58 protein-coding genes, 2 tRNA genes and 1 pseudogene are annotated in these 55364 nt (G+C 41.7%); 1 reads left to right on the top strand and 60 read right to left on the bottom strand.

The window, feature by feature from the left end:
* Positions 1-223: 223 nt before the first annotated feature.
* The 47 genes and pseudogenes from lysS to metG form a co-directional block, all read right to left on the bottom strand.
* On the bottom strand, positions 224-1723 hold the full coding sequence (lysS, locus tag BA1_RS07515; RefSeq protein WP_008357370.1) for a lysine--tRNA ligase: 1500 nt from the start codon (positions 1721-1723) through the stop codon (positions 224-226).
* 88 nt (positions 1724-1811) lie between these two features.
* Positions 1812-2813 (bottom strand): tRNA dihydrouridine synthase DusB, encoded by a 1002-nt coding sequence (gene dusB, locus BA1_RS07520; protein ID WP_008357372.1) that lies wholly within the window; start codon positions 2811-2813, stop codon positions 1812-1814.
* On the bottom strand, positions 2806-3039 hold the full coding sequence (locus BA1_RS07525; protein ID WP_008357374.1) for a helix-turn-helix domain-containing protein: 234 nt from the start codon (positions 3037-3039) through the stop codon (positions 2806-2808). Before BA1_RS07525 ends, dusB begins: the two co-directional genes overlap by 8 nt.
* Positions 2991-3494, bottom strand: coding sequence for a 2-amino-4-hydroxy-6-hydroxymethyldihydropteridine diphosphokinase (folK, locus tag BA1_RS07530; protein WP_008357376.1), 504 nt, complete (start codon positions 3492-3494; stop codon positions 2991-2993). Before folK ends, BA1_RS07525 begins: the two co-directional genes overlap by 49 nt.
* Positions 3491-3853, bottom strand: a complete 363-nt coding sequence (gene folB / locus BA1_RS07535) for a dihydroneopterin aldolase (RefSeq protein ID WP_034738726.1) — start codon at positions 3851-3853, stop codon at positions 3491-3493. Before folB ends, folK begins: the two co-directional genes overlap by 4 nt.
* Positions 3846-4703 (bottom strand): dihydropteroate synthase, encoded by an 858-nt coding sequence (gene folP, locus BA1_RS07540; RefSeq protein ID WP_008357381.1) that lies wholly within the window; start codon positions 4701-4703, stop codon positions 3846-3848. Before folP ends, folB begins: the two co-directional genes overlap by 8 nt.
* Before the next feature lie 9 nt (positions 4704-4712).
* Positions 4713-5561: an aminodeoxychorismate lyase gene (gene pabC, locus BA1_RS07545; protein ID WP_008357383.1), complete on the bottom strand. Its 849-nt coding sequence runs from the start codon at positions 5559-5561 to the stop codon at positions 4713-4715.
* Positions 5558-6151, bottom strand: coding sequence for an aminodeoxychorismate/anthranilate synthase component II (pabA, locus tag BA1_RS07550; protein ID WP_008357385.1), 594 nt, complete (start codon positions 6149-6151; stop codon positions 5558-5560). Before pabA ends, pabC begins: the two co-directional genes overlap by 4 nt.
* A gap of 13 nt (positions 6152-6164) precedes the next feature.
* Positions 6165-7586, bottom strand: a complete 1422-nt coding sequence (locus tag BA1_RS07555) for an anthranilate synthase component I family protein (RefSeq protein WP_008357387.1) — start codon at positions 7584-7586, stop codon at positions 6165-6167.
* Between the two features lie 124 nt (positions 7587-7710).
* Positions 7711-8634, bottom strand: coding sequence for a cysteine synthase A (gene cysK / locus BA1_RS07560; RefSeq protein WP_008357389.1), 924 nt, complete (start codon positions 8632-8634; stop codon positions 7711-7713).
* A 77-nt stretch (positions 8635-8711) separates the two neighbouring features.
* Positions 8712-9620 carry a peptidyl-prolyl cis-trans isomerase gene (locus BA1_RS07565; RefSeq protein WP_008357391.1) on the bottom strand — a complete coding sequence of 303 codons (909 nt, stop codon included), beginning with the start codon at positions 9618-9620 and terminating at the stop codon, positions 8712-8714.
* A 46-nt stretch (positions 9621-9666) separates the two neighbouring features.
* On the bottom strand, positions 9667-10542 hold the full coding sequence (hslO, locus tag BA1_RS07570; protein ID WP_008357393.1) for an Hsp33 family molecular chaperone HslO: 876 nt from the start codon (positions 10540-10542) through the stop codon (positions 9667-9669).
* Between the two features lie 14 nt (positions 10543-10556).
* On the bottom strand, positions 10557-11333 hold the full coding sequence (locus BA1_RS07575) for a type III pantothenate kinase (RefSeq protein WP_008357395.1): 777 nt from the start codon (positions 11331-11333) through the stop codon (positions 10557-10559).
* Between the two features lie 162 nt (positions 11334-11495).
* A complete protein-coding gene (gene ftsH, locus BA1_RS07580; RefSeq protein ID WP_008357397.1) occupies positions 11496-13397 on the bottom strand; it encodes an ATP-dependent zinc metalloprotease FtsH in 1902 nt (633 codons plus the stop codon).
* Between the two features lie 95 nt (positions 13398-13492).
* Entirely contained in the window at positions 13493-14032 is a 540-nt protein-coding gene (gene hpt / locus BA1_RS07585; RefSeq protein ID WP_008357399.1) for a hypoxanthine phosphoribosyltransferase, read from the bottom strand.
* Positions 14029-15451, bottom strand: a pseudogene (gene tilS, locus BA1_RS07590) (tRNA lysidine(34) synthetase TilS). The gene hpt and the pseudogene tilS overlap by 4 nt, the downstream one beginning before the upstream one ends.
* A 96-nt stretch (positions 15452-15547) precedes the next feature.
* Positions 15548-16555 (bottom strand): protein kinase domain-containing protein, encoded by a 1008-nt coding sequence (locus BA1_RS07595; protein WP_008357404.1) that lies wholly within the window; start codon positions 16553-16555, stop codon positions 15548-15550.
* Complete coding sequence (locus BA1_RS07600) at positions 16539-17276, bottom strand: vWA domain-containing protein (RefSeq protein ID WP_008357406.1); 738 nt, start codon at positions 17274-17276, stop codon at positions 16539-16541. The genes BA1_RS07595 and BA1_RS07600 overlap by 17 nt, the downstream gene beginning before the upstream one ends.
* Positions 17277-17352: 76 nt before the next feature.
* A complete protein-coding gene (gene spoIIE / locus BA1_RS07605) occupies positions 17353-19836 on the bottom strand; it encodes a stage II sporulation protein E (RefSeq protein WP_008357407.1) in 2484 nt (827 codons plus the stop codon).
* A 322-nt stretch (positions 19837-20158) separates the two neighbouring features.
* Positions 20159-20230: transfer RNA gene (locus BA1_RS07610), tRNA-Glu, on the bottom strand.
* Between the two features lie 147 nt (positions 20231-20377).
* Positions 20378-20451 (bottom strand) — tRNA-Met (locus BA1_RS07615).
* Between the two features lie 180 nt (positions 20452-20631).
* Entirely contained in the window at positions 20632-21027 is a 396-nt protein-coding gene (locus BA1_RS07620) for a S1 domain-containing RNA-binding protein (RefSeq protein WP_008357409.1), read from the bottom strand.
* 82 nt (positions 21028-21109) lie between these two features.
* The gene (locus tag BA1_RS07625) at positions 21110-21484 is read right to left on the bottom strand and encodes an FtsB family cell division protein (protein ID WP_007496186.1); all 375 of its coding nucleotides are present in this window, start codon (positions 21482-21484) and stop codon (positions 21110-21112) included.
* A gap of 18 nt (positions 21485-21502) precedes the next feature.
* Positions 21503-22141, bottom strand: a complete 639-nt coding sequence (gene yabQ, locus BA1_RS07630) for a spore cortex biosynthesis protein YabQ (protein WP_008357412.1) — start codon at positions 22139-22141, stop codon at positions 21503-21505.
* A complete protein-coding gene (gene yabP / locus BA1_RS07635; RefSeq protein ID WP_008357415.1) occupies positions 22138-22446 on the bottom strand; it encodes a sporulation protein YabP in 309 nt (102 codons plus the stop codon). Before yabP ends, yabQ begins: the two co-directional genes overlap by 4 nt.
* A gap of 74 nt (positions 22447-22520) precedes the next feature.
* Positions 22521-22781 (bottom strand): RNA-binding S4 domain-containing protein, encoded by a 261-nt coding sequence (locus BA1_RS07640; RefSeq protein ID WP_008357417.1) that lies wholly within the window; start codon positions 22779-22781, stop codon positions 22521-22523.
* Positions 22778-24262, bottom strand: coding sequence for a bifunctional methyltransferase/pyrophosphohydrolase YabN (yabN, locus tag BA1_RS07645; RefSeq protein WP_008357419.1), 1485 nt, complete (start codon positions 24260-24262; stop codon positions 22778-22780). The genes BA1_RS07640 and yabN overlap by 4 nt, the downstream gene beginning before the upstream one ends.
* Complete coding sequence (locus BA1_RS07650; protein WP_008357421.1) at positions 24252-25856, bottom strand: putative polysaccharide biosynthesis protein; 1605 nt, start codon at positions 25854-25856, stop codon at positions 24252-24254. Before BA1_RS07650 ends, yabN begins: the two co-directional genes overlap by 11 nt.
* A 202-nt stretch (positions 25857-26058) precedes the next feature.
* Positions 26059-26595, bottom strand: coding sequence for a stage V sporulation protein T (spoVT, locus tag BA1_RS07655; protein WP_008357424.1), 537 nt, complete (start codon positions 26593-26595; stop codon positions 26059-26061).
* A 139-nt stretch (positions 26596-26734) separates the two neighbouring features.
* Positions 26735-30268 (bottom strand): transcription-repair coupling factor, encoded by a 3534-nt coding sequence (mfd, locus tag BA1_RS07660; protein WP_008357426.1) that lies wholly within the window; start codon positions 30266-30268, stop codon positions 26735-26737.
* A gap of 68 nt (positions 30269-30336) precedes the next feature.
* Entirely contained in the window at positions 30337-30567 is a 231-nt protein-coding gene (locus BA1_RS07665) for an anti-sigma-F factor Fin (RefSeq protein ID WP_003217967.1), read from the bottom strand.
* A 55-nt stretch (positions 30568-30622) separates the two neighbouring features.
* On the bottom strand, positions 30623-31189 hold the full coding sequence (pth, locus tag BA1_RS07670; RefSeq protein WP_008357429.1) for an aminoacyl-tRNA hydrolase: 567 nt from the start codon (positions 31187-31189) through the stop codon (positions 30623-30625).
* Positions 31190-31330: 141 nt separating this feature from the next.
* Positions 31331-31957, bottom strand: coding sequence for a 50S ribosomal protein L25/general stress protein Ctc (locus BA1_RS07675; RefSeq protein WP_008357431.1), 627 nt, complete (start codon positions 31955-31957; stop codon positions 31331-31333).
* Positions 31958-32094: 137 nt separating this feature from the next.
* On the bottom strand, positions 32095-33048 hold the full coding sequence (locus tag BA1_RS07680; protein WP_008357434.1) for a ribose-phosphate diphosphokinase: 954 nt from the start codon (positions 33046-33048) through the stop codon (positions 32095-32097).
* Between the two features lie 22 nt (positions 33049-33070).
* A complete protein-coding gene (glmU, locus tag BA1_RS07685) occupies positions 33071-34441 on the bottom strand; it encodes a bifunctional UDP-N-acetylglucosamine diphosphorylase/glucosamine-1-phosphate N-acetyltransferase GlmU (RefSeq protein WP_008357436.1) in 1371 nt (456 codons plus the stop codon).
* 199 nt (positions 34442-34640) lie between these two features.
* Entirely contained in the window at positions 34641-34937 is a 297-nt protein-coding gene (spoVG, locus tag BA1_RS07690; protein WP_008357439.1) for a septation regulator SpoVG, read from the bottom strand.
* A gap of 224 nt (positions 34938-35161) precedes the next feature.
* The gene (gene ridA / locus BA1_RS07695) at positions 35162-35539 is read right to left on the bottom strand and encodes a 2-iminobutanoate/2-iminopropanoate deaminase (protein ID WP_008341860.1); all 378 of its coding nucleotides are present in this window, start codon (positions 35537-35539) and stop codon (positions 35162-35164) included.
* Positions 35540-35578: 39 nt separating this feature from the next.
* Positions 35579-36412, bottom strand: a complete 834-nt coding sequence (purR, locus tag BA1_RS07700; RefSeq protein WP_008357442.1) for a pur operon repressor — start codon at positions 36410-36412, stop codon at positions 35579-35581.
* A gap of 55 nt (positions 36413-36467) precedes the next feature.
* Positions 36468-37337: a 4-(cytidine 5'-diphospho)-2-C-methyl-D-erythritol kinase gene (gene ispE / locus BA1_RS07705; RefSeq protein WP_008357445.1), complete on the bottom strand. Its 870-nt coding sequence runs from the start codon at positions 37335-37337 to the stop codon at positions 36468-36470.
* 146 nt (positions 37338-37483) lie between these two features.
* Positions 37484-37669 carry a small, acid-soluble spore protein, alpha/beta type gene (locus BA1_RS07710; protein WP_008357447.1) on the bottom strand — a complete coding sequence of 62 codons (186 nt, stop codon included), beginning with the start codon at positions 37667-37669 and terminating at the stop codon, positions 37484-37486.
* Between the two features lie 161 nt (positions 37670-37830).
* A complete protein-coding gene (gene veg, locus BA1_RS07715) occupies positions 37831-38088 on the bottom strand; it encodes a biofilm formation stimulator Veg (RefSeq protein WP_003217979.1) in 258 nt (85 codons plus the stop codon).
* Between the two features lie 213 nt (positions 38089-38301).
* Positions 38302-39186, bottom strand: a complete 885-nt coding sequence (gene yabG, locus BA1_RS07720) for a sporulation peptidase YabG (protein ID WP_008357449.1) — start codon at positions 39184-39186, stop codon at positions 38302-38304.
* A 134-nt stretch (positions 39187-39320) separates the two neighbouring features.
* Positions 39321-40199, bottom strand: a complete 879-nt coding sequence (gene rsmA / locus BA1_RS07725; protein WP_008357451.1) for a 16S rRNA (adenine(1518)-N(6)/adenine(1519)-N(6))-dimethyltransferase RsmA — start codon at positions 40197-40199, stop codon at positions 39321-39323.
* Complete coding sequence (gene rnmV / locus BA1_RS07730) at positions 40192-40752, bottom strand: ribonuclease M5 (RefSeq protein WP_008357453.1); 561 nt, start codon at positions 40750-40752, stop codon at positions 40192-40194. The genes rsmA and rnmV overlap by 8 nt, the downstream gene beginning before the upstream one ends.
* Positions 40753-40912: 160 nt before the next feature.
* Positions 40913-42115, bottom strand: coding sequence for a G5 and 3D domain-containing protein (locus BA1_RS07735; protein ID WP_008357455.1), 1203 nt, complete (start codon positions 42113-42115; stop codon positions 40913-40915).
* Between the two features lie 244 nt (positions 42116-42359).
* Entirely contained in the window at positions 42360-43127 is a 768-nt protein-coding gene (locus BA1_RS07740; protein ID WP_008357458.1) for a TatD family hydrolase, read from the bottom strand.
* A gap of 81 nt (positions 43128-43208) precedes the next feature.
* The gene (gene metG / locus BA1_RS07745; protein WP_008357460.1) at positions 43209-45209 is read right to left on the bottom strand and encodes a methionine--tRNA ligase; all 2001 of its coding nucleotides are present in this window, start codon (positions 45207-45209) and stop codon (positions 43209-43211) included.
* A 518-nt stretch (positions 45210-45727) separates the two neighbouring features.
* On the opposite strand from metG, the gene BA1_RS07750 reads away from it, so the two are divergent.
* Positions 45728-46018: an AbrB/MazE/SpoVT family DNA-binding domain-containing protein gene (locus BA1_RS07750; protein ID WP_087975202.1), complete on the top strand. Its 291-nt coding sequence runs from the start codon at positions 45728-45730 to the stop codon at positions 46016-46018.
* A gap of 44 nt (positions 46019-46062) precedes the next feature.
* Here the strand turns inward: BA1_RS07750 and rsmI are convergent, their stop codons facing one another.
* The 13 genes from rsmI to BA1_RS07815 all read right to left on the bottom strand — a co-directional run bounded on the left by rsmI (position 46063) and on the right by BA1_RS07815 (position 55209).
* The gene (gene rsmI / locus BA1_RS07755; protein ID WP_008357462.1) at positions 46063-46944 is read right to left on the bottom strand and encodes a 16S rRNA (cytidine(1402)-2'-O)-methyltransferase; all 882 of its coding nucleotides are present in this window, start codon (positions 46942-46944) and stop codon (positions 46063-46065) included.
* Positions 46919-47218 carry a GIY-YIG nuclease family protein gene (locus BA1_RS07760; protein ID WP_008357464.1) on the bottom strand — a complete coding sequence of 100 codons (300 nt, stop codon included), beginning with the start codon at positions 47216-47218 and terminating at the stop codon, positions 46919-46921. The genes rsmI and BA1_RS07760 overlap by 26 nt, the downstream gene beginning before the upstream one ends.
* Positions 47205-47948, bottom strand: coding sequence for a tRNA1(Val) (adenine(37)-N6)-methyltransferase (locus BA1_RS07765; RefSeq protein ID WP_008357466.1), 744 nt, complete (start codon positions 47946-47948; stop codon positions 47205-47207). Before BA1_RS07765 ends, BA1_RS07760 begins: the two co-directional genes overlap by 14 nt.
* A 55-nt stretch (positions 47949-48003) precedes the next feature.
* Positions 48004-48357, bottom strand: a complete 354-nt coding sequence (yabA, locus tag BA1_RS07770) for a DNA replication initiation control protein YabA (RefSeq protein ID WP_008357468.1) — start codon at positions 48355-48357, stop codon at positions 48004-48006.
* 14 nt (positions 48358-48371) lie between these two features.
* Positions 48372-49199, bottom strand: a complete 828-nt coding sequence (ricT, locus tag BA1_RS07775; RefSeq protein ID WP_008357469.1) for a competence/sporulation regulator complex protein RicT — start codon at positions 49197-49199, stop codon at positions 48372-48374.
* A gap of 2 nt (positions 49200-49201) precedes the next feature.
* Positions 49202-50191: a DNA polymerase III subunit delta' gene (gene holB, locus BA1_RS07780; protein ID WP_008357472.1), complete on the bottom strand. Its 990-nt coding sequence runs from the start codon at positions 50189-50191 to the stop codon at positions 49202-49204.
* A gap of 11 nt (positions 50192-50202) precedes the next feature.
* A complete protein-coding gene (locus BA1_RS07785; protein WP_008357474.1) occupies positions 50203-50643 on the bottom strand; it encodes a YaaR family protein in 441 nt (146 codons plus the stop codon).
* A gap of 12 nt (positions 50644-50655) precedes the next feature.
* On the bottom strand, positions 50656-50985 hold the full coding sequence (locus BA1_RS07790; protein ID WP_008357477.1) for a cyclic-di-AMP receptor: 330 nt from the start codon (positions 50983-50985) through the stop codon (positions 50656-50658).
* Positions 50986-51064: 79 nt separating this feature from the next.
* Positions 51065-51703: a dTMP kinase gene (tmk, locus tag BA1_RS07795; protein WP_008357479.1), complete on the bottom strand. Its 639-nt coding sequence runs from the start codon at positions 51701-51703 to the stop codon at positions 51065-51067.
* The gene (locus BA1_RS07800) at positions 51700-53109 is read right to left on the bottom strand and encodes an aminotransferase class I/II-fold pyridoxal phosphate-dependent enzyme (RefSeq protein WP_008357481.1); all 1410 of its coding nucleotides are present in this window, start codon (positions 53107-53109) and stop codon (positions 51700-51702) included. The genes tmk and BA1_RS07800 overlap by 4 nt, the downstream gene beginning before the upstream one ends.
* A 77-nt stretch (positions 53110-53186) precedes the next feature.
* On the bottom strand, positions 53187-54254 hold the full coding sequence (locus BA1_RS07805; RefSeq protein ID WP_008357482.1) for a toxic anion resistance protein: 1068 nt from the start codon (positions 54252-54254) through the stop codon (positions 53187-53189).
* A gap of 20 nt (positions 54255-54274) precedes the next feature.
* Positions 54275-54889, bottom strand: coding sequence for a 5-bromo-4-chloroindolyl phosphate hydrolysis family protein (locus BA1_RS07810; protein WP_008357484.1), 615 nt, complete (start codon positions 54887-54889; stop codon positions 54275-54277).
* Positions 54890-55017: 128 nt separating this feature from the next.
* The gene (locus tag BA1_RS07815; protein WP_008357486.1) at positions 55018-55209 is read right to left on the bottom strand and encodes a sigma factor G inhibitor Gin; all 192 of its coding nucleotides are present in this window, start codon (positions 55207-55209) and stop codon (positions 55018-55020) included.
* Positions 55210-55364 lie beyond the last annotated feature (155 nt).

The following is a 55364-nucleotide window of genomic DNA, read 5'->3' on the forward strand; positions in this document are numbered from 1 at the left end:
ATCATTTTCGTTATCGCTCGGAAGCGACTTTAATATCTTATCATTTTGTCTTGGTTAAAGTCAAGAAGTTTTTTCAATTTCTTTTTTAACCTTGTTGCTGTTTTGCGGCAACGAATAATAATATACCACCTGGATTCTCTTCTTGCAATAGTTTTTATGAAAAAAGTTTCATTTTATGAAAAATAAAAAGCGCCACAGTTAAAATGGCGCTTTTGTTGATGTATTAACGGTTTCTCATTTGAGGGAAAAGCAGTACATCTCTGATTGATGGAGAGTTTGTTAGTAGCATGATTAATCGGTCGATACCGATTCCTAGTCCGCCGGTTGGCGGCATTCCATATTCCAATGCTTCAACAAAATCGTCATCCATGAGATGCGCTTCGTCATTTCCTTCTTCACGTTCTTTTAATTGAGCTTCAAAGCGTTCTCTTTGATCGATTGGATCGTTCAGCTCTGTGAATGCATTTGCGTGTTCACGGCGCACAATGAATAGCTCAAAGCGGTCCGTGAAGCGCGGATCTTCAGGGTTTTTCTTAGCTAATGGAGAAATCTCGACTGGGTGTCCGTAAATAAAGGTAGGCTGAACCAGCGTTTCTTCTACTTTTTGCTCGAAGAACTCATTGATAATATGTCCTACTGTCATGTTTTTCGTGATTTCAATACCGTGATCAGCAGCATGCTGTTTCGCTTCTTCTACAGACATCTCCTGCCAGAAGTCTACACCTGTTGCTTCTTTGACCGCTTCAACCATATGAAGTCTCTTCCACTCTGGTTTTAGATCAATTTCATCTTCACCATATTGAATCGTTGTTGTCCCTAACACCTCTTGGGCAATATGAGCAATCAGGTTTTCGGTTAAGTTCATGATGTCTTTATAGTCTGCGTATGCTTCATACAGCTCGATCATTGTAAATTCCGGGTTATGACGAGTAGATACCCCTTCGTTACGGAATACGCGGCCAATCTCGTATACTTTCTCTAGGCCGCCGACAATGAGACGTTTTAAATGCAGCTCGATCGCAATACGCATATAAAGCGGCATATCAAGTGCATTGTGGTGAGTAATGAAAGGACGAGCTGATGCACCGCCAGGGATGCTATGCATTGTTGGTGTTTCAACTTCTAGGTATCCTTTAGAATCTAAGTATCTTCTCATTGATTGAATGATTTTGCTTCGCATGATGAACGTCTGCTTACTTTCTGGATTGACAATTAAGTCAAGGTAGCGCTGCCGATAGCGTTGTTCTACATCTTTTAAGCCATGATATTTATCAGGAAGCGGGCGAAGTGCTTTTGTGAGAATCTCAAATCCGGTTGCTTTAATTGAAAGTTCTCCCACATTCGTTTTAAATACTGTTCCTGTCACACCGATGATATCGCCTAGGTCTGAGCTCTTGAATAGTTCGTAAGCTTCTTCCCCTACACTATCTTTACGCACATAGATTTGAATTTGTCCTTCTAAGTCTTGAATGTGCGCAAAGCCAGCTTTCCCTTTTCCGCGCTTTGTCATCATACGACCTGCGATTGTGACTTGAACCGCTTTTTCTTCTAGGTCTTCTTTTGAAAACTCGTCATATTCAGCAATAATTTGCGCAGATTGATGAGAACGGTCATATCGTTCACCGAATGGATCGATACCTTCTTCTCTCATTTTATTCATTTTGTCACGTCTCACTTGAAATTGGTCATTTAATTCTTCGTTATTAAGCCCTTCATTACTCATTTATATCACTCCAATAATGTATTTTGCAGAGAAAAGCAGAAAAACTGCCAGTATGCACTAGCAGTGAGCTACAAAAAGAAAGATAGAGTTATCCTACTTTTATTCTTTGAAGCTCTTTTGCCTCGGCTTCGATCGTAAAGTCATCAAGAACTTGTACAAGCTCCGCTCTCGTTTCACTTTGATTGATTTGGTTTCTTACGTCTGCATTGCCTCGCACACCTTTTAAGTACCATGCTGCATGCTTTCTCATTTCTCTGACAGCGACATGCTCACCTTTCAGATCAATGAGTCTGTCTAAGTGAAGTTTGCACACTGACATTTTTTCACGTATGTTTGGTTCTTCTTTCAGTTCTCCCGTTTCTAAATAATGAACCGTCCGGTAAATCATCCACGGGTTTCCTAGTGCGGCTCTTCCGATCATCACAGCATCCACACCGGTTTCATCAAGCATACGTTTTGCATCTTGAGGGGTTTTGACGTCTCCATTCCCGATAACAGGAATTGAAACAGATTGTTTTACTTCTTTCACGATATCCCAATTTGCTGTTCCTTCGTACATTTGCACACGGGTCCGTCCGTGAAGTGCAACGGCTTGTCCGCCTGCTCTCTCAACAGCACGGGCATTTTCGACAGCGAAAACATGGTCTTCGTCCCAGCCCATTCTCATTTTGACAGTAACAGGTTTATCTACAGCTTCTACGACAGCAGATACCATTTCATAAATCTTGTTTGGATCAAGCAGCCATTTTGCTCCTGCGTCACATTTCGTGATCTTCGGTACAGGACAGCCCATGTTGATATCAATGATGTCTGCCGTTGTATGCTGGTCGACAAACTTTGCCGCTTCTACAAGTGTGTCTTTTTCTCCTCCAAATATCTGAAGGCTCAACGGCTTTTCACGTTCATCAATGTACAGCATGCCCATCGTTCTGGCATTATTAATCAAGATCGCTTTGTCACTGACCATTTCAGCACAGACTAAGCCCGCTCCAAACTCTTTCACAGTGAGTCTGAAAGCAGAGTTACACACACCAGCCATCGGTGCGAGCACCACTTTGTTTTTAATCTCGATATCTCCGATTTTAAACATCATGTCCCCTCCTTTCCTCTTCAATTATTGGTGAAAGTTCTTCCACCGTTATATTTAAAGCATCTGCTATTTGACCAACCATTTGGTTTGTTGGTAATCGATTGCCTCGCTCAATTTCTCCTAAGACAGAGACAGAGATACCCAGTCTTTTGGCGAACCCTTCCTGAGTATACCCTTTTAGCTTACGGTATGCACGAATTCTTCTACCCCACATGTCTTTTTCCATATGCTTACACCTTCTTGGTCTGTTACGGCGTTTATCTGAACTTCGCCGATTTCTGGGCAAATCTCACTCATCGGAACAAGAACGAATAAACGTTCGTACATTCTAGGATGTGGAATCACAAGTTGTTCTGTTTCAATATTTTCACGATTATAAAGTAAAATGTCAAGGTCAGCCGTTCGTGGACCCCACCTCACTTCTCTTGTTCTACCTAACTCTTGTTCGATTTTTTGAGTCAAAGCCAAGAGTTCATTTGGACGAAGCGAGGTGGAAATCTTCACTGCCATGTTTAAAAAGTCATCTTGATTTTCGTAGCCTACGGGTGTTGTCTCATATATAGATGAAATTAATTCCACTTGAACATCCGGATGTTCGTGAAGTTTTTTGACAGCTTCTTTTAGGTAGGTTTCTTTTTTTCCTATGTTTGAGCCTAAGGCGATATATGCTGTGTTGTTCATGCGCGTGATCTCGTCATTTCAATGGCAACGGACTGATAGTGTCCTGGAATTGGCGGATCTGGCTTAATCACTTTTACTGTACATTCCTGAACTGCTGGAAAGTCTGTTAACACTTGGTTTGCAATTCTTTCTGTCAGCGTTTCAACGAGGTTCACCGGCTCACCTTCTACAATGTTTTTGCAGATGTTGTAGAGCTCAGCATAGTTAATGGTCTCATTCAGGTCATCCGTTTGTCCTGCCTTACTTAAATCAAGTGAAGCTGTCAGGTCCACACGAAAGCGCTGGCCTAGTTTATTCTCTTCTGCAAATACGCCATGATAGCCGTAAAATTCCATTCCGTTTACATATACTTTATCGATGATAAGCGCCTCCCTTATTCAGCATGGCATCCATCATTTTTGCCATTCTTGCGATTTCTTTCACATCATGTACTCGGACCATTGCACTGCCCTTTTGAATCCCTAGACAGACCGTTGCCCCCGTTCCTTCAGTACGTTCTTCAGGCGGAAGGTCTAAGACTGCCCCTATAAATCGTTTTCGAGATGTTGCTAGAAGCAGTGGATAGCCAAGGCGGCAAAAATGTTCAAGTTCATTCATGACCATCAGGTTGTCTGTTTTATTTTTCGCAAATCCTACACCTGGGTCTAATATAATCATGTCATCACGGACACCCGCTTGTTTGACGATTTGAACACTTTCCTTCAAATCTGCGATCATATCTGAAATCAAATGTGTGTAGTTTCGCTCAGGTCGATTGTGCATTAAGATGATGGGTACATTGTGCTTCGCTGCCACATGCGCCATTTGAGGATCGGCTTTTGCTCCCCATACATCATTAATGATAGAGGCTCCTGCTTTCACCGCCTCATCTGCGACATGGGCTTTATACGTATCGATGGATATAGGTATATCTAATTCTTCTGTGATATTCTCAATGACAGGAATTACTCTTGAAAGCTCCTCTTGCTCTGAGACAAGCGACGCTCCCGGCCGAGTCGATTCTCCGCCAATATCAATAATATGCGCCCCATCTTCCACCAGCTGCTTAGCATGAGCCAGCGCTTTATCGATTTGATTGAATTTTCCTCCATCTGAAAAAGAGTCAGGTGTGACATTTAAAATGCCCATGACCAATGTCTTCTCTTCATAACTAAGGGTATGGTGCTTGGCTTGTATGATTTTAGGCTGTTTTATCACTTGTTGTGTCATTGTGTCCACCTACTCTTTATGTTCTAGACGTTCTTTTGTATATTGTGTTCTCAGCTTTGTTGAGATCGTTCGCTTGTTTTTTGGCAGGATGATGTCTCCGATACTCTTAAAGGGCACAATTCCTTGAACCGAATTGGTCATCCACGCCTCATCAGCTGACAGCAAGTGTGAGAGTGTAAACCTTCCTTCTATTAGCGGAATCCCCAAAGCGTGCAGTGTTTCGATACAATACCGGCGGGTGATCCCATTTAAAATACCTGTATCAAGTGAAGGTGTATACACCGCATCTTCTTTTCGCCAAAATAGATTCGACGTAATCCCTTCTGCCACATCATCTTCTTTTGTTAAAAAGATGCCCTCTACCGATGGATCATTCCCTACTTCTCTTTTAGCCAGCAAGTTGTTCATGTAATGATGCGACTTAAGCCGCCTTAGACCTTCTGGTGTGTTTCTTCTTGTGTCAAGAGTGACTCCCTGCTTTTCATCTAATATAGATTCAGGCCGGAATGGAGAGATCATTACAAAAATGACAGGCTCCTTATAAGGGTCTGCAGAAAAGCCATTACCTCTGCCCGCAGAAACATTGAAGCGAATCCTCGCATGACCATCGGCTATACGATTCTGAGTTAATAATGTATGAATGATGTCGAGTACAAATGGTTTCTCTATTGTGGATTCGATGCAAAGGTCGAGTAATGCTTGATTGAGCCTTTCAAGATGCCAATCTAACAGGAAGACTTGTCCCGCCAGGCTGGTAAATGTTTCAAATACACCGATGCCATATAGAAAACCATGATCAAAAGGAGAAAGAGTCGCGTCTTTCTCCTCTATATACTGACCGTTCAGGTAAATGATCATGCGTTTACTTCATTCCCCTTTTTACGATAGGTTTCAATGAAATTCTTGAGCATTTCTTTACCGAAGGACGTCATAATCGATTCGGGATGGAACTGAACACTTTCAATTGGCAGTTCTTTATGGCGAATGGCCATGAGTTCGCCTTCCTTTGTGCTGGCTGTTCTGATAAAGCACTCAGGCAGCGTCTCGTCTTTGACAATTAATGAATGATATCTCGTTGCGACGAGTGGATTTTGGAGTCCAGTGAAAACTCCTTTGCCGTCATGTTCAATCTCTGACGTTTTTCCGTGCATTAACCGCTCTGCGCGAACCACATCTCCACCAAATACTTGTGCAATGGATTGATGACCTAAACACACACCAAAAATCGGAATCTTCCCAGCAAAATGCTTAATCGCTTCCATACTAATTCCCGCTTCATCCGGACTGCATGGTCCTGGAGAAATCATCAGAAAGTCTGGCTTAAGCTGTTCGATTTCTTGAATGGTGACTTGATCATTTCGTTTCACAATCAACTCTTCTCCAAGCTCACCTAAATACTGGACCAGGTTGTACGTAAATGAATCATAGTTATCAATCATTAATATCATACTCTGCTCACCTCTAACTCAAAATAGTCTCTTCTTTGCTCAACTGTAATGCTTTTTTCACTGCATAGGCTTTTTTAATGGATTCTTTAAACTCGTGTTTTGCTACAGAATCAATGACAATGCCCGCACCTGACTGCATGAAGGCTTTGCCCTCTGTACAATAAGCCGTACGAATGACGATATTGAAGTGCATATCTTGATTGAATCCAAACCAGCCTATAGATCCAGTATAAAGCCCACGTCTTGTTGGCTCAAGTTCTTCTATGATTTCCATTGTTCTCACTTTTGGCGCACCTGTGATTGTTCCGCCTGGGAATACAGCTCTCATGACATCGACCGCATCACAATCATCACGGAGTTCCCCTTGTACATTCGAGACAATGTGCATCACGTGTGAATATTTCTCAATGGCCATGAATTCGTTCACCTGTACGGAGCCGTAAGTAGACACTCGGCCAAGGTCATTCCGCTCAAGATCAACGAGCATGACATGTTCTGCGCGTTCTTTTTCATTTTCAATGAGTTCTTTTGCCAGCGCTTGATCCTCTGCGTCGTCCTTGCCTCGTGATCTTGTGCCAGCAATCGGTCTTGTTTCTAGATGAGTGCCTTTTTTCTTAATAAGCAGCTCTGGAGATCCACAAACAATCTGGAAATCTGGCGTGTGCAGATAGGACATATAAGGAGATGGGTTCACTTGACGTAATGTTTTGTATAAATGATATGGGTGCGTATGAAGCTGTTCATCTTGTCTAATGGACAGGTTCACTTGGAACACATCACCGCTAGCGATATATTGCTTAATTTTCTCTACAGCTTCCCCGAAAGCTTCTTCAGTAAAAGGCGCAGCCGGTACAAATTCCGAAGAAGACACGTTGACAGGTGAATGATGTGCTGATTCTTCTGATGTGCTTGTCCAGCTTCGCTTCCATTCTTCTAGTCTTTGATGAACTTCACTCACAGGTTCGTCTCCCTCTGTATGAGTGATCAGCCAGAGCACGTTTTCTTTATGATCAAAGACCGCAACATCATTAAACACGAGAAAATACAGATCCGGTGTTTTGAGATCATCAATTGACAGCATTTTAAAATGCTCGATATATCTTGCATAATCATAGCTTAAAAACCCAATCGCTCCGCCTTGAAAGTCAGGATATTCCTCATTCGTTTCCGTTTGAAGGGTTTGAAACCAATCTGCAAAGGCTCTAAATGGGTCGCCTTCTTTGAACAGAACCTCATCTTGATAATGAATGGTTGTCATTCCATCTTTCCCTTTCGCTTTAGCGATCGGGTGAATGCCAGCAATACTGTATGCTCCGCCACGTGCACTTTCAAGAAGAACATGGTGCGTTTCACGCGCCGTTAATTGTTCGTATCTTTTCAAGAATGCATCTTTCGTAAAAGGAATTTTGATGCCCATCGGCCTGCGTTGTGTCATGTTATCATCCTTTTTCATTTTCATTAATCTTATTGTAATGCAATCCTATTTATTTAGAAAATAGTATTTGCTTTCCATCTTCAGAATTCATGAAAAAACCCCAGCAAATGCTGGGGTGTATCGTTTAATCGAATTGATAAAGAGGAGTACTGAGGTAACGCTCTCCGTTACTTGGGATGATCGCTAGAACCTTTTTCCCTTTACCAAGCTTCTTCGCTGTTTGAAGCGCTGCGTAAATGGCTGCTCCTGAAGAAATACCGCCAAGGATTCCTTCTTCTTTTGCTGCCTTTCTTGCAAGCTCAAATGCATCTTCGTTTTTCACTTGGATAATGCCGTCATAAATTTCCGTGTTCAAGATGGAAGGCACAAATCCTGCTCCAATTCCTTGAATTTTATGCGGACCTGGCTTTCCTCCTGATAATACAGGGGAATCTGTTGGTTCTACCGCATAAAGCTGAATAGATGGGATGGCTTCTTTCAGAACTTCACCAGCACCCGTAATCGTTCCGCCCGTACCAACTCCTGCAATAAATGCATCAAGCTCGCCATCAAACTGTTCAAGAATTTCTTTCCCAGTTGTGCGGCGGTGAATTTCAGCATTAGCTTCGTTGCTAAACTGCTGCGGCATGAAATAACCATGCTCTTCAGCGAGTTCCTCTGCTTTTTTGATCGCACCTTTCATTCCTTCAGCACCTGGTGTTAATACAAGCTCTGCACCATAAGCACGTAATAGGTTGCGGCGCTCCTGACTCATGGTATCAGGCATAACCAAAATCGCATTGATTCCTTTCGCTGCGGCTACCATTGCGAGGCCAATTCCTGTGTTTCCACTTGTTGGCTCAATGAGCGTGTCGCCAGCTTTTAATTTACCTTTCGCTTCAGCATCCTCGATCATAGCTAACGCAATACGATCCTTTACACTGCTGCCCGGATTCATATATTCGAGTTTCAAGTAGACATCCGCACTGTCTTCATCTACTATACGGTTTAATTTAACGACTGGTGTATTTCCTATAAGTTCAAAAATTGAATTTGCAATACGAGCCATCACTAACACCTCTATCTCCGAGTAATTTTATTGTATTAATATTAAATTATCAATTTCGAAAAATTTTGTCAATGCTTTTAGTCCTGCTCTCCATCGTAAAACCATGTGACGTTTGCTTCTTTCCACAGGGTTTTGACATTCGCCTTTTCACCTAGATCTTCCATTGCGATCTGTCTTTTGATCTGATCTTTGACCTCTTTATAAGAGAAGGAGCGGCCATTTAATTTTTCTTTTAATTGTATGATGGCATAGCCATTTTTGATCTTTATTGGCTCTTTCGTCCATTCATCTGGTTGAAGCTTTTGGGCTTCTTGTATGTATAGGGCCGGGATGCTCTCTTGTTCTTCTGTCACAAACCCAAGATCTCCACCGTAAGGAGAGGTATATCGGTCGATGGATCGTTCAGCTGCCACAGCTTCGAAGCTAGATCCTCCTTTTAAATCCTTCAATACACTTTCTGCCTCGTCCTTTGTCTTCACGACAATATGGCGAATACGGTATGAGTCATCATATTGATATAAGTCCTTATTTTTTTCATAAAAGGATTTGGCTTCTTTTTCAGAGACGACCGCATCTCTTGTTAAGAGCTGCTCTAATAAAATTTGATAACGAATCTGCTCTTTCCATTCCTTTTCACTCGTATGACCATCTTCGTAGAAATTATTAGACACCGCTTTAAGCATCAACAACTCACGATTGATCTCTTTTGAAGACACCTCCAGCTTGTTTTCTTTCGCAAGCTGATTGACTACCTTCTGATTAATCATTTGTTCAAGTGTTGCCTTTCCATAGCGGTCTTCCATTTTCTTTAACCATTCTTGACGTGTTACCTTCTCTTTTCCAATGGACGCGATTTCTTCACCGCTCTTGCCGTTTGAAGAAGCCTGCGACATTTGTGACTTTGTTAATACATATGCAATGACAACGGCATTGATCATGAGCAAAACGAGGATAAATGTCCATACCACTCTTGCTTTCAGTCTCATCTTTCGTCTCCTTTCCATTCTAAAAAGAAAACCCGCTGCTTAGAGCTTAGCGGGTCATTTCTTCACGTAGCTCTTCTAGCTCTTCTTTTGTAAATACATACGTTTCGTTACAAAAATGGCATTGAGCTTCTGCTTGTCCGTCTTGTTCAATCATATCGTCAATTTCGTTTTGTCCTAGGCTGATAATGCCATTAGCAAACCGTTCTTTTGAGCAGTTACAAGAGAATTCGACAGGTACAGTTTCTAAGATTTGAGGTTTTTCACCGAGCACTTCTTCTAAAATTTCTTCGGGGGTCATTCCTTTTTCAATGAGTTTAGAGATCGGTTCGATGGTCGATAATCGCTGTTCGAGTCTATCAATGACAGCGTCTTCTGTTCCAGGCAGCAATTGAATGATGAAACCGCCTGCTGCGAGGATCGAGTTATCTGGATTTACAAGAACACCTACACCTACAGAGGACGGTACTTGCTCAGATGAGACGAGGTAATAAGTGAAGTCATCTCCAATTTCACCTGAAACGATTTCTGTTTGTCCTGTAAAGTGTTCCTTCATTCCGATATCTTTGACAACACTTAATGTTCCATTTGTTCCAACAGCACGTCTGACATCCAGTTTACCATGTTCATTTAAGTCAAAGTGAACTTGTGGGTTTGAGACATATCCGCGCACCTGACCTTTTGCGTTTCCATCAGCGATGATGGCTCCGATTGGTCCACCGCCTTCAATTTTGACAGTTAGCTTATTCTCGCCTTTCAGCATAGCTCCCATCATGACTGTAGCTGTCATGGTTCTGCCAATTGCTGCTGAGGCAGTTGGCCACGTATGGTGTCTTCTCTGTGCTTCGTTGATTGTATCTGTTGTGTTTGCAGCGTATGCACGGACTTTCCCGTCATATGCTAACGCTTTAACTAAGTAATCCATTTCGATTAAACCTCCTATATTACACCGACACGGTTACGTTCATAAATTAATTGAAGTCCTTTTAATGTTAGGAACGGATCGACAACATCAATACAGTCTGATTCCTTTCCAATCAATGTAGACAAACCGCCTGTTGCAATAACTTTCGGTGTTTGTTTGGCTTGCTGCTTCATCCGTTTCACTATTCCCTCGACTTGGCCAACGTATCCATATAGAATACCTGATTGCATCGCACTGATGGTGTTTTTTCCAACGATATGATCCGGGCGGACGATTTCAATTCTTGGCAGCTTAGCCGCTCTTGTATATAAAGCCTCAGTTGAGATGGTAATACCCGGTGCAATGGCTCCACCCATGTATTGTTTTTGTTCATTGATATAGCAGTAAGTTGTCGCTGTTCCAAAGTCTACCACAATGAGAGGTGCACCATATAGATGAATGGCTGCTACCGCATTGACAATTCGATCGGCGCCGACTTCCTTTGGATTGTCACACATGATGTTTAATCCCGTCTTCATTCCAGGCCCTACGATTTGGGGTGTAATGTGAAAATACTTTTCACACATTCTTTCTAGTGCAAACATCATTGGCGGGACAACAGATGAGATGATAATCCCTTCTATTTGGTCAAACATCAGCCCTACATAGTCGAATAAGGACCTGATCGACATACCAAATTCATCTTCTGTTTTATGACGGCTTGTTTCAATTCGCCAATGGTAGTTCAATTCGCCATTATGATAAACACCTAAAACGGTATTTGTGTTTCCTACATCTATCACGAGTAACAACTTCATCACCACTTTGAATAGTTTCTCAAAAAGAGCATTTTTCGACTTTCTATCATACCATACACGAATGGAGTTCCATTTGTAAACAATTCGAAACCGATCCATTCATGAATCGAAATAAAAAAAGCCGCCGGTGATCCCGACAGCTTTCACAGAAGGAGATTAGATCTCCTCATCTTCTTTTTTCTTGATGTTGACTTTCACATCATCGTTTTTCTCTTCGTCATCTGCGTATACACGCTCTGGAAGCTTTCCAGTTTCGTAAAGAGATTTAATTTGCTCAGCATCTAATGTTTCAACTTCTAGAAGAGCTTGTGCGATGATTTCTAGCTTATCTTTATTCTCAGTGAGAATTTGTTTCGCACGTTCGTAGCTTTCTTTAATGAAACGCTGAATTTCTTGGTCAATTTCGTAAGCGATCGCTTCACTATAATTCGGCTCGTTGTTGAAATCACGGCCAAGGAATACTTGACCTCCTTGTGATTGACCGAATTGCAGCGGACCAAGTTTATCAGACATACCAAATTCTGTTACCATTCTTCTTGCAATGCTTGTTGCACGCTGGAAGTCGTTGTGTGCGCCTGTACTTACTTCACCAAACGTAATTTCCTCTGCAACACGCCCGCCGAGCAAGCCGACAATTTTATCAAGAAGCTCTGGCTTCGTTTGGAAATAACGGTCTTCTTTCGGAAGCATGACCGCATATCCGCCTGCCTGACCACGAGGAACGATCGTTACTTTATGCACCATGTCTGCTTCGTCAAGGACAAGTCCAATGACGGTATGACCCGCTTCATGGTATGCCACGATATTACGTTCTTTCTTCGAAATGACGCGGCTTTTCTTCGCCGGCCCAGCGATGACACGGTCAGTCGCTTCGTCGATATCACGCATATCGATTTTCTTTTTGTTTTGACGGGCAGCAACGAGCGCTGCTTCGTTTAGTAAGTTCTCAAGATCTGCTCCAGAGAACCCTGGTGTTCTGCTTGCAATGGCTTTCAAGTTAACTGTATCATCAAGCGGTTTGTTTTTCGCATGAACCTTCAGTACTTCTTCACGGCCAATGACATCTGGGCGGTCAACCGTAATTTGACGGTCAAAACGTCCCGGACGCAGCAACGCAGGATCTAGGATATCTGCACGGTTCGTCGCAGCAATGATAATAATACCTTCGTTAGCACTAAAACCATCCATTTCAACAAGAAGCTGGTTAAGCGTTTGTTCACGCTCATCATGACCACCGCCAAGACCTGCTCCACGCTGACGACCTACTGCATCAATCTCATCAATAAAGATTAAGCAAGGTGCATTCTTTTTCGCATTTTCAAACAAATCACGTACACGTGATGCACCGACACCGACGAACATCTCGACGAAGTCAGAACCACTGATGCTGAAGAAAGGAACGCCTGCTTCTCCTGCAGATGCTCTCGCAAGCAATGTTTTACCTGTACCTGGAGGTCCTACTAGTAAAACCCCTTTAGGGATTCTTGCGCCAAGCTCCGCAAATTTACGAGGATCCTTCAGGAATTCAACCACTTCTACGAGCTCTTGCTTTTCTTCATCCGCACCGGCAACATCTTTAAATTTCACACGTTTCTTTTCTTCTGTGTAAAGCTTTGCCTTACTCTTACCAAAGTTCATGACACGGCTTCCACCGCCTTGAGCTTGGTTCAATAAGAAGAAGAACAGGATAAAGATGATGATAAACGGAATGATGGTTGTCAGAACTTGCAGCCATCCATTTGTTTCAGGTGCTGGTTCTACTTTTACATCTGTATTCTTCAGCGCACTGTAAATTTGGTCAACACCTTGACCATCTGGAACATGGGTAATGAAGTATTCATCTTTTTTTGCGCCATTTAATTGACCACGAATTTCATAAACCCCTCTTACAGGCTGGATGGAGATACTCTCCACTTTTCCCGCACTTAGATTTTGCGAAAATTTGCTGTAAGACATGTTCTCAGGCTTTTGATTAGGGGACCCTAAATAACTCACAACCCCTATCACAAGTAATAAAATAAGTATATAAAAAATCGTATTACGAAAAACCCGATTCATTCCTTACCTCCTCCCACAGTAAGCACAACTATGTTCAATAGTATCATAGAAAATCATTCCAACACAACCAATAACCTCATGTATACGTATGCTGATTAGCCTTCGTAAACAGATGGTTTTAACACTCCAATATACGGGAGGTTTCGGTAACGTTCAGCGAAATCCAATCCATAGCCGACAACAAATGCATCTGGTACTTCAAACCCAACATAATCTGCTTTGATGTCTGCTTTGCGGCCGCTTGGTTTATCAAGCAACGTCACAATTTTGATGGAGTTTGCTTTACGGTATCGGAAAAGCTCTACCAGATAGCTCAAAGTTAACCCACTGTCGATGATATCTTCCATAATTAGAATATCTCTTCCTTCAACAGAAGTATCTAAATCCTTAATGATCTTCACTTCTCCAGAAGATACGGTAGATTTTCCGTAGCTAGATACATCCATAAAATCGAGCTCTAAATATGTATCAATGTGTTTGATCAGATCTGCCATGAATGGAAGAGCCCCTTTCAAAACACCAATAGCCAGGGGAAATTTACCATCATAATCGCTGGTTAATGTTGCGCCCAGTTCCTTTACTTTTTGCTGGATCTCTTCTTCTGAGATCAAAATCTTTTCAATATCTTGTTTCATGCTTTTGCTTGCCCCCTACAAATTTTCGTGCTGTCTATATTGTAATACAATGAGATCGCTGTTTGTCATATCAATTTCTTCAAAAACGGATTTTTTCAGACCTGGGATCCAGATGATTTGATGATCCGAGTCAGTGACGATCGGCCAGCTGTCTCTTTCTGCAAGAGGCACTTTTTTATCAATAAATATATCTTTCACCTTTTTTGATCCATTCATCCCTTTAAGTTTGATTCGATCACCTTTTTTTCGTGAGCGAATGATCAAAGGGAATCGAACATGATCTTTTTGAAGCAAGAAAAAATGGTTCCCGTTCCGTGCATCCTTCGGAACATGATTTGATACCACGATAGACTGTCCATTCGGGAGAAAAAGTTCTTCGCCGATCTCACCCTTTAAAAGATGAGCATAAGACTGATCTATGACTAGCGAGCGTTCAAAGGTAAACATACAGTGATCATAAGATTTGACAGCTTGTAAACCTTTTGGCAGATCTAATGATCCAGACGGTTGATCAGTATGAGATAACCAGTCCAAAGTCCCTAGAATATGCTGGTTTGAAAACGCTGATTGAGTGTTTTCATAAAGATAGTTTAATATTAGTTGAATGCCTCTTCTTTGTAAAGGCAAAGGCAGGTCAAGCAAAGGCTTCGTTTTGATCTCAATTTGCTTAGGCGTTTGACTCGTAATGACTTGGTTCATTTGCTTCTTTGTTAATGCCTGCAAGTAATGCTCATCCTCAGTCAGCATGTCACTTACAAACTGAAAGCTTTCATGCACATGAGGTGCCTCTTCTTTTAACACGGGAAGAATGTGTCTTCTTATCCGGTTTCTCAAGTAGTCATCTGTGTGATTGCTTTGATCAATGACATAGGGAACATGTTCTTTTTCGCAAGCTGTGAGCACGTCGTCCTTAGAATATCCAATGAGCGGACGAATGAGCCAACCTTCTTGAAAAGGACGTTTTGCTTGAATACCTGCGAGCCCTATTCCAACAGTCCCTCTTGTCAGCCTCATCATCATTGTTTCTACTTGATCGTCTCCATGATGTGCAAGCGCTATAAATTGAGCGTTGTACTGTTCCATCAATTGACGAAAGAAAGCATATCTGCACTCTCTTGCAGCTGCCTGTTTGTTTAAGCGGTTTTCTTTTGCATATTGGGTGACCTGTATGCGTGCCGATTCAAAAAGGATCTCATGCTCTTTACAGTACGCTTCAACAAATGCCAAATCAGCAAAGGATTCTTCTCCTCTGAACATGTGATCTACATGGGCTGCAATCAGCTGAAAGGAACCTTTTTGACGCTTGTTTAGTTCATGCAGCAAGAGCATAGAATCTGGTCCGCCAGAAACCCCGACAATGACTGTCGTATTTTCAAGGGAAACATCATGTTTTTTCAAAAAAGATTCAATTCTATTCACAACTTCCTCCTCACAAAGAGCAGGTAATTTAAAGATATACATATCCTATCACTTTCAGTAGCTCCAAGCAAAGAAGAAGCCTGCTTTTTTACAGCTCTACAACAGGAATAAAACCACATATGCACAGTAAAGAGCGAGCACACTGCAAACGATGAGAATGGTTTCAAAAAGTCCGCCTGATTTTTTGCGTACTGATGTTCTTTTCGACGAAGCCACTCTCGATCGTGAAGTTACCTGCTGGTTTTGATGAACAGCAGGCTTTTGTCTGTTTGGCTGCGTTTGCTTCTTTTGGCGTGTTTTGCTTGAAGCAAGCAGCTGGCCTTCTCTCAGCATCGCACGTTTCATATCTTCCGCTGATAGATACTTACCTTGAAGAGCAGCCTTTAACACCCTCTCATATCGCTTTAATAAAGGATGTCCCTCAATGGCCCGATAAAGCTGTTTTTCTGGTTCTGTCCCTTTTTTGAATTCTTTTTTATAGGCACAGTTCACCATGATCATACTTAAGGCAAATAGATCATAAGATGGTTCTGCTTTTCTTGTACCGAATCCCCAGTAGCCGCGGTCAAAAAACTCTGTATACTCCTTAATTGCCCTTCCTGCCTTCGTTGTTCCTCCAACATCAATACATCGAATCGTGGCTGGGGGACCTGAAACGATGAGATTATCAGGTTTCAAGTCACCGAATATCCAGCCTTCTTTATGTAGGTGAGACAGGTTAGACAACAGTTGAATCATAAGAACAATGATCCACTCATCGCCTTTTTGTTTCACAAATTCGAGCAGTAACGGTCCTCTGACATACTCCATCACATAAAACGAACGCTTTTGTAACATGCCAGGATAAAGGGCATCATCCATATCATAAAAAGAAGGCCCCATGGTTTTCACAGGAGCCTTTGAAAAGGATTTTAATACATTGACTTCAGATGCAATGAGCATACTGTCATCACTCACTTTAAGGGCCACTTGCCCATTTGGCGATTCGGCCAGATAGACAACACCGTTCGCCCCTTTTCCCAGCTCTTTTACAATGCGGTAATGATGGTGATGCCATTTCCCTTTGATCATCGTACCTAGCGGGATGTTAGAAGCCGAATTCATCATCATGCTCTTCCTTTGCTTCAAGCAGCCCTTTACGTGAACGAACTGATTTGAAATGCTGAAGTGCTTCTCGGATTGCTGGCCCAGTTGGTGTAATCCCTCCGATAGTCAGCTTTGGAAAAATAGATGATAACGAATCGAACCGAGGCGTCCAGTTCAACACAATTTCTGCATCTGAGTGTTTCCCGGGAAATACACACATCCCAAACTGATTTTCACCAATTCTCGAATTTAAACTAATAGAGAGATCAATCAGTGCTTCTTTGACAGTTGGCAGCTTCGGTTTCATACTTGCACTTGTATCTACAAGCACGAGCACTTGAAGATGAACAGTCTCACCTAACTCATCGACAACTTCCATCACTTCTCCACGCTTATCTGGCGGAAGCTCTTCAATTTCAGTATCTTTGCCAAGAATTTGCTGCAATTCTTTATTCACAACACCTTGTAACGTTTGTGTCATCGCCTTTTTTGTGACCATTTGTACCGTTTGAGACAATTGCTGGACGTAGACAACCTGATGGATGCCTCCGCCTGCGAGAGCGATCCCCTCTACTTCTTTCATCGCTTCATGATCGTGTCTGTTTTCTTCCATAATGCCAATGACATTGACTGTGATCCCTTGTTCCTTTGCCAATGCGGCAATCGCAAGTGGGTCTTCCCCATGATTTGAGCAGCCATCTGTAATCAATAAGATTTGGTTTACGTGACCTTTTCGCATCTTCATTCCTCCTGGGATTGTAACTGAATGCTTATATCCCCATCATCGCCAGAAGAAATTCATATTATACGATATGTTAAGAAATCTCTTGTTTCTCCAGATAGAATGTACCTGTCGGAATGGATGCCCATTTTGGTGTGTTATGGTCGAGCCTAATGACGACAACCGTCATATCGTCATCAATTTGACCTGATCTTGTTCGAATGACTTCCTCCATTAATAAATCAGCAATCTCTTGTGGATCCTCTGTTTTAAAACTCTTCATTTTTCGTTTGACCCATAAATCATGATTTTCAATATGCTTTGGACCTTCAAAAATACCATCGCTCATCATGATGAGCAGATCTCCAGCCTTCATCTGTTCACTCACAACCTCTAATTCGAACTCATCAATAATTCCAATAGGCAAGTTGCTGGCTTGTACTTTCATCACTTGATCACCCCGTTTAATAAAGCTAGGGGTTGAACCAATCTTTAGAAACTTACAGCTTGCATCCTGTAAATCAATGATTGATAAATCTAACGTTGAGTAGATTTCATCTGTCGTCCGTAAAGATAAAATGCTATTAATCGTTTTAATCGCCACTTTTTCATCGATACCAGACGCCAAGATTTTTTCTAACAGCTTGATCGTTTCATTGCTTTCAAAGTGAGCTCTTGCTCCATTTCCCATCCCATCACTAATCGCTGCGGCATATTTACCTGCCCCCAGCTCCATCATACTGTAGCTGTCTCCAGATACTAACCCTCCGCCTTTCGCTGCATGCGCTACGCCTGTAGCCACTCGATACGATTTAGCTGAACCAAATACAACATGACAATAGCCTGTTGGATGCTCGGCGCATTGCTCTGTTTTCACTAAAATCTGTTCTTCTAAAATATCTGAAAGCATTGGGGCGATGATTTTTTCGCATTCCCCATGACCTTGGCAATACGGGATTCTCATTTCTATATCGACATTCCCCTGTTCTAAGCTATAGATTTCTACTTGCTGAATCTCAATGCCAAAATGCTGAAGTGCTTCTATCATCTGCTCTTCCTGAATAAAATGCTGTTCTCTTTCTCGTTTTATTTCCCGGGAAAAATCCTCCATGACTTGTGAGACCCCCATAAGCTGTTCTGCCACAAGACGCCTGCTGTCTTGGACCTTTTTCTTCAAGGTCTGGTTCGCTTTGTAGTAAGCGATCTCCTCTTCAATCAATTCTTCGACATGCTTTGATTTTGAGCAGTGCTGACTGAATTTCTTTTTTAACTTCCGGTTATGCTCATACGTTTTTTCATCAGATTCATGCATAACTTGTTTCATGAGTTCATAGGTTGTATCAAAGTTCTGCACCCAGCATTTATTTTTCTTATAGCACGTTTGACAGGATCGTTCTGTGATCGTACTTAAAAAAAGATCTACATCCTCTTCCTGCTTCTTCTCCTCAGGAATGGACTCGTAAAATGTCGCAAAACTCTCAGACAGCGCATGAAATACATGAGAAAATTGATCTACTTTTTTGGCTGTCACATCTCGTACTTTTCTGGCATATTGCTGCTGTTCCTGCACATGCTCTACCGTACCAGGAATATATTTTGCCACCTTGGACGTCACCGACTGCGGTGTGAGCAGAAACAGCGCAACTGCGATGAGTGATTCATATAGCGTAGTCATGAGCCCCGCTGACCCTTCTCCGTAGAGGGAGATCAGTAAAGAACCTACAATTAAGCCAATGGCTGCTCCTGCCTTCTTTCCTTCTTTTAATAATCCGCCTAATAAGCCTGAAAAGGCAAGAAGACTCATCTGATAAAGGTTGCCAATGTTGGCGAGACCGAGAATTAAACCAGTGACTACCCCCACCGTACAACCAATACTGGCCCCGCCAATAAAGGCAAAAGTCAGTACTACATATCGCGACAAAATATGCTCTGCCTGCATCCCTTGATAGGTAATGCCTGCTAGGCCTGTCAAAACCGATGCAATTAAAATCATAAAACAAATGATTTCTTCGACCTTTAAAGAGTGTTTTATTTTCCTGACTGTAAAAATAGGGAGACTTTGCAGGAAAATCAGTGTCAGGATGAATGCTAGTCCTGCTTCGACCCCAGCCATCACATAGTCATAGCTTTGTACAGCACCCTGCTCTAAGTAAACAAAAGCTCCCCTAGTCATCAGCATCGAAAGCACAATCACAACCGGTAATGTTTTTACCGGGTCTTTGATGATGAAAGACACCACTTTCGACATGATCAGGAACACGATCAATGACGCAAACACGAATAGTGCATTTTGAGGTGATATCGTCATCGCCCCAGCGAGTAAAGCAAGACAGGCAAGCATGGCCTTATCCCTTTTAATGAGCAGCATGGAGCCAAAGAAAGGCAAAGCAAACGGCATAATTTCAGATAAGATAAAGGCTCGTCCTAATAAAAAGCCAAGAACAACATAAATAAACCCTTTATAGAAAAAAAGAGAATGTGTATGATGAAGAAACAGGTTTTTCAACTTTTTCAAACCTGCACTGATTCTTTCAAACCCGGCTCCAGTTAAATCAGTTCTTCTTTCTAGTTTTTCCATCTTCTCATCCCCCACCTAATATTCGTTGCTTGTCATTATAGCGAAGGTGAAAAAGAAATTTTGTCAAAAGAAGTTGTCGTTTCCATAAAACGTTCGACGCTTTATTCGTCAAAGAGGCATACTTTCATGAAAGTCGATGTCTTTCATCAGAATCTTACGGAAGCACAAAAAAACAACTTTCTATAGAAAGCTGTTTTGAAGATGACCCGTACGGGATTCGAACCCGTGTTACCGCCGTGCAAGGGAGGTGTCTCACTCGTTTGAAACTCTGTAATTGATTTAGCACAAAAAAACAACTTTCTATAGAAAGCTGTTTTGAAGATGACCCGTACGGGATTCGAACCCGTGTTACCGCCGTGAAAGGGCGGTGTCTTAACCGCTTGACCAACGGGCCTTGCTTAATGTTCTATTTAAAAGGATAGCGGCGGAGGGGATCGAACCCCCGACCTCACGGGTATGAACCCTAATATATATAACGTTGAAAGGGCGGTGTCTTAACCGCTTGACCAACGGGCCTTGCTTAATGTTCTATTTAAAAGGATAGCGGCGGAGGGGATCGAACCCCCGACCTCACGGGTATGAACCGTACGCTCTAGCCAGCTGAGCTACACCGCCATAATGAAATATGCGCTAAGAAGCACAAGAACTATAATACAAAGGATTCGCTTGTCCGTCAATAGAAAGTTTTAAATTAAATGGCGAAATCTCAAAAAACGTTGTATTTGTATCGAAAGAAAAGCACCCACTAAACAGCAGGTGCTTTGTTGTGAAAAATATATAGAAAGCAGCAACAAGTTAACCTCTTCTTGCTCCGCGCCCCCCACGTTTTGATTCCGTGTTTCGTTTTAAAGATGTTAAGCGATCTTCGCTATCTTTTAAGAATTTGTTCATTTTTTGCTCAAACGATTCCTTCGGACGGAAATCATTTCTGCTCGGTCTTGATTGTTGTTGAGGACGATCTTTTGCTTTTTTAATGGACAAGCCGATTTTACCGTCTTTTTCAACGTTAATCACTTTCACTTCAACTTGTTCACCGACTTTTAAATGCTCATTAATATCTTTTACATAGTTATCGGCTACCTCACTGATATGAACGAGACCAGTTGAACCGCCTGGCAACTCCACAAAAGCTCCAAAATTTGTAATGCCCGTAACTTTCCCTTGTAACTTGCTGCCAACTTCAATCGACATAAAAAAAGTGCTCCTCCTTAGACTTATAAAAAAATCTCATTTGTTCAATTATACATAAACTGAATTTTAAGTGTCAACAAGGCTAATCGCTCTTATTGCCCACATCAAAGATTTTTTCGCCTTTTTTGGACATATAATAGTCCCGTCGTGCCAGTTCGAGTACGTATTCTTTGCTTTTCAGCTTCTTAATTTCATCAGAAATATCTTCCTGCTTTGTTTGTAATTGCTTCAATTCTTTTTCTAGCGCAACCTTCTTCTCTTCTTTTTCTTTCAATGCAGACGATTGCGACCAGAGGGCACTTGTCACCAAGACAGCAAACATGAGCACGATCACACCAAACACGGTCAGCCTTCTAAGGAGTCCTCGGCGTTTGCGTTTTAGGCGCTGTGCTTGCTGTTCCATTTGTTTTTGATAATCGTTTTGTATTTGTGCGATATTTCTTTTTCTCTCGTTCAAGGATGAAGGCCTCCTCTCTTACTTTGTCCAGAATTGTTTCCATTTCGTTTTGATGATACGAGATAATTTCTTGATCCCTTGTAAAATTCCTGCTCCTTTTGAGAAAAACAACCTTATTGATGTTCGCCATTTTTCGGGAATCCGATGAATAATGGTCACATTGAGTAACCAAATAAGCGGATAACAAACAATTGACAGCACCTTCCACACGAGTCGAAATGTAAAATGAACAAGACGTAAGAGCGAGTGGAACAAGAACAGAATAGCACTTATGACCAATGTAACGATCCAGCGAATTGGCTGGAAGACGATCAACATGATCAGCCTTTTCAAGACGAGAACAGTCTGATTTATACACATCATCATAAACTTGAGGATGTTGATATAAAGCTGTTTCATCAATGCCTGGTACATCGAGAAACCTAAAGCAACAGCTAGAAAAATATAAAACCTGAATTCTCCCTCATTTGTGAGCAGCAACACATAAAAGAATAAGAGCCCCTGCACCATCCAAAAAATGAGATCGTGAATGACCAGAAGCCATTTTGCTGTTTTTTTCCGATTCACAAACAGCTTGTACGTATCCAGCGATGCGCCCAGCCAGATGCCCATCGCCGCCATCGAAAGCATCGTATAAAACTGGACTGTCAGCGTCATTTAAACAGCTTGCTAAAAATCCCTTTAGCTTTCTCCCCGTGCTGTTCATCTACATAGATTAAGTCAAAGACACGCCCTTTGATGGACACTACACCTTTTTCTACGTCTAAGTTTTTCATTTGCAGATTTTCTCCGCGAATGGCGAGAACCCCCATGACCGTCTCAAGCAGAAACTCTTCATTATCGAAGCTTTCTACTTGTTTGACCCCGGTAATATCTAAATGCTTTCTGTTGCGCATTGTGATATTGTGCTCCGCTTCTGATGACAGCTTCGTGCCTTGAGGTTGATTATAATATTGATTCATTTATACATCCCCCATATCTCATACTTGCATTGTTACTGCATTGTATGTGACAGGCGGGATATTTAGAACAAGCCCTATTCTGCTGTTTTCTCTTCTTTCAGCACGGTATACATGCCAGCAGCTTCTTCTTTTTTCGTTGTGTCCTTTAACTCGTTGACTTGAACGGTCACAATCTTTTGGCCAAAACGGATTTGAAGCTCGTCCCCTTCTTTGACGTCAGAGCTGGCTTTCGCCTGCGTTCCATTAATGGAAATTCTACCTTGATCGGCTACTTCTTTTGCCAATGTTCTTCTTTTGATCAAACGAGACACTTTTAAAAATTTATCTAGTCTCACGTGTGTTCACCTCTTTCAATGCGTTTGGCATCGTTCCACAGTTCGTCCATTTCTTCTAGCGTCATGTCCTCTAGTGAACGTCCCATGTCCTTTGCTTTTTGTTCGATATGCTGAAAGCGCCGCATGAATTTTGTGTTAGCAGATGAGAGAGCCGTTTCAGGCTCTAGCTGATAGAACCTACCTATGTTGACGAGAACAAACAAAAGATCTCCAAATTCATCTTTCATGTGCTTTGTTGCACCTTCCTGCGTCTTCTCTGCCACTTCCACAAGGAATTCCTGCTTTTCTTCTTCGTATTTGTTCCAAATATCTTCTACTTCTATCCAATCGAAGCCCACCTTAGCAGCTTTCTTTTGGAGCTTATAGGCTTTTGTTAAAGCGGGAAGTGTCGCTGGGATGGACTGCAAAATAGATGCTGCCCGCTCCGGCTTCTCCTGCTGCTTAATTTTTTCCCAGTTGGCTACCACATCTGATGCTTCAGACACATTCGTATCACCAAACACATGCGGATGTCGTCGAATCATCTTTTCTGTCACCTGCTGGATGACGTCATCAATTGAGAAATAGCCATCATCTTCACCAATTTGAGCATGGAGTAAAACTTGAAGCAGCACATCTCCAAGCTCCTCTACCATATGATCTGGGTCGTCTTCATCTATGGCTTCAAGCAGCTCATAGCATTCTTCAATTAAGTAAGGCTTGAGCGACTCATTGGTTTGTTTTTGATCCCACGGACAGCCGCCTGGTCCCCTTAATGTACGAATGACTTCGCGGAAAGTGTCAAATTGTTGATAGAGCAGCTTTTCATCTTGAATCGGAGGTACATAAACACTCGTTAAGTTATTTATCGACACATCTCGATCAAGTTCAAATAAAGGAACAGCTTTCAGCTGCTCCTGACTGCTTCCCGCCGCAGTCACGATGTAGACTTCATAATCGTCTGGCAATTTTTCCATAAGTGTGAGCTTCACATTGGAAGCTGTCATTTGATCATACACCTGACAGATCAGCACGTGCTGGGTGAACTTCAGATCATCCGCTTTCATATCCCCTGCATCAACAAATTGCAGCCCTTCAATCGGGTCAATTTGCAGTAAATTAAAGGTCGCATCTAGAAAACTTTGTCCACCAGCAACATACACCTCAACCCCGCGCTCCTTCTGCTGCGAGACGAGCAGCTGCACTGTCTTTTCCGCTACAAACGGGTGTCCTGGTACTGCATAGACAATATCTTTTTCCGCAGCCTCTGCGAATAGAATATCTGTGATTTCCTCATACACCGAATCAAACTCATCGTGTTTTTCATAAATCTCGTCAAAAAAGATCAGAGACGGGACCTCCTGCATCAACTCTGCTGTGAGCGGATGATCCTGTGTTCTCATGTATACTTCTTTCGCCTGCTTCAACTGCTTATATACACCGAGCGTCAGCTGATCCATGTCGCCTGCCCCAAGACCGACGACTGTCATCTTACCTGCCATTTTGATTCCCTCTCATCTGTTTAAAATATAAAATCTTTTCTCCTAATGGAATGAGTCTCCATTCCTCGTCCGTAAATACTTCTAGCTTAAGAATACTATATAAAAAGGCGAAACCACCAATAAAAACTGATGTCAGACTCTCCAAAACGGAAAACGGACGTTTTTCAAAGGGAATGACCCAAGAAAACAATACCTGATATCCTATTAAAACGATGGCCATAAAAGCTGCTGATAAAAGAATTTTTACCGGAAACAGCTCTCTGATTGAAATCCATCCTTTATGCTTCAAATAAACCGCATTGAGCACAGCCGCGGCGAAAAAACCACAGACAGTTGACCATGCAGCACCGTAAATACCGAATACCGGGACAAGGGCAAGCGTCAGCCCCCATTTCACCATCACACTCAGAATCACCACAACAGCTGGATACACGGTATGCCCTAGTCCTTGAAGTAAAGCTGTTTGCGTGATCGCAATCGACGTAAATGCGATTGATATACAAAATATTTGCAGTGCGCCTGTCCCTAAGTCATTACGAAAAAGCATTGTATTGACTGACGATAAAATACAAATAAGCCCGACGGCCGAACCAATTCCCAGCACCGACGTTGTCTTAAACGACGTACGAACTTTTTGACGAATCGCTTCGTGCTGTCCTTTCCTCAAAGCTGACGACAAAAATGGAACAAGAGAGGTTCCGATACTAATCGCAAACACCGTCCCTAGTTGCAAAAATGGCTGACCTCGGTCATACACGCCTTTTGCCGCCTTTGCAGCCGTTTCACTCAATCCCTCGCTGCGCAGCAAAGCATAGAGGTGAAAGGCATCAATCATTTGCATCCATAGGATAAGCAAACCACTCACACAAATCGTCAATGTATACAGCACCAAACTCTTCAGCACATCTTTTTTCCGCAGCGCAGCCTGTTTGAATATCTTGCCCGATGCAGACCGCTTTCGATAGGTCAGCCAAAGGAAAAGAAGGAGAATGAGTGAGGCCGCACTTCCCGCTATAGAGGAGAACACCGCACCCGCTCCTGTTTCATAAAGCGAATAGCCGTGTCTCACAAAATAAAAGGATAAAACAAGCAGGACGCCTACTCTGATTAGCTGCTCAACCAATTGGGAGACCGCAGTGGGAAGCATCATGCCGTCACTCTGAAAAACACCCCTCAGCATAACGGTAAGCGGCAAAAATAGAAAAACAAACGCACTCATCTGGATGAGCAAAATTAATTGGCTGTCTGCCATGAGGTTCGCAATGCTGCCTGCTCCTATGTATAGACAAAGAAATAAGACCAAGCTCAGGAAAGTGATATACACCAAGGATACCCTTGTAATGATTCGGCGATTCTCTTCACCATGCTCGCTCAAGAGCTTGGACACCATGACAGGAAACCCTGTTGTTCCGAGCATGATCGCAATGCCAAGAAAGGGATACACCTGCTGATAAATATAAAAACCTGTGTCTCCTACGATGTTTTGAAAAGGGACACGATATACGGCACTTAGTACCTTTGATAACAAGCCTGCGATGGTTAAAATCACCGCACCTTGTAAAAGCCGATGCGACTGATTCACAGCATTTTTCATGGATGACTCCTTTATGTTCAATCAAAAAATAGATCTGCATTTAAACGCACTCATTATATCATACGTCAATCACAAGCCGTTTCTTTCTAAGGAGTAGACGACACATTCGCCTTTTTGTTTCACCTATATAAAAAACGCCGATAAAATCAAATGATTTTATCGGCATTCTTCGTTTCATCAAAATGATATAGAATTATTAGACCTAATGTTCCATTTGACGGGCTAAGAAGCCAGCTGCCGTTTCTGCCGCTTTATGCTCCACTTCCCCCATTGAACGCTCTTTAGAAAATAAGACGACGGCGCCAATTGGATCTCCGTTTGCAACAATAGGTGCAATGGTATAAGCAGATACGTCATCATCAATACCATCGACAAGTTGAATCTCTTTCTTGCTGTCCTCTAACACAGAATTTCGCTGATCTATAGTTCGTTCAATTAAGTCACTAATGGATTTGTTTAAGTATTCTTTTTTCGAACTGCCAGATACAGCAATATACGTATCACGATCACAGATGAGGATGGAATGGCCCAAACTGTCGAATAATGCATCAGCATATTCCTTCGCAAAGTCTCCTAGCTCACTAATCGGTGAATACTTCTTCAAAATCACTTCTCCATCGCGGTCGACAAAAATCTCAAGCGGATCTCCTTCCCGGATACGCAATGTTCTGCGAATTTCCTTCGGTATAACCACTCTACCTAAATCATCGATACGGCGTACAATTCCAGTTGCTTTCATTCACTGCTGCCTCTCTTTCGTTTGATGATGTGTTGGGTGAATGGAACAAAAGCGTCCACTTTATGCAACATTCACCACTTGACCCTGAGTTTAGTATCCGTCACATCAAACGTAATATACATGAGAGACCAACAAAATTTTATGAAGATGGAATGGTTTCTTTTTTCACATCTTGAAGACCTCGAAGCATACGAAGAACCATCTCAAGCCACTCCTCGGTTTTCTTCCCTTTCGTTTGGACAGAAATAATCAGCTTGCTGCCTTCCATTCCAAGACCGATATCACGTCCATATTGGCTGCCGAGCTCAAATAATTTTTGACCATCGATTTCACTGCTTGCTTTCTCATCAAGGGTGAGTCTGACAATCCCTTTCTCCATCTTGATCAGCTCGACACGTTCTTGCACAGCGTACACTTTCATCGTCGCGATCGTGAACAAATCAGCCACTTCTTGCGGATATTCACCGAATCGGTCAATCATTTCTTCTTGAAGCTCTTTCCGTTCTTCAATGGAACTAATCGCTCTAAACTGTTTATACATCTCGATCTTTTGCTTGCCATCCGAAATATAGCTATCTGGAATATAGGCATCAATTTGGAGGTCAATTTCCGGCTCAAATTTTTCTTGAGCAGTCGTATCGCCCCTTCTTTCTTCAATCGCTTCTTTCAGCATTTGAGAGTAAAGATCGAATCCAACAGAATCAATAAATCCATGCTGCTGTGCACCAAGTAAGTTACCTGCTCCACGAATCGTTAAGTCACGCATCGCAATCTTAAATCCTGATCCAAGCTCAGTGAATTCTTTAATGGCCTGAAGTCTTTTCTCTGCTACTTCAGAAAGCACTTTGTCTTTTCGATAAGTGAAATAAGCATAAGCAACACGATTCGAGCGCCCAACTCGTCCTCTTAACTGGTACAGCTGAGAAAGCCCCATTTTATCTGCATCATGTACAATGAGCGTGTTCACATTTGGAATGTCTACGCCCGTTTCAATAATCGTTGTACTGACGAGTACATCCGATTCACCTTCAAGGAAATTGATCATGACGGATTCCAGCTCGTTCTCACTCATTTTCCCATGTGCATAGCTAACTTTCGCGTCTGGAACGAGCATTGAGATTTCATCCGCTTTCCGTTCAATGTCCTCCACACGGTTGTAAAGGAAATACACTTGGCCACCTCGTGCTAGTTCCCGCTCTATCGCCTCTCTGACTAAAGCGCCATTGTACTCGACAACATAGGTTTGAACAGGGAAACGGTTTTCAGGCGGCGTTTCGATAACGGATAAGTCACGTACACCAAGCATTGACATATGGAGCGTACGCGGAATGGGCGTTGCCGTTAATGTCAGCACATCAATATTGGCTTTCATTTGCTTAATTTTCTCTTTATGCGTCACACCAAAGCGCTGCTCTTCATCAATGATCAACAGCCCTAAATCCTTGTAGACGATGTCTTTTGAAAGAAGACGGTGTGTCCCGATGACCATATCAATCGTTCCGTTTTTCAGCCCTTTTAATGTTTCTGTTGTTTCTTTTCGTGTACGGAAGCGGCTAAGTTGAGCGATTTTGACAGGGTAGTCTTGGAATCTGTCCATAATCGTGTCAAAATGCTGCTGCGCTAAGATCGTTGTTGGTACAAGGAGTGCTACCTGCTTCCCGTCTGCAATGGCTTTGAAGGCCGCTCGAATCGCCACCTCTGTTTTTCCATATCCCACATCTCCACAAAGCAGGCGATCCATTGGACGCTCCCGCTCCATGTCTTGTTTGATTTCATGAATCGAACGAATTTGATCTTCTGTTTCTTGGTAAGGGAACGCAGATTCAAACTGGCGCTGCATCTCATGATCAGGCGAGAAAGCATACCCTTTGCTCGCTTCACGTTCTGCATACAGCTTAATGAGATCATCTGCAATGTCCTGAACAGATGATTCTACTTTTTTCTTCACGCGTTTCCAGTCACTACCGCCCAATTTGTACAGCTTGGGCTCTTTTCCTTCAGATCCTACATACTTCTGCACCTGATCAATTTGTTCAACCGGTACATAAAGCTTGTCGCTTCCTTGATAATGAATATTTAAATAATCCTTATGAATGCCGCCGATTTCAAGCGTTTCAATTCCTAAATACTTACCGATCCCGTGGTTAATGTGCACCACATAATCGCCCACTTGAAGCTCTGAGTAGCTTTTGATTCGCTCTGCGTTCGTCAGCTTTTGCTTGCGTGCCTGCTTCTTCACACGTTTCTTGAAAAGCTCACCTTCTGTGATGACTGCAATTTTTGATAAAGGCAGTTCAAAGCCTGTTTGCAGCTCACCTTGTAAAATATACACTTGCCCGCTTACAAGCTCAGCGTCCGGTTTGGCAAGAGCCGCTTCAATGTCATAATCATGTAAGACAGATGACAGCTTCTCTGTGCGCTCTTCATCCGCACCCAAAAAGACAACCGTATAATTCTGCTTTTTGTAGCGTTCGATTTCGCTTGCAAGCACATTCATCTGCCCATGGAAATTCTGCATTTGCTTACTAGATACATTGACGATATTTTGCGGATTCGTCTGCTGAACATGTCTCAAAAACAAGGAATAGTACAGAATCGATCTTGATTGCTGATTGATCAGCTCTTGGAATGGGAAGGAAAGTGTTAAATCATGCAGAATGTTCCCTTCTTCAAGCAGACCAATTGTCCAATCTGCTTCTTCCTGTTCAAGCTGTTCTTCCATCTCCTGAATTCTGCTGATTTCATCTAGAATAATAATCGTATCCTGCGATGTATAATCTAGCAAACTAGCAGGCTTTTCATAGAAATAGGACAGGTACTTCGTCATTTCTTGTGTCACAATGCCTTCTAGCAGCTTCTCTCGATCAGCAGAAATATTTTGATGCAGCAGCTCTTTTTGTTTATCAGAGTTGAATTTCTTTAAGCTTTTCGCAAGTCCTTCGTCAAGCTGTTCAATCGCTCTCACTCGTTCTGGACCTCTTACAATCAGCTCTTTCGCTGGACCAATATTGATTTCCTGAAGGGACTCCAGTGAACGCTGCGTGTCAGAGTGGAAGGTCCGAATAGAGTCCACTTCTGTATCAAACAGCTCAATACGAATCGGATGATCTTCCGTTAACGCATAAATGTCAATGATTCCTCCGCGCACACTAAAATCTCCAGGCGCAGCAACCATAGATGTCCGGTCATAACCAATTTGAACAAGCTGTTTTGAAAACGCCTCCAAATCAATTTCTTCACCGATCTTTAAATGGATCTGACTCTCCTTCCAGAGTTCAACTGGCGGAAGCATTCTACGCACCGCGGCTACCGGAGCAACGACGATCGGGTTTTCTCCATTTGCAAGCCGATTCAGGACATCAAGACGCTGTGCTCTAAGCTCAGGACTTGCCACAGCAATCTCAGATGCAATAAGTTCATTGACAGGATAAAGAAGAACTGAGCGATCCGGCATCACACTTGTGAGATCATCTGTCACCTTCTGCGCCTGATATAAGTTGTGGGTCACAATAAACATCGGCCGCTTTAGTTCGTCTGATATGGTGGCTGTAAATAAAGATCTGACGGAGCCTGATAATCCGGCGAGCAGCTGTTCTTTTAACCCTTCCTTTAGCCCATTAAAAATGGACTGAAAATCATCACTTTGTTTGATAAATGTTTGTATGTTTTTCATTTGGCTCCTCCTCCCTGCTTGTTTAAAACAGAAAAACGCTTTGGTCTAATATCTACACCAAAGCTTTTTTATTGAATAAAGGTATGATACTGATGGTAATCAGGATTTCTTTCGAGCGCCTCTTGGCAATCCTCACAAATGGTTTGTACATGTAAATCACCATTTTCCCTATAAGAAATCATATCGTTTCTTTCCTCATTTGTTAAGTGATGAAATCCAAGTGCTTCACTTTGGACAGCAGATTCATCTAGACTGCCAACCTTTACACCACAGTGCCGGCAGTAATAGTGCAAAGCCATACGTGATCCTCCCATGCTGAGATTTTATGATCAGTATGTGCTTTGCTTATCATTCTTATACCTTCTTGTTAAAATCATTCATCACTTCTAAAAATGGCTTTGTTAAAGCCGCCTCACAAGCCTCAACAGACGCTTGAATAGCTGATGAGATGTCAGGCTGTTCCTCATCAGAGAATCGTCCTAGTACGTAATCGACGACCTTCATGCCGTTTTGCGGCCGGCCAATGCCAATGCGAAATCGGTCAAACTCAGGTGAACCTAAATGCTGAATCAACGATTTGATTCCATTATGTCCGCCTGCACTTCCCTTTGTACGCAAACGAATCCGCCCAGTTGGCAAATCAAGATCATCATAGATGACCTTCAAATTCTCAAGGGGAATATCATAATAATCCATCAGCGGACGCACGCATTCCCCTGATAAGTTCATATATGTAAGAGGCTTAACAAGTAGAACCTTTTGCCCCGAAACAAACCCAGTTCCATATTGTCCATGGAATTTTGATTGATTTAATGGGATGTCCCATTTTTTTGATAGTTCATCTATTGTCATAAACCCGACATTATGTCTTGTTTTTTCATATTCTCTTCCTGGATTGCCCAATCCGACGAACGCAATCATGAAACCAACAACCTCCTTTGTCGCACATGCACACGCCTAAAAAATGAGCCAATGTGATTGCCTCATCCAAAAACGTATGAATTCTTTTCATTCTAGCACAAAAGACGCAACCGCGGGAGGGTTACGTCTCTAATTGACCAGTTATTCTTCGTTGTCGTCTTTTTCTTTAATTGCCTCAGGCTCTTGCGTTTCATCTTCGCTATCTGGCTCTGGAACCTTGGATTGCTGAGGCGGTAAGATAGAAGCAACAACTTCTTCTGGATTATTATTAATTTGATACGTAGACTGAACAGGCAGATCACCGACTGTTAGTACGTCATTTACTTCTAAGTTTGTAATATCAGCTTCGATATTTTGCGGGATATCCTTTGGTTTCGCTGTAATAGATAACTCAAATAGTGGCTGCTGAAGCACACCGCCATCTTTTACACCTTTGGATTCACCAATGAGTTGTACCGGTACATCTGCCTCGATTTCCTGCTGTAAGTCGACCACTTGGAAATCGGCGTGGACGAGCTCATTTTTCAGCGGATCTGTTTGTAATTCTGTGACCATCACAGATTTTGTTTCACCGCCAACATCTAATGTGATGATTGTATTTTTCCCTTCATCACGTAATGTCTTTAATAAATCAATGCTGTCTAATGAAACAGCTAGGTTGTCTGTATTTTTTCCGTATATGACACCAGGAACATGTCCTGAATGACGGATTTTTTGCAGTGTGGAACGTTTGAAATCAGTTCTTTTATTTGCTTTTAAAGTTGCCATATTCAGCACCATCCTATTTCTTTTTTGTCACTACTTTCATAAATACCCATAACTGAATCATTTTAAACATGCTTGGCTTTCATTTATTAAAGCAAAAAGACCCTAAGTTTATCCCTAGGGCCTTTTTGATAAGAGAATTAGCTGAAAAGGTAGCTAACAGATTCTTCTTCATGCACACGGATGATGGCTTCTGCAAGCAAAGGCCCAACTGAAAGTGGAATGAATTTATCTACTTTCTTGTCATCTGTTAAGTGAATACTGTTGGTGACAACCAATTCTTTGATTTTAGAGTTTGTGATGCGTTCTACCGCTGGTCCAGACAATACTGGGTGAGTACAGCAAGCATATACTTCAGCCGCTCCATTTTCAACGAGCGCATTTGCTGCTAGTGTAATCGTTCCAGCTGTGTCAATGATATCATCAATGAGAATCGCTGTTTTGCCTTCGATGTTACCAATGATGTTCATCACTTCAGCAACGTTTGGCTTCGGACGGCGTTTGTCGATAATGGCGATTGGCGCTTTCAGGCGGTCTGCCATTTTACGTGCACGCGTCACACCACCGTGGTCTGGAGACACGACGACGATATCATTCAAGTTTTTCTGTTCGAAATAGTTTGTTAAGATTGGCACTGCCATTAAGTTATCGATTGGAATATCAAAGAAACCTTGGATTTGCGGCGCATGCAGGTCAAGTGCAATCACACGTGTAGCACCTGCTGTTTCTAGTAAGTTCGCAAAAAGCTTCGCAGTAATTGGCTCACGAGGTTTTGCCTTACGATCTTGACGTGCGTATCCATAATAAGGGATGACAATGTTGACAGTTTTCGCAGAAGCACGTTTTAGGGCATCAACCATAATAAGCAGTTCCATAATGTGCTCATTCACTGGCGCACTTGTTGATTGAATGACATAACAGTCACAGCCGCGAATACTTTCTTCAATATTAATTTGGACTTCACCGTCACTAAAACGTTTAACAGAGCTCTTTCCTAGATCAACTCCGATACGCTCGGCAATTTCTTTAGCAAGTTCAGGGTTTGAATTCAAAGAGAAAATCTTTAAATTCGCATCAGCATAACGATTAGACATGGTAAACCTCCGGGTATTTGGATTATTTTTTATGAATATTTTTCACATAATCTTCTTTATTGACTTGTCTTGCTCTAGCAATAGACAGTGCATTCTGCGGAACATCTTCTGTTACCGTTGAACCGGCTGCAACATATGCCCCTTTTCCGACAGTGACTGGTGCAACGAGATTTGAATTGCAGCCAATAAAGGCGCCATCTTCAATCTTTGTTAAGAATTTGTTCTTCCCATCATAATTAACTGTAATGGATCCACAGCCAAGGTTTACATCCGTTCCGACCTCTGCATCTCCAATATAGCTTAGGTGAGACGCTTTGCTTCGGTCACCGAAAACCGTTTTCTTGATTTCGACAAAATTCCCGATCTTCACTTCATTGCCAATTTTCGACAATGGGCGAATATGAGCAAACGGTCCAATTGTCACATCTACTCCAACTTCACTATCGCAGACAACAGATTGCTTAATCACTGTCCGATCTCCGATTATGCTATCAACAATTTCAGTGTTCGGCCCAATTGTGGCGTCTGCACCAATTTTTACATTCCCTTTGATGACCGTCCCAGGATAAATGATTGTATCTTCACCGATGACAGCATCTGGCGAGATATACGTGTTCTCAGGATCAATCAAGGTCACACCATTCTTCATATGCTGATGATTAATACGGCGCTTCATGAATTGCTCTGCTTGTGATAGAGCGATACGATCATTGACTCCAAGTGTTTCTTCAAAATGCGGTGTTTGATAAGCTGCAACTGTTTGCCCTTCATTTTTTAAAATCTCAATGACATCCGGCAAATAGTATTCACCCTGTGCATTTTCATTTGACACCTGCTCAATCACACGGAAGAGATCTTCATTTGAAAAGCAATAGGTCCCAGTATTAATTTCATTCACTTGACGTTCCGCATCATTTGCGTCTTTATGCTCTACGATCTTCACCACAGCACCTGTTTCGTCACGGATAATACGTCCATAACCTGTTGGGTCATCCGCATGTGCTGTCAAAATCGTCACTTTCGCTTGATGTTTTTGATGCTCGCTTAACATGGCTTCCATTGTTTCCGCTGTCAATAATGGCGTATCTCCACAAATGACAATGGTTGTTCCCTTTTCCTTTGCGAGGAACGACTTTGCTTGTTTGACGGCATGTGCTGTTCCCAGCTGTTCTTCTTGAAGTGCATATTCACTTCTATCCCCAAGCTGCTCTTTGACGTCCTCTGCCCCATGACCGACAATTGTCACTAGCTTGGCTAAAGAAAGCTTTAACGCTTCATCAGCCACATGCTCGACCATTGGCTTTCCGCAAACTGGATGAAGTACTTTGTATAGCTTTGACTTCATTCTTGTTCCTTTTCCCGCTGCTAAAATCACTGCGAACCGCTTATCCATTGATTGGCCTCCAATATCCCTATTATCCATAGAAAAATATATCCTAAATAAGGACTGATTTCAAGGATACAAGAGGAAGTACAATAATTTTCTAATGGGTCAAAAGCTGAAGAAACATGAGGAAAAACGCAAAAAAGACAGCATTTAAAAGAAAACGTTCCATTTTCTCTTAAAGCTGTCTTTTTAGATTCACATATGATTAAGAAGCCCCAGCTTCTTCATATTCAATTGTTTCTTCTTCTTCGCCTAAGCGATGATATTCATTTAAAACAGCATCCTGGATTTTACCCCGAGTGCTTGAGTTAATTGGATGTGCAATATCACGAAACTCTCCATCAGGCGTGCGTTTGCTAGGCATTGCAACAAACAACCCATTATTTCCATCAATCACACGAATATCATGAACAACAAATTCGTGGTCCAGCGTGATGGATGCAATCGCCCTCATGCGACCATCGGTATTCACGCGGCGTAATCTTACGTCAGTAACTTCCACAGTAGTTCACCACCTTTTCCCAATATAAAAGCATTAATTAGGTATTCAACGATTGTAGTGATTCTCCTGCTCTTTTTTTAAACTTTTTTTGAAATATCGGGATATTTATACATTTTTTGTCATTTTGATGACGGCGCTTACATTTTCTGTGCAAAAAAAGACATCATGATGATGCCTTTTCGTGCATAAAATCAAACCAAGCGGCTTTTATTGAGACTGCCTGTTTATTTCACTAATGCGACCACTTCAATTTCTACAAGCGCATCCTTTGGAAGTCTTGCTACTTCTACACATGAACGAGCTGGCTTATGCGTATGGAAGTATTCACCGTACACTTCATTCACTTCAGCGAATTGTTCCATATCCTTAATGAAAACCGTTGCTTTCACGACTGTTTCAAAGGAAGCACCCGCTGCTTCAAGGACGGCTTTAAGATTATGGAACACTTGATGTGTTTGTTCTTTAATATCTCCATTCACAAAATCTCCAGCTGGCGTTAATGGAATTTGGCCTGAGCTGTAAAACATGTTATTGACGATGATTCCTTGAGAGTAAGGTCCAATGGCTGCTGGTGCGTTTTTCGTTTGAACAACTTTTGTCATATCAATCTCTCCCATTCAAATACATGTTTGATTTAATGCTTAAGCTTTCGAATGAAAAAACTCGTGAAAATTGCCTTCATTGATCTCAATGATCTTCTGCTTCATATCAATCGTTGAAAGTTTTAATAGCGATACATATTCATCAACCAGGCGTTCATCTACGCCCTCATCTTCTAAAAGAACACCGATCCCTGCAACATTCGCATTAAATTCCTCAAGCAAATTCATCATGCCATTAATGGTTCCGCCCGCTTTCATAAAGTCATCAATGATCAGGACATTCGATCCTTTATCTAAGCTTCGCTTTGCAAGTGACATGGTTTGAATACGGTTAGAAGAACCTGATGCGTAGTTAATACTAACAGTCGATCCTTCGGTTACCTTATTGTCTTTTCTCACGATCACAACAGGCACATTTAAATAACCTGCAACAGAATAGGCAATTGGAATGCCTTTCGTCGCAACGGTCATGACCACATCAATCGCACGATCCGCAAAGATGGTCGCAAAAAGCTTACCGATTTTCGCAAGAATTGATGGATTCCCTAAAACATCGGTTAAATATAAATAACCGCCAGGAAGCACACGTTCAGGAGTTGATAAAGCCTCTCCGATATCGTTTACTACTTCGTCTGCTTCTTCTAGGTGAATCTTTGGAATATATTTCACTCCGCCAGCAGCACCAGGTACAGTAAGCAAAGTTCCTATTCCCTGCTGCTCGAAGGTCTGTTTGATAATCGTTAAGTCTTCACTAATGGAGGACTTCGCAGATTGATATCGTTCTGCAAAAAATGTTAACGGCACTAGTACGTGCGGGTTTGTTAGCAAATAATTTGTTAAGTCCACCAATCTGCCGCTTCGACGAAACTTCATGAACTTACCCCCAGAATCCGAATAATTTATGAATAATATAACTTAATATACGGATTTAATCAAGGGCATTTTGTTCGCCGATCAATCGGACAGCGTAAACTTGATCACAAAATCCTCTCAGTCCGTTATATATTCTTTGCACCTTCGATTCATATTGAATCAAGCCAAACACAGTGGGTCCGCTACCACTCATTAATACAGCATCTGCTCCGAAACGTTTCATCTGTCTCTTAATCATATCGACTTCTGGATACATCTTTAATGTTACAGATTCCAGAACGTTACCGAGTGAGTTACACATCTCTTTATAATCTTTCGCTTCAATGGCTTCAATCATACGCTGTACATTTGGGTGTTCTACTTTGCTTGCGTCATATTGTCTGTAGACCTCAGCTGTAGATACCCCTATCACCGGCTTCGCTAAAATCACCCAGCAATGCGGTGGTGTCGCAATATGTTTCAGTTTCTCTCCACGTCCTGTTGCTAGCGCTGTCCCTCCGTGTACACAAAAAGAGACATCTGAGCCGATCTCCGCTCCAAGCTCAGCTAGTTCATCTAACGTAAGATTTAACTTCCACAAACGGTTTAAGCCGCGAAGTGCTGCAGCGGCATCACTGCTGCCCCCAGCTAAACCTGCTGCGACAGGAATTGCTTTTGTGATGACAATCGATACGCCTTTTTGGATACCGAATCTCGTTTTTAGTAATTTAGCCGCCTGATAAGCCAAATTCCGTTGATCATCTGGCACAAACCGATTATGAGATGATACACGGATTTCGTCTTTGTCCAGCTCCGTCAGCTCTAGTCGATCTGCAAGATCTATTGTTGTCATCACCATCTCCACTTCGTGATATCCATCCGGTCTTTTTCCATGAACATCAAGTGAGAGATTAATTTTTGCCGGTGCTTTTTCTAAAATACGCAAACATTTCACCTACTTCTCCATCTAAACATAAGTATCAATATTGTATCACATTTGATGGTTCTGATGAATATTGGCTTTTACGCCTTAGCACACTTCATTTTCAACAAAAAAGGCCAGAGACACCCAAGGTATCCCTGACCAGTTCTTTATCGTTGATTCTCATCCTGAGCCATGTGCTGTTGAGCTAATTCGATGGCACGTTTGACCATATTACCTGCGTCACGCGCGCGAATGTCTCCCCAGCCCCCATTTTTGACGGTATCATAAAATCCAAGATCCTTCGCCAGCTCGTATTTGAACTCTTCTGACATAATGCCTCGGCGTCTACCCAAACGAAACAGCCCCTTTAGTCGAGAATTCGAATCATTGCCACTGAGGTCGTGGCTTTCTTATTTTGTATCGAACCCTTTCTTTTACCCCTTTCAAATAATGGACAGAGTCCCATACGAAAAAAGGCAAAACAAAAAGCAGTAAACAAGAAGTTCACTGCCCATTAATAGGCGACTGAGCTAGCGGTATCATCGAACGTTAATTCGACCGTCTCAGTCAGTATATCTGCATAACTGTAAGAAACTCTTTCAAACGAATTCTCATCTTGATCTAATTGAATCACAAAAACAGAAGGGTACGTTTCAGCTAAAATGCCCGAACGCTCAATTGTTTTTCGGCGGCCTCCGTTAGCCTTTAACGTCAAACGTTTACCTAAGTTACCATCAAGCGATCTTTTGATGTCGGACAAAGTCTTCGCCATTGCATCCACCTCACTGAGATAATTATACAACAACGGCCCATTTTTGTCAAATAAAAATTAAATTATATCAACCAACACGAGCCATTGTCAACAAAATATTTTTGACAAACTTCTACCTTTTCTTCTCCCTATTTTTCTCAAATTCCGGTGAATTATGTATTGATATGAAATTTCTTTTAGAACATAAAAAAAACCAGACTGAAATCAGTCAGGTTATGTCGATTCATGGTCTCTTTTATATGGCATACCTACCCTTAAAACACCCCTCGTTTCAATTCCTCCGAGGCCTTTTTCTCTTGTTAACGTATTTCGGAGCACATCCCACACGTTGATTCGATCTACAAATGGAGTGAAGCTGATCTTCGCAACAATATAGACGGGATCGAGTGCATGGATGTTAACACGTGAGGGTGAGCTTGCAAAATTAGCACCAGCTTGGATTAATGATTCAAAATGAGATTGACAGGCTCCTGCAAAGATCACGAGCTGATCTAAATGTGGAACCTTCCTTCTTGCCTTTTGAACCGTTTCAACAAAATGACGAGAATGACGATATGCACCGATATCTTGTACGCCGCCCTTTTGCTTGGAATATGCATCATGTCCTGTGATGACCAAAATATCAGGTCGATATTGATCAATTAACGAGTCAATCATGCTTGGCATTTTCTTCTCGTGGCAATGCACACCATACACAGGTACACCAATTCTCTCATATACATCTAAGCATTTCTTTAAGTATGAAGCATCTCCATCTAAATGAAGGACCTTTCCTGGCATGTGAAAATACTGTTCCTGATGCTGATATTGTCCAGACGTATAATACTCTTGTTTTTCACGAAGCAGCTGATAATCCTGCCTGAGTAAGTCGAGCGATTCGTTAATTTTCCGTTCATCGTCCTTCTCTCTTGTCAGCTGCTCCTCTTTTTGAATCAAGACCAAGTCTGACATCTTTGCATCCGCAATCAGCCTTACTTCATTCCCATGCAAAATGGCGGTGGCTTCGTGCTGGTCTGTCTCATCAATTCGAATAATACGAAACATAATATCCATCTGATAGGATGCCCTCGTCACCATATCTCCTATTTGAAATTGCATGCTTTTCACTCCACAATCAGGCTCATATCCTGTTGGTATCGTCTTGCGCTAAACATGTTCGTCTTTCATGTGTGTTGTTCTTTCTAGCCTATGCCCGAACAGCTGAAGTGGTGAAAACCAAAAGAAAAAAGCCCTTAAAATAGGGCTTTGTGTAGAACGTTCGATAAACGGGCAAATTCATCAATGGATAATGATTCACCGCGGCGCTTTCCATCAATCTCGGCTGTTTGTAGCGCTTCTTCAATGATGGCTTTATGCTTCTTACCATCAGGCAGATTGTTCATCAGATTATTCATCAATGTTTTCCGGCGCTGGCCAAAGCTCGCACGAATCAATTGAAAGAAAAACGCATCATTGTCTACTGAGACAGCAGGTGTTTCACGAACGGTTAGTTTGATAACAGCTGAATCCACATTTGGCTGTGGGACAAAAACCGTTTTCGGCACAACCATCACTGTTTTCGCTTCCGTATAAAATTGAACCGCAATAGACAACGAGTTATATTCCTTTGATGAAGGGGCAGCTGCCATCCGATCTGCTACTTCTTTTTGCAGCATGACCACAATCCCTTTTAATGGAAGGTTTTCTTCAAGCAGTTTCATAATAATCGGTGTTGTCACGTAATATGGAAGGTTTGCTACGACCATGACTTCTTTACAGTCAGCAAACTGTTCTTCCATCACCTTTCTTACATCCGCCTTTAACACATCTTGATGAATGATGGTGACATTATCATATGGAGAAAGCGTGTCGTTTAAAATCGGCAATAGGCGCTGATCAATTTCGAACGCTGTGACTTTTTTTGCCCGCTTAGCGAGCTGTTCTGTCAATGCACCGATACCAGGCCCAATTTCAATCACGCCGGTCTCATCCGTAATCTCTGCATGATCGACAATGCGATCCAAAATATTCGTATCTATTAAAAAGTTCTGTCCTAAGCTCTTTTTAAAAGAGAAACCGTACTTCTTCAGTATTTCCTTCGTTCTGATGGGTGTCGCAATATCTTTATTCATCGGCTTCCTCCTGCATGACGGTCTTTAAGGCCGCAATAAAATCCTGTTTGGTTATTTGAAACATGTGAAGGCGCTTTTGCAGCTGCTTCGCATTGGTATATCCTATATTTAAAAGCACACCTAGTCGTTCACGGCGACGTTTCGATGCATCGCTTCCGATAAGGCCTGCGTCAAATAAGTCGTCTAATGTAATGTCGCTCTCGGATTCTTCCATTTCCTCATGGACATGGGCAAGACAATCCCGAATACTGTCCAAGGAAGCATGTTCGACACCAATTCCTTTGTCCCGCTTCGCTTTTGCAAGGTGTTTTGGCAAAAAAGCGTGCTTACAGCCAGGAACCGCTTCTGCGATGGTTTTACGGATCTTCTCACCAGGAAAATCAGGATCTGTTAAAATAATGACCCCTCTCGTCTTTTGAGCAAGGCGCACTTGTTGAATGACGGCATCGCCAATGGCAGATCCGTTTGTCTCGATCGTATCTGCATCAACCGCCATCTTCACTCTAGCAGTGTCATCACGACCCTCCACCACAATAATTTCTTTGATTTTCATTTATTCCTCCGCTTGCAAAAACAATCTACATTTTTTTGTCAAAAAATGAAACCTTCCATGCTGTTTTTGCGTCTAATTAATTAGAAAACAGTGCTTCTATTATAACCAAAAAAACAGAGGGTGCGCAAAGCCCTCTGTTCATATAAATGATTTGATGTGTTTATTTGAGCACTCTAATTTTCACTCGTTTATTTCCCCATTGATAAGCTGCCGACTTACTTGGGACGAACACATCAATTTTATTTCCTTTTATAGCAGATCCAGTGTCTGACGCAATGGCATATCCATAGCCTTCCACATACACTTTAGAGCCTAGCGGAATGACACTCGGATCAACTGCTATAACCTTTGCACCTGGATTTGCTTTTAAATTATAACCTGTAGACGTTCTGCCCGTACATCCAGCACAGCTCGCTGTATAGGCTGTTGACGCCACATAAAACTCTTTTCCTGACGATTCATTACTTCTTGAAACCGCAGGGGACGCTTTAGGCTCCTTCTTGGCCACTTGTGTACCAATGGCCACTAAACGATCCTTACTGTCTTTTTCAGTTACTTCTTTCATTAATTCTTTAGACACCACTTTGCCGTTTTCTTTCACAATGGCATAGTGCTTCTTCAATTTACCTTCTTCACCTTTTTCAAGTACCTTCTCTTTTCCTTGTTCTAGAGATTGATCCTTTTTATGTTTGGTATCAAAAGCAATTTTCTCTTCCACTACATCGGTGACTTTTTCCACCCGAGTGATCTGAACATCTGCGCTTTTTTTAGAAAGACTGCTATGTAACGCAGGTTTGATCTTATCGTGCTTCTTGAGCCTCAGCTCTTGTTGCTTTAAAAAGTCAGCGACCGTAGTCGAAGTGGTCCACACTTTTTTATCCTTCCCTCCATCATTTAAGCTGACCTGAAAGGCCTGCTGAACCACAAGATCCATATTCTTTTTAATCTTGTCATTCTTTCCTGGAGTGACTTGATCGTGCTCCCCAATATCTATCTTCTCATTCTTCAATAATGCTCCAACCGTCTGATCTGTTGTCCATATCGTTTTCTTTTTCCCATCTAGGGTAAGATGAACCGGTATAGCCGCATCATACACAATGTTCATGTTGTCTTTAATCTTTGTATTTAGACTTGGAGAGATATGATCCTCCGCCCTGGTCCTTATTCCAAGGTCTGAAAGCAGCTGTGCTACTGTCTCTTCATGTGTACGAATTGTCTTCTCTTTGCCATTGATTGAAATGGTAATAGACTGCTTAGTGAACTCATGCGCACCGTAAGCCGTCCCAGTTCCAGCTAAAAGCAAGCAAGCGACTAACAATAAAACCTTGCTTTTTCCTAGCCTGACAGAAAACAGATTTTTCATTTTTTGTACGATGAAAAACGCCTCCTTCTCCTCGGAGAGATTATATAGAGTATCTCAAAACCTGTCAACCCTTCCACCCACTGTACAAAAATGCACGATTGTAAACCTATTATGGGAGATTTATGGAAGGAAGGGAAGAAAGACTTATCGACAACTTATCCTATGAGGAGGCGCAAACGTGTAGAACTTTTTGGTTATGTTTCACCAATGGACAAGCTTAAACAAGGATTGACATCATATACTGTCAGTTTATACGGAAAACTTTTTTCGCATTTTCTGTTGTCAATTCAGCAAGCTCTTCAAAGCTGATGTCTCGTAATTCCGCAATTTGTTCTGCGATATATTTCACATAGCTCGGCTCATTGCGTTTCCCTCTAAATGGCGCCGGAGTTAAATACGGACAGTCTGTTTCAATCAATAGACGATCACTTGGTATGTCCTTTACAACTTCCTTCGGTTTTTTGGCATTTTTAAATGTCACAGGTCCACCGAATGAAATATAAAAGTTCATTTCCATACACGCTTTTGCAATTTCAAGGCTTCCTGTAAAGCAGTGCATAATACCTCCAACTTCCGCTGCTCCCTCTTCTTTTAAGATCGTCACCACATCTTCCGTAGCGTCACGGTTATGAATGATGATTGGCAAGTTCACTTCCTTTGCAAGAGCAATTTGACGTCTAAAGACTTCTTTTTGCACATCTTTTGGCGACTTGTCCCAATAGTAATCTAGACCCATCTCTCCAATGGCTACGACCTTTTCATGTTGAGATAATTCTTTGATCCAAGCCAAATCTTCATCTGTCATATCAATGGCATCAACGGGATGCCAGCCGATAGCAGCATAAATAAAGTCATACGCCTCAATTAATTCCATCGCTCTCGTAATGGTTGGTCGATCAAACCCGACTACCACGATTTTCTCTACCTTTTCACTTTTTGCTCTTTCAATCACCTGTTCTAAGTCTTCTTTATATTGTTCAGCATTTAAATGGGCATGTGTATCAAATAACATCGTTGATGGCTCCTTTCGACAATTCCCCTAAAAAACAAAAGGTGTTCGACGAAATGTTACACGTGGAACACCTTTGTTGATTTATAAAATTTTTGTTCCATTTGCTAGAGATTGATCCACTTCAAGAACCTGCAATTTACCACCAGTTTCTCCGGTTAAAATCATTCCCTGGGAAATTTCCCCTCTCAACTTAACCGGCGTGAGATTCGCTACGCAAACGAGCTTTTTCCCTACCAATTCATCTGGCTGATAATGCTTGGCAATCCCTGAAACAATTTGTCTTTTTTCAAATCCAAAATCAAGCTGAAGCTTTAAGAGACGATCAGCTTTTTTAACTGGGGCTGCTTCCAATACTTGTGCGACCCGGAGATCGACTTTCGAAAAATCATCAAATGCAATTTCAGCTCCCAGCTCTGGTAATTCTGTTTCTTCTATTTCAACCTTCTCTTCTTCTACCTTAGGTGCACTTCCTTGCATTTTCTCTTTAATGTATGCCACTTCTTCTTCAACCTCTAAACGAGGGAACAATGGCTCACCTTTTTGCACCGTCGTTTTTTGGATCGCACCGAAAGAAAGAATGCTTTCCCAGCTTTTGAGTTTTTCATCTTCAACTCCAAGCTGGAAGAAGATTTTCTCTGGTGTTTTTGTTAAGAATGGTGTTAATAGCACTGCTGTCATTCGAAGGGACTCTGCTAAATGGTACATCACAGAATGTAGTTCTTTTCGTTTCGTTTCATCCTTCGCTAACACCCATGGAGCTGTTTGATCAATATATTTATTCGTTCTGCTGATTAATGTCCAAACATTTGAAAGAGCCACCGAGAATTCGAGGTTCTCCATCGCTTCTTCATAAGCTTTCACCGTTTGTTCAGCCACAGCCTTCAGTTCTTCATCAAACTCATTGATAGGACCCTTATAGCTGCTTAATGTACCGTCAAAATATTTTTGCACCATCGCCACTGTGCGGTTAAGCAAGTTGCCTAAATCATTGGCAAGGTCATAGTTTACACGTTCCACGAATCCTTCGGGTGTAAACACACCGTCAGCGCCAAATGGGACTTCACGAAGCAGATAATAACGAAGGGCATCAAGACCATAGCGGTCAATTAATGTGACCGGATCTACGACGTTCCCTTTTGATTTAGACATTTTGCCATCTTTCATCAGAAGCCAGCCGTGTGCGAAAATTTGTTTCGGCAGCGGCAGATCAAGTGCCATCAGCATAATCGGCCAGTAAATGGTATGGAAACGTACAATTTCTTTCCCTACAAGGTGCACGTTGGCAGGCCAATATTTTTTATATTTTTCATCCTGGTCGGTTCCATAGCCAATCGCTGTTAAATAGTTGAATAGCGCATCAATCCATACATAGATGACGTGTTTCGGATTATTAGGTACTTTAATGCCCCAATCAAAGGTTGTTCTTGATACAGCTAAATCCTCTAATCCCGGTTTAATGAAGTTATTGATCATTTCATTCTTTCTTGATTCAGGCTGAATGAACGATGGGTTCTTTTCATAATAGTCCAGTAAACGATCCGCATACTTACTCATACGGAAGAAATATGACTCCTCTTTAATCAATTCAACAGGGTGTCCACTGTCTGGGCTTTTCCCGCCAATGACTTCCCCTTTCTCATTTCGCTCAATATCAACAAGCTGTGTTTCCGTATAGAACGTTTCATCAGGAATACTGTACCAGCCCTCATATTGATCTAAATAGATATCTCCTTGATCAAGCAGCTTTTGGAAGACTTGTTCAATGATTTTCGTATGTCTTTTTTCCGTTGTACGAATGAAATCATCATTTGAAATGTCGAGTTTCTTCCATAAAGATTTAATATCTGCAACGACTGGATCTAAATACTCAATCGGTGTAATATTCTGTTCTTCAGCTTTTTGCTGAATTTTTTGTCCGTGCTCATCTGTACCAGTTAAATACATCACATCATAGCCTTGAAGACGTTTATAACGAGCCAGGGCATCCCCTGCCACCGTCGTATAGGCATGTCCAATATGTAATTTTCCGCTCGGATAGTAAATAGGTGTTGTCAGATAAAACGTTTTTTTCTTTTCCGGCATGTCGGAACCTCCTGCGTGTGTAAATGTCAAAAACTCCCGCCCAATGGACGAGAGCGGTTATCATTACTTGATTAAAATGTGGCAGATCATTTCATTATGTTTTGAACTTGTGCTTTCTCTATGATACCATCTTAGCCTTTAAGATCAAGCATATATACATAGAAGAGAATGAAATGATCGAAAAAGATGAGTTTTTCGAAAAAAACGACAAACCGCTCGACATTTTGTCGAATATTGTCGTATGATATCTATTTCCAGATTTACAATTGTCTAAATTAGGGCAAAAGTCTCGTTAATCTGTTATCGTCATTTATCATATTTTTATTGATGAAGTTCAAAAAATCCTTATAAACCAAGAGTTTAACGGTCCTTTAACTTTAAGAGTCATATTTTACAAACAATAGTAAACAAAATGATTGACGATTTATGGAAACCTTGTTATGCTAGGAATGTAAGGAATTTGTCGAATAATGACGAAGATAATATTATATTAAGAATAAGAACTTTTTGGGAGGAGAATGAAGATGAAATCTACAGGTATTGTACGTAAAGTTGACGAATTAGGGCGCGTGGTGATTCCAATCGAACTTCGCCGTACGTTAGGAATTGCTGAAAAAGACGCTTTGGAAATCTATGTTGATGATGAAAAAATTATCCTAAAAAAATATAAGCCAAATATGACTTGCCAAGTAACAGGTGAAGTATCAGACGATAACCTTAAACTTGCTAATGGTAAATTAGTTCTTAGCCGTGAAGGTGCAGAGCAAATCATTAACGAAATCCAAAATCAACTTCAATCACAAAAATAAGTTTCATATAAAAAGGTTCTTGCACCGTTTGCAAGAACCTTTCTTTATTGTTCAATATGATAAGCATCGTATATTGTGCGCTTTGGCACACCACGTTCGACTGCTGCACGTTTTATGGCTTCCTTCGACGTTAATCCTTCCTCTATGTAATGGATCACGTGTTCTTTTTCAGATAAGGACTTCCACCAGGCTTCTTCATTCAGCTCTTCTTCATCCTGATCATTCCCTTGTACAACAAGACAGAACTCACCTCGGATTTGATGCTCCGCCGCCCATGTCAGCACGTATTCTAAATCTCCACGAATAAACTCTTCGAATTTTTTCGTCAGTTCTCTCGTAATGGCAATATTTCGGTTTCCCCATACTTCCTTCATCACAGTCAGCGTTTCTTTTAACCGGTGGGGCGCTTCATAGAAAATAATCGTTTCTTTTCGTTTCTTCAATGCTTCCAGTTGTTTTTTCTTTTCCTTTTTTTGTCGATCAAGAAAACCGTAAAAGAAAAATGGCTGTGGTGCGATCCCTGATGCAATGAGCGCCGTTAGTGCTGCGTTTGCACCAGGTAACGGAATGACATAGCCTCCGATGCTTGTAAAGTCTCGAACCACTTCAGCTCCTGGATCAGAAATCGTCGGTAAACCCGCATCGCTCACGAGTGCAATATTTTTTCCTTCTTTTAACCATTCGATTAACTTGTGGCCGCTGCTCTCTTTATTATGCTCATGATAACTCGTTAACGGTGTATCAATTTCATAGACGTGACAAAGCTTTTTCGTTTGTCTCGTATCTTCTGCGGCAATATAGTCTACATCTTTTAACGTTTGTATCGCTCGAAACGTCATATCTTCTAAGTTCCCAATCGGGGTTGGAACGAGATAAAGAATGCCCATCTCTGATTGACCATCAAAGCTTTTCTGTGTCTTGTTCATGTGCCGCCTCCTTTTTCATTCGCATGTCCTCTATATACATGTCTTTCTTTCGACGTGTCCAAGTTTTAAAACGATATTCCTGCTGCATGGCTTCTCTTTTGGTTGGAAAGCATTCATGGTAATAAAGCTCGACCGGCCGTCTCGCTCTTGTATACTTTGCACCCTTTCCGCTATTATGGGTAGTCAGTCTTTTTTGTAGATCATTTGTATACCCAGCATACAAACTGCCATCTGCACATTTCAATACATAGAAGTAATGATTATGCTTCTCCATACAGTATCGTCCTGATTTCTTCTGTATACTCTTGGTCTTCTCCATAAACAAAAAGCGGTGGCAGAATTTTCAAATCTGGTTTTCCATCCTTTATACCTTCTACTAAGATGGTATTGGCTTCTTTTCCTTGTTTAGGGTAAACAAATTGAATTCGTTTTGGCTCAATTCGGTGTTTCTTCATCATTTCAACAATTTCAAGCAACCGTCCAGGGCGGTGAACCATTGCCAGTTTGCCGCCTTGCTTCAGCAGCGTGGAAGAAACACGAATGACATCCTCTAATGTACAATGAATCTCATGTCGTGCGATCGCCAAATACTCATTTTCATTGATTTCATCCTTAGAAGGCGTTTTAAAATATGGCGGGTTACATGTAATCACGTCTACTTTGTGGTTTCCGTACCGTTTTGGCATATCATTCAAATCACCATGAATCAATTCAATCTGATGCTCTAGTTGATTATGCTCAACAGACCTCTTGGCCATATCAAAAAGGCGCTCTTGAATTTCAACCCCTGTAATAGAAGCTTTAGATCGAGTCGAGAGCAGCAATGGAACGATGCCATTTCCTGTACAAAGATCGATGATCTCCCCTTTTTGAATCGGCACATACGCAAATTTTGCTAATAATACCGCATCCAATGAAAAGGCGAACACTGTTTTACTTTGAATAATTTTCATATCTTCTGCAAGCAAGTAGTCTAAACGTTCATCTTCTCTTAACGAAACCATGATGTATCCTTTCTTTTCCTGTGAAAAAGGCTCCCGATTCAGCGGAAGCCTTTTCTCATTTTTTATTTAAAAATGACAGACAGAACAAACAGTCTCCCTCTTTGCGAATGCTCCCATAATGTACATTACAAATATGGAAGCCCTCCTGATATAACCGAGCCAGGTTATCATGACCTTCTCCTATATCAGAATGACTTGGCTTCTGGGCAGGATCATCCCCCGCCTCAGACGATTTGTCTCGATCGGATTGATCCAGACGTTCACGCAAATGCTGATTCTCCATCTGAAGCTGATGATTTTCTTCAATCACTTCACCGATATGATTTTTCAAATCACCTAGCTGTCGATAAAGAGAACCGATTTGTTCTTCTAGATTAATCACCGTATCAAATAGTTCCTTTTTATCCAAGGTGGCACACCTCGTTACTCAGTTGTTTGTGCAGATACAACGCCTTCTTGTAATAATTCTTCCCAAGTATATTCTATCACTTTTTCTTGCCCGGTTAATTCAACTTGCAAAATTCGTTCTAAAATATTGAGCCCTACTACCTTTGCAGAGCCATTAGACGTCTGAATCGTTTCACCGATATCCGGTAATTGTTCTTTTGCTATTTCATACTCATCATTCTCATATTTCAAGCAGCACATCAAACGGCCGCAAAGTCCTGAAATTTTCGTAGGGTTTAACGAGAGGTTTTGATCTTTTGCCATTTTAATGGACACAGGTTCAAAATCTCCTAAGAATGTTGAACAGCAAAGCATTCGTCCACAAGGACCAATACCACCCAGCATTTTCGCCTCGTCTCTTACACCGATCTGGCGAAGTTCAATTCGCGTCTTAAAGATAGATGCAAGATCCTTCACCAGCTCACGGAAATCGACTCTGCCGTCCGCTGTGAAATAGAAGATGACCTTGTTTCTGTCAAATGTAAATTCGACATCGACTAGCTTCATTTCCAGGCCGTGTTCACTGACCTTCTGAAGACATGTATCAAAGGCTGCCATCGCTGCTTCTTTGTTCTCCTCAACGATGAGCCGGTCACGTTCATCAGCTACACGAATCACCTTACGCAAAGGGAGCACCACATCATGTTCATCTACTTTTTTATTCGCGATGACCACTTGTCCGTACTCAACACCTCTGACCGTTTCTACAATGACACAACTATCATTTTCTATATGAAATCCATTAGGATCGAAATAATAGATTTTGCCCGCTTTTTTAAAGCGAACACCAATTACGTTGTACAAGCTTATCCCTCCTGCAACATCAACACCAATTGCTCCATTAGCCCTTGGGCATTCACGTTGGATTGAAGTCTCTTTTTCGCTTCTAATACAGCGAGGATCTGATTCGTCACCATCTGCTGTGTGGAATGCAGCGCGTGCTGCTTCATTGTCTGGAATAAGTCTTGATAAATGACTTTATCTTCATTTCCTATTTGAATCGACAATACATCACGATATATAAATAAAAGCATATCCAGACCTGTTTCTTGAAGGTCTTTCTCTTTGAAAAAAGGCACCCATTGATCTTGTATATAAAAAAATGCATGTTCTTTTCGCTGGTGTAAGACTTCATACAATTTTATCACTTTCGCTCTAGACTCTGCAAACTGATCATTTCGACTTAATTCGAGTGCTTCTGCCAAATTATTGGTTAAATTCGACAAAAGCCTTGCAAGATGCTGAGATACACCTTCCTGTAAAAGCTGCTGCTCTAAGGATTGTGGCTGAAGCGGCTGAAAGCTAAGCATCTGACACCTTGAAATAATCGTATCCAGCATTTTATGCGATTGCTCAGTGATTAAAACCGCCATCGTTTCCCGGTTAGGCTCCTCTAGGAACTTTAATAAACTGTTCGCGGCATTGACCGTCATTTTGTCCGCATGAAGAATGATATACATTTTTCGGTGCGACTCTACACCTGCTTTTGTAAATTCCTCCTGCAAAGCCTGCACTTGCGCTTTCTTAATTGATTGGCCATCAGGCTGCACTAGATGTAAATCTGGATGGTTACCAGACTGAATCCTTTTGCAGTTTTGACAGGACTCACATGGTTTCACTCCTGCTTCCAAGCAAAAAAAGCTCTTAGCCAAAAGCAGCGCAGCATCTAGCTTTCCTGTCCCTTTCTTCCCTTCAAATAAATAAGCATGAGCCAGTCGGTCTTTATCAATACTATTAAAAATCAGCCGCATGACGCGCGGCTGCAAATCATTCATGTCATCCCAGCTAATTGCCATGTTATCACTCTCTATGTGTAAAGGTTAATCAATAAACCTTTTATTTCTCCAATACGTTCAAGCAAATCAAGAGAGGGCTTCTCTTGATTCATCATATCCTCTGTTAATTCAATAAGTTTTTCATCTAATGCTTTGACTAAAGCAAGTGTTCGCGTGTTGCCATAAAGGTCAAAGCTCCTTGATGTCTCTATATTTAATCCATTATCGACTGTCTCTTTCACAAAGCGCTTCACCAGCCCTTTAAATCTGGCTAAATCCTTTAGATTTCGTGACTTTGTCAGCTTTTTACCGAACACTTCGATATCACTCAGCATGACGGTCAGCTGCTCTAAACGCATTTTTCCGCTTTGTGTTTCCATAGATGATTTAAATGAAGAGGAAGTTTGGCTTCCTTTCATCGCCTGGAGTTCACGTTTTTCCAAAAGCAGCCGCATATCTTGATTAATTTTCACAGCAACCCATCCTTAAAATTGATGAAATTGTTCAACTGGTAGAACAAAGACTGTGGCTCCACCAACTTCAACTTCAATAGGGTATGGTACGTATGAGTCAGCATTTCCACCCATTGGCGATACAGGTGCGATCATTTGATCACGTTTACGGCAATTTTCCTTGATAAGCTGCAATGCTTTATCTACTCTGACATCATCACAACCAATGATAAAAGTCGTATTTCCAGACTTTAAAAACCCGCCAGTTGAAGCTAATTTTGTCACGCCGAATTGATGTTCTGTCAATATCTTCAACAACTTGCTGCTATCTTGGTCCTGTACAACGGCAACAATTAATTTCATTTGATTGGCCTCCTTCGTTTTAGGCACAGGTGACATGCCGATGTCTTCCTCTATATTATAACAACGATTGGGAATCAGGTCATATTTGATTTTTCTTTAATGTGTCCTGAATCAACTGAAGGACTTCTTCAAAGACATCCTGTATCGGCCGAGACGCATCTACTACACGGAATCGTTCTGGTGATTGCGCAATGAGCAATTCATAACCTTCTCTGACCCGCTGGTGGAAATTCAGCGTCTCCAAATCTAATCGATTTTTTTCTCTTCCTTGATTGGCGTTAATTCGCTTTAGACCTTCCTCCGGTGTAATGGAAAAGTAAATGGTCATTTGCGGCATCGTGCCATTAATGGCAAACTCGTTAATTGATTTGACTTCTTCAATTCCAAGCCCTCTCGCATAGCCTTGATAAGCAAGGGAGCTGTCTACAAAACGATCACATAAGACAGTGTCCCCGCGCTGCAATGCCGGTTCTACTTTCTCAGCCAAATGCTGCCTTCTGGCTGCTGCATAAAGCAATGCCTCTGTTTTTGCGTCCATTTTTGTATTGTTTTCATTTAAAATGACTTCACGAATCTGCTCTGCAATGTCAATACCGCCCGGCTCACGTGTTGCCATCACTGCATATCCTTGGCGTTCCATTTCTTCGTATACTTTTCGAATCACTGTCGTTTTTCCAGCACCCTCCGGCCCTTCAAACGTAATAAACATACCGCTCATAGTGTCTCCTCTTCTATATAAACATATAATTTTCTTTGGTGAATCACCTGACTTGCTTGCACATGAACTTGATGCCCGAGCAAACGGCTTAACGTCGCAATTTGATTTGCTTCAATCGGTTCTCCCTTAATCATCAAAGGAATGCCAGGCGGATAAGGAATGACCGATTCTGCACTGATCCGGCCTGCTGCTTTTTCGAAAGGAACGGCTTCTACCCCTTGCTTTTGCTGATCGTCGTCTATTAAGGCCGATCCCTTTTGAAGCTGCTCTTTTTTTTCAAGCAATAAATCACTTTGCTGAAGAGCCCGCTTTATGGTTGTAAAAGGAATATCCTTTGTCTGTCCTAGACCAAAAACGAGTAAGACTTGATGTTCATCCGCAAGCTCTGGATGAACATCCACCGATTCAAGCACCTTTTTTAGTTCATAGCCTGTCAGCCCTTTTGTTGAACGAATGACGCATTTTAATGGATCAGTAGATAACGAGTCAGACTCGACCACTTCGAGACTAGGTATCCTGTTAAACTGTTCTTTCAGCCTTGTCAGCCCTCTTATGATTCCGTCCACATTCCCTTTTCCCTTGATCTCCTCCACATAAGCTCTCGCCAGATCTAACGAGGCCATAATTGGATAAGATGGAGAACTGCTTTGAAGCATCGTTAACAATGTCTTCATACGCTTCGCATCGATCCGATCTCCTTGAAGATGGAGATAAGAACCCATCGTCATCGCAGGCAGGGTTTTATGTGCTGATTGTACCACCACGTCTGCTCCGTAGGAAAGGGCAGATGGAGGAAAGGCACCGCCTAATACAAAATGCGCGCCATGCGCCTCATCAACCAAAACAAGGATGCCCGCTTCATGACACATTTGAATCAGCTTTGATAAATCAGCTGCATGTCCGTAGTAGTTCGGATACGTCAAAACGATTACTCGGCAGTTAGGATGTTGCGCAATGGCTTTTTCGACTGTTTTGTCAGTAACATGGGTTGGGACGTGCAAGTATGGATCGCTCTCAGTTTCTACTATAATAGGCGTTGCTCCTGCAAGCTCAATCGCATGGAAAACAGACTTATGACAATTTCGCTGAACAAAAATCTCGTCTCCAGTACGGCATGCCGCCATCACCATCGCCAAATTTCCAACTGTTGTACCATTCACAAGGAAAAAACTTTGTTTTGCCCCATATAACTTTGCCAACAAGTCCTCTGCCTCTTCTATCACACCAGTCGGGTGATGGAGGTCATCTAGACCTTCAAGCTCCGTTACATCCAGCTGAAGAATGGATGCATAGTAGGACCGTGCCTCATCAAAAAAGACATCTCCATTGTGATGTCCTGGAACGTGAAAAGAATAGGGCTTCTTTTCCGCATGTTGTGATAATGCTGTATATAAAGGTGTTTTCAAACAAATCGACCCTTTTCACTTAAACGATATCTTATGTCTATTATAACGTTCAAACAAGTGAACTGAAAGGTGGATTCTCATTCCTTTATTGGTTTATGATTCACCAGCTTCTGCTCTGCCTCGTACATGCTATTTTTTAATTGAGCTCGCTCTTGGCTTCCATGTTCTTTCACCTGTAACGTTTCCTGTAATGTTTCGGCTAATTGGAGTTGAACCTTTTTCAACGCATCTATCGGCGTTAATGAGGCGTCTTCAAGAAGCTGTCCTTGCTGCTTGGAGACCTTTTCATACGTTTGCTGAATACGCTGCTCAAGCGCTGAATTGGCTCGCTGCTGAATATGAGTAAACGCAATCGACATTTGGTTGATCCATAAAGGAATCGATGCGGAGACAGTTGATTGAATATGGTTGGCTAATGTATGGTTTGTATGCTGTATCATTCGAATTTGAGCATTACATTGCAGAGCAATTTGACGGCTTAACAGCAAATCATACTTCCTTTCTTTCAATCTCTCCATATATTCTTCCTCATTGACTTCCTGACTCATCAATTGCTCCTCTAATGTCCGATCATTTGACCGTTTCGTTCCTGATAGGGCCTGCTGCTGCTCTAAAAGTGCCAATTTTGCTTCAACTGCTGCAACCTGTAACGTCATCTCTTGAAAATATGATTGATTTTCTTCAAATAAACGCTCTAATAACTTATGGTCGGAAATCAATACGCCCCTTGCGTATCGGAGTCTCGCTGACAATCTCTCTATCTGTGCTTCGGCTTGTTTAAATCGAGAAATGATCTCCTGTGTAGAACGTCTTTCTCGCTGAAACAGCCTTAAAAAAAAGCCCCGTTTCTTTGGCAGCAAATCCTCTGGTTCCACTAAATGCAGCTGCTGTAAAAAAGCCTCAAGAATGTCTCCTATTTGATCAATATCTTTTTTCTCAACATATTGCATCATTTGCTTTGATTGTTCTAATAATCGTTCCTGCACACGTGTGCCATAGAAAAGCAGTTTTTGTGGATGATCAGGAATCTTTTCAGCACGCTGTAAAGCCTCCTGTTTTTCCTCATCAGATAAGGTATCAAACACCCGAAACTGAAGACCTGTAGTAGATGGTGATGGTGGTGTGACTGGATCTTCTGGTTTCATCTGAGTTTGACTCCTTTCATCTATTTTTTGATCATTTTATCGGCCACTTCAAGTTCGATATGAAGTGCTTCTATGTCTCTTCCTAAAATTTGCTGTAAATCATTCGTCAATTGTTTTTGCAGCTCGGTCAGTGTGACTCGAGTCTGGCTTAGTGTCATTTCAAGCTCATGACTGCGATTAGGCTGATTATACAGCAGTGCATATTTTTCAGTTAATTCAACAACAGAATCCAAACTTTCGAAATAAAATCGCTGAGCATCATAAAATCGGTTCGGCTCCTTTTTGGTTATCGTATAAATGCGGCGCGCAAGCCGAAGGATTTCATAATTATGTTTGATCGTCTGTACGTTCTTCACAGCAAATAAAGCTTTCTTCAAACGAACCAGCTTTTGCCCTGCTTCTTTCAAGTGCTGTTTAATATATACATAATCACTGCGAGACAATCCATGTTTCTTCAAAAATAACTGGAAGGCAGCCCATCGACTCCCTGCAAACATCACACCCCACCCAATCATCGCATACAGTATCGACAATCCAACATGGTGATGGAAAACCGCAATACTGACAGTTAAAATAACCAGCGAAAAAAAAGTAGAGAGAACGGCCCATATAAATGTATAAAAAATTGATTTCATGTTCATCGACTCCTATGAATAATCAGGCTCTCTGTTTATCTTATTATTTATTACGGTTGATGTCCAAACTAAGTTCCAAAAAACAGGCCCCATCCTCCATAGGTCATAAAAAAAGACCATCTAATGGTCTATGAATACAAAGGCGGTGTATGAAGATTTTTAAGCTTTCTTACATAGTCGGCATAGCTAGGATCCGAGGTCGATGTAGAAATTAACTTTCGCTCACAATCTTGGCACAAAAACTGATGATATAAATAAATTCCCTTTGTTTTTTTCTCTTCACAAATCAAACAAATCGCTTCTCGCTCTTTTTTGCTCATTGTGACACCTCCACTTATAGCTTCAGTATGCCCTAGCGCTTTCAATTGTATACAAAATTAAGAATGTTTTAGATGGTAGTTTAGTATATGTATCCATACCAGATCGAGTGTTTGTTCCTTTTTTAAAACACAAAAAAGACCAGTTCCAAATGGAA

It is taken from the genome of Bacillus xiamenensis (genome assembly GCF_000300535.1).
GTDB classification, from domain to species: Bacteria; Bacillota; Bacilli; order Bacillales; family Bacillaceae; genus Bacillus; species Bacillus xiamenensis.

Coding starts and splice junctions, on each gene's coding strand:
- mfd (WP_008357426.1), bottom strand. CDS start 30,268: ATGAAAAACATACAAACATTTATCAAACAAAGTGATGATTTTCAGTCC.
- yabQ (WP_008357412.1), bottom strand. CDS start 22,141: ATGACGCTGACAGTCCAGTTTTATACGATGCTTTCGATGGCGGCGATG.
- lysS (WP_008357370.1), bottom strand. CDS start 1,723: ATGAGTAATGAAGGGCTTAATAACGAAGAATTAAATGACCAATTTCAA.
- holB (WP_008357472.1), bottom strand. CDS start 50,191: ATGGCAATTAGCTGGGATGACATGAATGATTTGCAGCCGCGCGTCATG.
- metG (WP_008357460.1), bottom strand. CDS start 45,209: ATGCCGGAAAAGAAAAAAACGTTTTATCTGACAACACCTATTTACTAT.
- BA1_RS07525 (WP_008357374.1), bottom strand. CDS start 3,039: ATGGAAAAAGACATGTGGGGTAGAAGAATTCGTGCATACCGTAAGCTA.
- veg (WP_003217979.1), bottom strand. CDS start 38,088: ATGGCGAAGACTTTGTCCGACATCAAAAGATCGCTTGATGGTAACTTA.
- dusB (WP_008357372.1), bottom strand. CDS start 2,813: ATGTTTAAAATCGGAGATATCGAGATTAAAAACAAAGTGGTGCTCGCA.
- purR (WP_008357442.1), bottom strand. CDS start 36,412: ATGAAGTTTCGTCGAAGCGGCAGATTGGTGGACTTAACAAATTATTTG.
- yabP (WP_008357415.1), bottom strand. CDS start 22,446: ATGAATCAATATTATAATCAACCTCAAGGCACGAAGCTGTCATCAGAA.
- BA1_RS07620 (WP_008357409.1), bottom strand. CDS start 21,027: ATGTCGATTGAAGTTGGCAGCAAGTTACAAGGGAAAGTTACGGGCATT.
- BA1_RS07765 (WP_008357466.1), bottom strand. CDS start 47,948: ATGGTTTCGTTAAGAGAAGATGAACGTTTAGACTACTTGCTTGCAGAA.
- hpt (WP_008357399.1), bottom strand. CDS start 14,032: ATGAAACAAGATATTGAAAAGATTTTGATCTCAGAAGAAGAGATCCAG.
- pabA (WP_008357385.1), bottom strand. CDS start 6,151: ATGATATTAATGATTGATAACTATGATTCATTTACGTACAACCTGGTC.
- pabC (WP_008357383.1), bottom strand. CDS start 5,561: ATGATCATTTACCTGAACGGTCAGTATATAGAGGAGAAAGACGCGACT.
- hslO (WP_008357393.1), bottom strand. CDS start 10,542: ATGGATTACTTAGTTAAAGCGTTAGCATATGACGGGAAAGTCCGTGCA.
- folK (WP_008357376.1), bottom strand. CDS start 3,494: ATGAACAACACAGCATATATCGCCTTAGGCTCAAACATAGGAAAAAAA.
- BA1_RS07600 (WP_008357406.1), bottom strand. CDS start 17,276: ATGCGAAAAGGTCACGTAAACCAAATCTTATTGATTACAGATGGCTGC.
- BA1_RS07680 (WP_008357434.1), bottom strand. CDS start 33,048: ATGTCTAATCGTTATGCTGATGCGAATTTAAAGATTTTCTCTTTGAAT.
- BA1_RS07815 (WP_008357486.1), bottom strand. CDS start 55,209: ATGAGCAAAAAAGAGCGAGAAGCGATTTGTTTGATTTGTGAAGAGAAA.
- BA1_RS07565 (WP_008357391.1), bottom strand. CDS start 9,620: ATGAGACTGAAAGCAAGAGTGGTATGGACATTTATCCTCGTTTTGCTC.
- yabN (WP_008357419.1), bottom strand. CDS start 24,262: ATGGCAGGTAAGATGACAGTCGTCGGTCTTGGGGCAGGCGACATGGAT.
- BA1_RS07760 (WP_008357464.1), bottom strand. CDS start 47,218: ATGGAGAAGCATAATCATTACTTCTATGTATTGAAATGTGCAGATGGC.
- rnmV (WP_008357453.1), bottom strand. CDS start 40,752: ATGAAAATCAAAGAAATTATTGTGGTGGAGGGTCGTGATGACACTGCT.
- yabG (WP_008357449.1), bottom strand. CDS start 39,186: ATGCAATTTCAAATAGGAGATATGGTGACGAGGGCATCCTATCAGATG.
- BA1_RS07810 (WP_008357484.1), bottom strand. CDS start 54,889: ATGAAATCAATTTTTTATACATTTATATGGGCCGTTCTCTCTACTTTT.
- rsmA (WP_008357451.1), bottom strand. CDS start 40,199: ATGAATAAAGATATTGCGACACCCATCAGAACGAAGGAAATACTGAAG.
- BA1_RS07595 (WP_008357404.1), bottom strand. CDS start 16,555: ATGAATTCGGCTTCTAACATCCCGCTAGGTACGATGATCAAAGGGAAA.
- BA1_RS07740 (WP_008357458.1), bottom strand. CDS start 43,127: ATGTTATTTGATACACATGCCCATTTAAATGCTGAACAATATAAAGAA.
- BA1_RS07555 (WP_008357387.1), bottom strand. CDS start 7,586: ATGACACAACGCAGGCCGATGGGCATCAAAATTCCTTTTACGAAAGAT.
- BA1_RS07805 (WP_008357482.1), bottom strand. CDS start 54,254: ATGAAACCAGAAGATCCAGTCACACCACCATCACCATCTACTACAGGT.
- ftsH (WP_008357397.1), bottom strand. CDS start 13,397: ATGAATCGGGTTTTTCGTAATACGATTTTTTATATACTTATTTTATTA.
- BA1_RS07675 (WP_008357431.1), bottom strand. CDS start 31,957: ATGGCAACTTTAAAAGCAAATAAAAGAACTGATTTCAAACGTTCCACA.
- BA1_RS07750 (WP_087975202.1), top strand. CDS start 45,728: ATGAAGATGAAATCTACAGGTATTGTACGTAAAGTTGACGAATTAGGG.
- tmk (WP_008357479.1), bottom strand. CDS start 51,703: ATGAGCGGTATGTTTATTACGTTTGAAGGGCCGGAGGGTGCTGGAAAA.
- BA1_RS07650 (WP_008357421.1), bottom strand. CDS start 25,856: ATGAAAAATGCTGTGAATCAGTCGCATCGGCTTTTACAAGGTGCGGTG.
- glmU (WP_008357436.1), bottom strand. CDS start 34,441: ATGGATAAGCGGTTCGCAGTGATTTTAGCAGCGGGAAAAGGAACAAGA.
- spoIIE (WP_008357407.1), bottom strand. CDS start 19,836: ATGGAAAAACTAGAAAGAAGAACTGATTTAACTGGAGCCGGGTTTGAA.
- folP (WP_008357381.1), bottom strand. CDS start 4,703: ATGACACAACAAGTGATAAAACAGCCTAAAATCATACAAGCCAAGCAC.
- BA1_RS07790 (WP_008357477.1), bottom strand. CDS start 50,985: ATGAAATTAATTGTTGCCGTTGTACAGGACCAAGATAGCAGCAAGTTG.
- BA1_RS07735 (WP_008357455.1), bottom strand. CDS start 42,115: ATGAAAAATCTGTTTTCTGTCAGGCTAGGAAAAAGCAAGGTTTTATTG.
- rsmI (WP_008357462.1), bottom strand. CDS start 46,944: ATGAACAAGACACAGAAAAGCTTTGATGGTCAATCAGAGATGGGCATT.
- spoVT (WP_008357424.1), bottom strand. CDS start 26,595: ATGAAAGCAACTGGAATTGTACGCCGTATCGATGATTTAGGTAGAGTG.
- ridA (WP_008341860.1), bottom strand. CDS start 35,539: ATGACAAAAGTTGTTCAAACGAAAAACGCACCAGCAGCCATTGGACCT.
- pth (WP_008357429.1), bottom strand. CDS start 31,189: ATGATTGCGTTCGTCGGATTGGGCAATCCAGGAAGAGAATATGAAAAA.
- cysK (WP_008357389.1), bottom strand. CDS start 8,634: ATGGCTCGTATTGCAAATTCAATTTTTGAACTTATAGGAAATACACCA.
- BA1_RS07665 (WP_003217967.1), bottom strand. CDS start 30,567: ATGGCTTTGCACTATTACTGCCGGCACTGTGGTGTAAAGGTTGGCAGT.